Here is a 55,045-nt window from a genome sequence, read left to right as displayed (position 1 = left end):
CTCGGTGGATTTGACGAAAGCGATCACTTCACTGCCGATCGCCAACTCCAGCTCCTTGACCGAACGGGTGGTGATGACCGAGGTGACGATGCCGGAAGCGGTCTGCACGTCGATTTCCGACAATACGTCGCCTTCGACGATTTCCTTGATGGTGCCTTTGAACTGGTTGCGTACGTTGATGGCTTTGATAGTCATGGTGTCGATTCCTGTCTGGATGAAGTTATTGCGCCCAACGCAACTGCGTGGGCAAGGGTGAAACGGGTTCGGGGTCCGGCGGTTGGCCGGGCAAGGACAGCACACGGTTGAGGACTTCGGTTTCCAGGCTCGCCAGGCGATGAGAGCCGCGAGCCCGTGGACGCGGCAGGTCGATGGCCAGGTCGAGGCCGATCTGGCCGTCCTCGATCAGGATCACCCGATCGGCAATCGCCACCGCTTCGCTGACGTCGTGGGTCACCAGCAACACCGTGAAGCCGTGCTGCCGCCAGAGGTTTTCGATCAGTTGCTGCATCTCGATACGGGTCAGGGCGTCCAGCGCCCCCAAGGGTTCGTCGAGCAACAACAGCCGGGGCTTATGAATCAATGCGCGGGCCAGGGCCACCCGTTGCTTCTGGCCACCGGACAGCGCCGCCGGCCACTCATGGGCGCGGTCGGCCAGGCCCACCGCTTCCAGTGCCTGCAACGCTTGCGGGCGCCAATTGCCCTTGAGGCCGAGGCCGACGTTATCGATGATTTTTTTCCAGGGCAGCAAACGTGCCTCCTGGAACATCAGCCGCGTGTCTTCCCGTGCATCGCTCAACGACGCCGAACCGGCCAACAGCTGTCCACCGGTGGGCTGATCGAGGCCAGCCAATAAACGCAGCAAGGTACTTTTGCCACAGCCACTGCGACCGACCACGGCCACGAACTGACCGGCCGGAATATGCAGGTCGATATCGCGCAATACCTGGCGCGTGCCGAAGGTTTTTTGCAGCTTGCGCACCGCCAGCGGGATGCCACGCAGCAGATGCGGAGGTTGTTGGGCGGTCATGCCACACCTCCCTTGTTCACTTGGTACGCCGGGTGCCAGCGCAGCCAGACCCGCTCAAGTCCGCGAGCGGCCAGGTCGGCCAGTTTGCCCAGCACGGCGTACAGGAGAATCGCCAGCACCACCACATCGGTTTGCAGGAACTCCCGGGCATTCATCGCCAGGTAACCGATGCCGGAGCTGGCCGAGATGGTTTCCGCCACGATCAGCGTCAGCCACATGAAACCCAGGGCAAAGCGCACGCCCACCAGGATCGAAGGCAAGGCGCCCGGCAGGATCACCTGGCGAAACAGGCTGAAGCCGGACAAGCCGTAGCTGCGGGACATCTCCACCAGCGCCGGGTCGACGTTGCGAATCCCGTGGTAGGTGTTGAGGTAGATGGGAAACAACGTGCCCAGGGCCACCAGGAAAATCTTCGCCGACTCGTCGATGCCGAACCACAGGATCACCAGCGGAATCAGCGCCAGGTGCGGGACGTTCCTGACCATTTGCACGGAGCTGTCCAGCAGGCGTTCGCCCCATTTCGACAAACCGGTGATGAAGCCCAGGGCCAGGCCGATGCCGCCGCCAATCAGGAAACCGACCGCTGCGCGCCAACCGCTGATCGCCAGATGGGTCCAGATCTCGCCGCTGCGCACCAGGTTGACCCCGGCTTCGATCACCGCCACCGGCGCCGGGAGGATCCGCGTGGACAACCAGCCGGCCGATACCGACAGTTGCCAGACCGACAGCAACAGCAGCGGCACCGCCCAGGGCGCGAGGTTGTGAATGATTTTCTTCATGGCCGCCTCAGCTCTGGGACGCGGCTTTGGGCAGGATGTCGTTGGCGACCATTTCACCGAACGGGCTCACATACCCCTGGCTTTTCGGCAGCTCAGGGCGCTCCACGTCTAGGTGCGGGAACAACAGTTCCGCCACGCGATAGGACTCTTCAAGGTGTGGATAACCGGAGAAGATAAAGGTGTCGATGCCCAGGTCGGCGTACTCCTTGACCCGCGCCGCCACGGTCGGGCCATCGCCCACCAGCGCCGTACCGGCACCGCCGCGAACCAGACCGACACCGGCCCAGAGGTTGGGGCTGACTTCCAGCTTGTCGCGACGGCCACCGTGCAGGGCGGCCATGCGTTGCTGGCCCACCGAATCGAAGCGCGCCAGGGAGGCCTGGGCACGGGCGATGGTGTCATCGTCCAGGTGGGAGATCAGCCGGTCGGCCGCCTGCCAGGCTTCGGCGTTGGTTTCCCGCACGATCACATGCAGGCGAATACCGAAGCGCACGGTACGGCCCAGTTTCGCTGCCTTGGCCCGTACCTGAGCGATTTTTTCCGCCACGGCCGCGGGCGGCTCGCCCCAGGTCAGTACCATTTCCACCTGCTCGGCGGCGAGGTCCTGGGCGGCTTCCGACGAGCCGCCGAAATACAGCGGCGGACGCGGTTGCTGGATCGGCGGATAGAGCAACTTGGCGCCCTTCACGCTGATGTGCTCGCCGTCGTAATCCACGGTCTCGCCTTCCAGCACCCGGCGCCAGATGCGGGTGAACTCCACTGATGCCTGGTAGCGTTGCTCGTGGTCGAGGAACAGGCCATCGCCGGCCAGTTCGTCCGGGTCACCGCCGGTCACCAGGTTGAACAATGCCCGCCCGCCGGACAACCGGTCGAGGGTCGCGGCCTGACGCGCCGCCACCGTCGGGGAAATGATCCCAGGGCGCAGGGCCACGAGGAATTTCAGACGTTGGGTCACGGGAATCAACGAAGCGGCGACCAGCCAGGAGTCCTCGCAGGAACGCCCGGTGGGGATCAGCACGCCGCCAAAACCCAGTCGATCCGCCGCTTGGGCGACCTGCTGCAGGTAACCGTGATCGACGGCGCGGGCGCCTTCGGCAGTGCCAAGGTAATGGCCGTCGCCGTGGGTAGGCAGGAACCAGAAGATATTGAGGCTCATGGAGTGGTCTCCTAAAGGAATCGAATTACTGCGCGTTCGCAACGGCCGCCGGCGGCGTCCAGATCACGTCCTTGATACTCAAGGGTTTGGGAATCAATTTGAGCTGGTAGAAGCTGTCGGCGATTTTCTGTTGTGCCGCCACCACGTCCGGCGTGAGGAACAGCGCCCCGTAGCCTTGGCGTTTCACCGACGTCAGGGTGATGTCCGCCGGCAGACCCAGCAGCGGCGAGACCTGCTTGGTCACGTCTTCAGGGTTGGCCTTGGACCACTCGCCCACCGCGCGCACTTCCTCCACCAGGGTCGTGATGACCTGGGGATTCTTTTGCGCATAGGGTTTGGTGGCGAGGTAGAACTGGTGGTTATCGACGATGCCTTTGCCGTCACGCAGGGGGCGTGCCTGCAACTGTTGTTCGGCGGCAGCCTGGTACGGGTCCCAGATCACCCAGGCGTCCACGCTGCCCCGTTCGAACGCGGCGCGGGCGTCGGCCGGCGGCAGGAACACGGTCTGGATATCGGAATACTTGAGGCCGGCGTCTTCCAGCGCCCGCACCAGCAGGTAGTGGACGTTGGAGCCTTTGTTCAGTGCGACTTTCTTGCCCTTCAGGTCTTGCACCGACTGGATGGCCGACCCCTTGGGCACGAGGATGGCTTCACTGGTGGGCGCCGGTGGTTCGTAAGCGACATAAAGCAGATCGGCGCCCGCGGCCTGGGCAAACACCGGCGGGGTTTCACCGGTTACGCCAAAGTCGATGGAGCCGACGTTCAAGCCTTCCAGCAGCTGCGGGCCGCCGGGGAACTCGGTCCATTGCACGTCCACGCCTTGGGCGGCGAGGCGTTTCTCCAACGAGCCCTTGGCCTTGAGCAGCACCAGGGTGCCGTATTTCTGATAACCGATCCGCAAGGTCTCGGCTTGAGCTTGAGCGATGACGCCGAGGGACACAGCCGCAGCAAACAGAGCGACCAGCCCGCGACGCAAAATGACAGTGCGCATGGCGCCTCTCCTTTTTGCTGTGGGGTTTTGGCTGCACCTGCTGGGCCGTTGGCGGCTGAGTAAGGTGAGTTGAATCAGAGTGTTCGGGGTTCAAATGCTCCAGCGAGCACTCAGCAAACGTTCGTTCAATACATTGGGGTCCAGCGGCCTGGGCCGGCGGGCCATGGCACTGAAAAACTGTTCCAGCGCCTCGTCCAGGCGCTGCTGCAGGGCCGGCGCCAATTGCGCCTGGGCGCTGCCCTCGCCGTAAGCGATCTGGCTGTCTTCGGCAAAGATTCCGTGGAGCATTTCCTGAGCCTTGAGCGCCGACAACACTGGCTTGAGGGCGTAGTCCACCGCCAGCATATGGGCGATGCTGCCACCGGTTGCCATCGGCAACACCACTTTATGGGCCAGGGCGCGCTCAGGCAGCAGGTCCAGCACCGTCTTCAGCGCGCCGGAAAAAGACGCCTTGTACACCGGCGTGGCGATCAACAGGCCATCGGCGTTTTCGATCTGCTGGAGTAGGTCGACCACCTTCGGGCTGTCGAAACGGGCATGGAGCAGATCTTCGGCCGGGAAGTCGCGCACCTGATAGCTCACCACTTCCACACCTTGCTGCTGCAACCAGCGTTGCGAACGTTCCAGCAGCACCCCTGAGCGGGAGCGTTGGCTGGGACTGCCACCGAGTGAGACGACCAACATGCCTACCCTTCCTTAACTGTCACGTGCGATTCGCGGCGGGCGATCTCGCTGCATGGGTCAAACCATAACAGGGGATTCATATATCTTTAAATCATATTTATTCATTTGGTTATGCAATTTTGAGATATACGATATCCTTTTCTTTGCCGCAATAAAAAAGGCCGTCGAAACGGCCAAAACCCTTGGTGCACAGGTACTGATCGTTCCCACGCTCTGCGTGGGAATGCAGCCAGGGACGCTCTGCGTCCCAAAAGCCGAACGCGGAGCGTCCGTTGAGGCGTTCCCACGCAGAGCGTGGGAACGATCATCAGATCAGGTTCAGGTGGTGCATCAGCGATTGGGCTGCGGGGTCAGGCGCAGGTAAGGTTTCACGGCGCGATAACCCTTGGGGAAGCGCTGCTTGAGTTCCTCTTCATCCTTGAGCGACGGCACGATCACCACTTCATCACCGTCCTGCCAGTTGGCCGGGGTGGCGACTTTGTAGTTGTCGGTCAACTGCAGGGAATCGATCACCCGCAGGATCTCGTTGAAATTGCGCCCGGTGCTGGCCGGGTAGGTGATGGTCAGGCGAATCTTCTTGTTCGGGTCGATCACGAACAGTGAGCGCACGGTCAAGGTGTCGCTGGCGTTGGGGTGGATCAGGTCGTACAGGTCCGACACCTTGCGGTCGGCATCGGCCAGGATCGGAAAATTGACCACGGCGTTCTGGGTCTCGTTGATGTCCTCGATCCACTTGTGGTGCGAGTCCACCGGGTCCACCGAGAGGGCAATGGCCTTGACCCCGCGCTGGGCGAACTCGTCCTTGAGCTTGGCGGTGAGGCCCAACTCGGTGGTGCATACCGGTGTGAAGTCCGCCGGGTGGGAAAACAGCACGCCCCAGCTGTCGCCGAGCCATTCGTGGAAGCGAATCTTGCCGGCGCTGGAATCCTGTTCGAAGTCGGGGGCGATGTCGCCGAGTCTGAGGCTCATGGTGCGGCTCCTGGATGGGGTTGTCGTGAGCCCAACTTTGCACTGGTTTCGATTGATTTAAAAAGAATAAATATCCATTTATCTAGATCATTAGTGAATATAAAAAACTGTTCACTGGCGCCATTCCGTCTACTGGCCCAAGATCGACATCGAGGTTCGAGAAGGCCTCGAGTTGCTGAAAGAGGAGAAGTTTCGGGGAGGGCTACAGGGGTGGGTCCGACTCGAAAAAACGTAAAGCCCCGCCCGGCGTGATGCCGGGCGGGGCTTTTTTTATGGCGTTTGTCCGCACCCTCGGTTAGTAAATTATTGACCCGATGTCAGGACGAGCGGCTAGGATAGGCTGCATGAACACTCAAGCCTTGTTAACCCATCTGCAAAACCATCTGCCTGATTTACTGGCGGTGTACCTGTTCGGTAGCCATGCACAAGGGACCGCCGGACCCGACAGTGATGTGGATATGGCTGTGCTCTTGTCCGGTCAGGTCGACCCTGCGTTGTTATGGCACCTTTCAGGAGACTTGGCAGACATAGCCGGGAGTCCGGTGGATCTGATTGACTTGCGCGCGGCAACGACCGTGATGCAATACCAGATCGTGACCCGAGGCCAGAGATTCTGGGCCAGAGACGTACAGGCAAGGTTGTACGAATGTTTTATCCTCAGCGAAAAAACCGCTCTCGACGAGGCTCGGGCAGGCCTGCTCAACGATATTCAAGACGAAGGCAGCGTGTATGGTCGATGACGTACATCAACAAAGCTGCGAGCATCGAGCGTTGCGTCCCAAGGGTACGGGAGGAATACGAAAAGAATCCCGCTAGCCGACCCGAAAACGTAAAAGCCCCGCCGGGCGCACTGCCGGGCGGGGCTTTTTTTACTTTTCTACGTCTTACAGGAAGTTGTAAGTGTAGTTGAAGATCAGGCGGGTCTGATCCTGGTCGGCAATACCAGTGCCGCTGCCACGGTAAGAACCGTAACGCAGGGTCGTGCCGAAGCCCTTGAGCGGACCTTGCTGGACAACGTAGTCCAGGCGCATGTCACGCTCCCACTCGGAAGTATCGCTTCCGCCAGTAGCGGACTTGATGTCATCGCCATGCAGGTAGGCAATCGCGGCCTTCAGGCCTGGAACGCCCAGGCCGGTAAAGTCGTACGAGTATTGACCAAAGGTGGTGTTCTCACCTGCACGGATGAACTGCTGGATCATGCTGTCGGTGAACAGGTAGAAGCTCGAACCACCCGCGCCTTCGTTACGACCGGCATCATTGAGCAGGCTGCCCTGGTTCAGGTAGACGAAGCCACCATCATCGCCAACTTGTTGATGGCCCAACAGGAACGCGCTGCCGCCCAGGGTATAGGTGAACATGGCGCTCCAGGTCTTGTTATCGACCTCGCCCGGGTTCTTGGCGTAGCCACCGTTGTTGTTGAAGCGATAGCCCGGGTCGCCGTTGCGGCCATCGGAGCTGCTGTCGAAGTAACGCAGGTCAGTCTTGAACGACTGGCCTTCGCTGACCGGGAAAACGTGTACCGCACCCAGGAAGTGCTGTTTGTAGTAATCCTGCAGGTTGGCGTAGTAGTACTGCAGGGTCAGGTCTTTGGTGACCTTCCAGTCAGCACCGGCGTAACGGAACTGGTTGCTGTCCTCAGTACCGCCGTTCACGGCCAGGCCAGTGCTGTTGGTCCCGGCACGGCCCTGCGCGTGCTCCAGTTGGCCGGCGTTGAACGTGACGTTGTCCAGGTCCTTGGAGGTGATCGTGCCACCTTCAAAGGTTTGCGGCAGCAGGCGGCCATCGTTGGCGACCAGGATCGGCAGGTTAGGCTGCAGTGCGCCACCCAGGTGAGCCTCGGTCTTGGAGAAAAGCGCCTTCACGTTGCCCGATGCGCGGCTCCAGCTGTGTTCGGCAGAGCCGTCGGAGTCGCTTGGGGAGAAGGAGTTGTTGTCTGGGTGTTGACCCTTGCCACCGTCGAGGTGAAGACCGGCCAACGCCTGGGCGTCGATACCAAAACCCACCACGCCTTGAGTGAAGCCGGATTTGTAGTCGAACTTCAGGCCAGTGGCGGCCTCACGCTGGTCGCTACCGCCTTCATGGTTATCGTTGTCAAAGTACATGGTGCGAGAACTGACGGACGCCTTGCTGTCCTCGATAAAACCCGCTGCGCCTGCCTGCTGCGCCAAAACCCCAAAGGCCACAGCCAGGGCCAAGGTAGACTTGTTCATGCTTCGCTCCTCTCGTTTTCTAATTCTTGTGTTCTTTGGTCCTGGATCGATCGTCCGGAATCCGCAGATGCGCGATTAGCGCCAGACCGTGACTGACAAGTCAATCGTAACCATTTGTGACTACGACCAAGGTCTAACTCCGCTACACCGGCCCGCAGGATAATGGATTCTCTATAAATCCAAAAAGAATTGTTTCATTAGTTTTCAGCTCGATTCGACATATGGGTGCCACTAAAGCGTCATCAAGCCGTGACAAGGCTTATCGGCGATATCGAGGATTACTGAATGGTGTTTTATCGGGTTTTGCGAGGTCCGCTCATCCTGCGGCGAAATAAGGCTCCGGCGCCTCCAATGGCTTCGATCCTGATCACAACGACGGCGCGCGCGGTGCGATCTTGAGCGTTCCAGACTAGCTGCTAATTGTCTGAAATCAAGATCGCGGTCGCGCAAGGGTTTGGAACGGCTCTACAGGGCCTTTTCGAATATCTTCGAATTACGCTGATAGTTGTAGAGCGACGCCCGCGCTGCCGGCAGACGGTCGACGCTGCTGGGCTCGAAACCGCGTTCGCGGAACCAGTGGGCAGTCCGGGTCGTCAGTACGAACAGCGTCTTGAGCCCTTGGGCACGGGCCCGGGTTTCGATTCGCTCCAACAGTTCATCGCCCCGGCCACCGTGGCGGTACTCCGGATTCACCGCCAGGCAGGCCAGTTCCCCGGCATCCGAATCGGCGATCTGATACAGCGCCGCGCAGGCGATGATCATGCCTTCGCGCTCGACCACGCTGAACTGTTCGATCTCGCGCTCCAGCACTTCGCGGGAGCGACGCACCAGAATCCCCTGCTCTTCCAGCGGGCTGATCAGGTCCAGCAGGCCGCCGACGTCTTCGATGGCCGCTTCGCGCACCACCTCGAATTGCTCCTGGGCCACCAGCGTACCGCTGCCATCGCGGGTGAACAGTTCAGCCAGCAGCGCGCCATCCTCGGCATAGCTGACGATATGGCTGCGTGCGACCCCGCCACGACAGGCCTGGGCCGCCGCATCCAGCAGTTCGGCCTGATAGTCGCTGCCCAGGCGCTGCATGTGGCCCGGGACCTGTTGCGGGCGCAATTCCCGAACCAGCCGTCCGTCCTCGCCGATAAGCCCTTGCTCGGCGCCGAACAGCAACAGCTTGTCGGCCGCCAGGTCGATGGCCGCCCGGGTGGCGACGTCTTCACAGGCCAGGTTGAAGATCTCCCCGGTGGGCGAATAACCCAACGGCGACAGCAACACGATGGAGCGCTCGTCCAGCAGGCGGTTGATGCCCTTGCGATCGACCCGGCGCACTTCACCGGTGTGGTGATAATCCACGCCTTCGAGCACGCCGATGGGACGCGCGGTGACCAGGTTGCCGCTGGCGACCCGCAGCCGCGAGCCCTGCATGGGCGAGGAGGCCATGTCCATGGACAAGCGTGCCTCGATGGCGATGCGCAATTGGCCGACGGCGTCGATCACGCACTCCAGGGTCGCCGCATCGGTGATGCGCATGCCGTGATGGTAATGGGGCGTCAGGCCCCGTGCCGCGAGGCGGGTCTCGATCTGCGGGCGCGAACCGTGGACCAGCACCAGGCGCACGCCGAGGCTGTGCAGCAGCACCAGGTCATGGACGATGTTGCCGAAATTGGGGTGTTCCACCCCGTCGCCGGGCAGCATGACGATGAAGGTGCAATCGCGGTGGGCGTTGATGTAGGGCGAAGCGTGACGAAGCCAATTGACGTATTCGGGCATGAACCTGGACCTGTAATAAATAACAGCCAAAAAAAGACGAAACAGAACGCACAACGGGCTGATGGTTATCGTCGGAACAGGCTTGGCGACACGCGCGCTCTCCTCATGTGATGAATACGGGCCCGCAAGGGCACAATTTAACCGGCCGTGGCCGGCGTCAGGCAGTAATGGCCGATCAGCTGCCGCAGCAACTGTACGGTAGGTTGCAAACGTGACATTTCAAGGTACTCGCCCGGTTGGTGGGCACAGGCGATATCGCCAGGACCAAGCACCAGGGTTTCGCAGCCAAGGCGCTGAAGATAAGGCGCTTCGGTGCCGAACGCCACTGCTTCGGCGCGATGGCCGGTCAGTCGTTCGGCCACGCGGACCAACTCGGCGTCCTCGGCCTGCTCGAACGGGGGCACTTCGGGGAACAGCGGCGCATAGTCGATCTTGACCTGGTGTCGCTCGGCAATCGGCTCGAGCTTCTGCCGGATCGCCGCCCGCAGCACTTGCGGGTCCATGCCCGGTAACGGGCGCAGGTCGAATTCCATGGAGCACTGGCCGCAGATCCGGTTGGGGTTATCACCACCGTGGATGCAACCGAAGTTCAGGGTCGGTTGTGGCACGCTGAACTGTGGATTACGGAATTCACGCTGCCATTGCAGGCGCAGGCCACGCAGTTCGCCCATGGCATCGTGCATGGCTTCCAGGGCGCTGTGGCCCAGGCGCGGATCGGACGAATGGCCGCTGCGCCCGAGAATGTCGATGCGCTCCATCATCACGCCCTTGTGCAGGCGAATCGGGCGCAGACCGGTCGGCTCGCCGATCACCGCCGCGCGCCCCAACGGTCGGCCGGCATCGGCCAGGGCCCGGGCGCCGGACATGGAGCTTTCTTCGTCACAGGTCGCGAGGATCAGCAGCGGTTGCTTAAACGGTTGGTCCAGCAGCGGCTTGACCGCTTCGATGGCCAGGGCGAAAAAACCCTTCATGTCGCAACTGCCCAGGCCCACCCAACGACCATCGACCTCGGTGAGCTTCAATGGATCGGTCTGCCATAACGCACCGTCGAACGGCACCGTGTCGCTGTGGCCAGCCAACACCAGGCCGCCAGGACCACTGCCGAAACTGGCCAGCAAATTGAATTTGCCGGGGCTGACCTGCTGGACATCGCAGGAGAACCCAAGGTCGCCAAGCCAACCCGCCAGCCGTTCGATCACGGCACTGTTGGACTGGTCGAGCCCAGGTTGGGTACAGCTGACCGAAGGCGTGGCGATCAGGGCAGCGAATTGATCTTTCATGGACGGCAAAGGCATCGCTGACTCCGGGCTTACAAATTGACGTCCATCATAGAACCATCCGGCGCAAGGAATAAACCGTCGCGGCGCGTAGGATGAGCGAGTCCTGTACACTGCACGGCCTTGGCAGCCACACCTTCCCCCGGCTGCGCACCCGATCCCTGGATTTTCCGGCCATGCAGAAAGAAACCGAAATCAAACTCCGCGTCAGCCGCGAGACCCTGGCAGCCTTGCGCGAGCATCCGCTGCTGAAAAAACGCAACAAGAGTGGCTGGGAACGCCACGAATTGATGAACCAGTATTTCGACACGCCAGAGCGCGACCTGGCCCGGGCCAAGGTCGCCCTGCGCCTGCGTCGCGACGGTGAAGAGGTGATCCAGACCCTCAAGACCCGCGGCCAGAGCGTCGCCGGCCTGTCCGAACGCAACGAATACGACTGGCACCTGCCCAAGGCCAAGCTTGACCTGAAGAAGCTCGACGGCGAATGCTGGCCCGAGGCCCTGGCCGAACTGGACAAGAAAACTCTCAAGGCCATCTTCACCACCGATTTCGTCCGCGAACGCGCTGAAATCGCCTGGGGCCGTGGCAAAGGCAAGGTAGTCATCGAAGCCGCCCTGGACCTGGGCCACGTCGTGGTGGGCAAGCAGAAGGAAGAAATCTGCGAACTGGAGCTGGAATTGCGCGAAGGCGAGCCCGCCGCCCTGCTGGAACTGGCCGCCGAGCTGGCCGCGACCCTGCCCTTGATGCCGTGCGACATCAGCAAGGCCGAGCGAGGCTATCGCCTGCATGACGCGGGCAGCTATGCCTTGAGCCTGCCGGCCCCGCAGTTGACCGCCGAAACGCCGCTGGATGATGCCTTCGCCGCGCTGAGCTGGCATTTACTCGGCAGCAGCCAACGCCTGGCCGAACAATACCGTTTCAATGGCCACTGGCGCCTGCTGCAGGACTGGGTGGAAAACCTCGCCGAACTGCGTGCCCTGCTCAGCAGCCTCGGCCAGGCCGCGCCACGCCAGTCGACCCACGACCTGCGCCTGGCCCTGGACGCGTTGCTGGAAGACTGGCGTCCGCTGGTCCAGGCTGGCCTGGACGACGAAGACGTGCGCAAGGCCGCGCCGGAACAGTTCCTTGAAGAGTTGCAAGACCCGCGCTGGGGCCTGTTTTCCCTCAATACTTCACGCTGGCTGCTGGCCCGCAGCTGGGCCGCCGAGCGCAACACTCGTGGCAATCGCCAGGGCGCGGCGCAACTGGGCAGCTGGCTGCCGCGTCTGCTGGGCGAAGAATCCTCGTCCCTGCAATTGCAACGCTATCAGCAGCAGCCGGAAGACCTCGCCGAGCAGTTGCCGCGCATCGAACGCATCCAGGCCTGGCTGCACCACGCCCGTCATGTGCTGGAGATCCCGGAAATGGATCGCCTTTATGGTGAACTGAACAAGCTGGCACAACTGGCCAACCAACCCATCACCGACGAAACCCTGGATGCGCGCAAGCAGCAGGCGATTGCGGTGTACCAGAATAGGGCTTGGAAGACTTTGCTTCGCCTGTGACGCCGCCATCGCGAGCAAGCTCGCTCCCACAGGGGTTCAGCGTTGTAACCACATCCAGTGGCCGCTGAAGATCAACTGTGGGAGCGAGCTTGCTCGCGATGGGGCCAGCACATCCTCCACAGAACTCAGCGCACCACCGGCAAACTCGTCGTCGACTTGATCTCCGACAGCGCCACGATCGAATTCACTTCCTGGATCCCCGGCACCATCGACAGCTTTTCGAAAAAGAATCGCTCATAGGCCTCGATGTCCGCCGTGACGATGCGCAACAGAAAATCCACAGCGCCCATCAACACGTAACACTCCAGCACTTCGGGGAAGCCGCGAATCGCCTCGGTGAACTCGGTGAAGTTCGAACGGCCATGGGCGTTGAGTTTCACTTCGGCGAAGATCTGCGTGTCGAGGCCGATTTTCTTGCGATCCAGCAACGTCACCTGACCGCGGATGATGCCCTCCTCCTTCATCCGCTGGATCCGCCGCCAGCACGGCGATTGAGACAAGCCGACCTGCTCGGCGATTTGCGCACTGGACAGCGAGGCATCCTCTTGCAGCAGCGCCAGTATCCGGCGGTCGTAGCCATCCAGCTCGCTTTGCATAAATAAACCCATGAATGATTATTTGGAGAATCAAGCGATTCGAAAAATCGCCATAACCACTCATCTTAGATAAGAAATCTCCCGCGACACATGTAAATATTTCTCCCGCCCTCCAGGAGACCAGCCATGCCCCCACTCGAAGCCGTTGCCACCGCCACGACCCGCGCTGACGTCTGGCACACCGCCAATGCCCATTGCCGGGTGCAGTACCAAATGCTGGCCGAAGCCGAGCCGGACCTGCTGTGCCGGGCGCTGAACCTGTTTGCCTTGCAGGGCCTTACGCCACGGCACGTGCGCGTCGAGCGCCTCGACGATCTGCTGTCCCTGGACATCGGCCTGGACGGTCTGAGTTGGCATCGAGCCCAGGTGATCGCTGAAAAATTACGTAACCTGATCGGCATGTGCTCGGTGGACCTGCAAAGCGTTGAATTTACGAGGGTTGAGCCGACCCAGGCGGCCGGTTGAGCGGCCCATGGGCAAGACCTGGTAACGCATTGGTCGGGTAGTGGCCCAACGGACCACAGGGTCGGGACTATTCTTTTGCAGACCGAGCGAGGACGCCGAAGCGTCTGTATCGCGGCTTTGCTGCAATTGTCCAATAGGAACCCGCATGTCCACCAAACACGCCACTCAGGACCGCTGGCTGGACCTCAATGATCTGCTGCGCCAACTGGTCACCCAGGGCTTCATCAGCCAGGATTCGGCCGAAACCGCGCTCAACGCCCGCCGACGCCACAGCGCCAATAGCCAGCTGCATCCGCTGGAGTTCATTGCCAACCAGCACCTGGACGATCTCAGTCGCCCCGGCAAGCGCCTGGACCTGGAGAACCTGACCCTGTGGTTGTCCCAGCAGGCCGGCCAACCCTACATGCGCATCGACCCGCTGAAAATCAACGTAGCGGCCGTGACGCCCTTGATGTCCTATGCCTTTGCCCAGCGCCACAAGATCCTCGCGGTAGCGGTCGATCGTGACGCCGTCACCGTTGCCAGCGCACAGCCCTACGTCAGCAGCTGGGAAGCCGACCTCACCCACGTGCTCAAGCTGCCGATCAAGCGGGTGGTCGCCAGCCCGGTGGATATCCAGCGCCTGAGCGTGGAGTTCTATCGCCTGGCCAAATCGGTCAGCGGTGCCACCACGGTCGATCAGCAACCGAGCAACCTGAGCAATTTCGAACAGTTGCTCAACCTGGGGGCCAGTGACCAGGAACCGGACGCCAACGACGCTCACATCGTCAATATCGTCGACTGGCTGTTCCAGTACGCCTTCCAACAGCGGGCCAGCGATATCCACATCGAACCGCGCCGCGAGCAGGGCACGGTACGGTTTCGCATCGACGGGGTGCTGCACACCGTCTATCAGTTCCCGCCGCAGGTCACGATGGCGATCGTCAGCCGCCTCAAGAGCCTGGGGCGGATGAACGTCGCGGAAAAACGCAAACCCCAGGACGGCCGGGTCAAGACCAAGACCCCGGATGGCGGCGAAGTGGAATTGCGCCTGTCGACCTTGCCCACGGCGTTCGGCGAAAAAATGGTCATGCGGATCTTCGACCCGGAAGTGCTGCTCAAGGATTTCGACCAGCTCGGTTTCTCCGCCGACGACCTGCGCCGCTGGCAGGACATGACCCGCCAGCCCAATGGCATCATCCTGGTGACCGGGCCTACCGGTTCCGGCAAGACCACCACCCTCTACACCACCCTCAAGAAACTGGCGACGCCGGAAGTGAACCTCTGCACCATCGAGGACCCGATTGAAATGGTCGAGGCGTCCTTCAACCAGATGCAGGTCCAGCACAACATCGACCTGACCTTCGCCGCCGGGGTACGGGCATTGATGCGGCAAGACCCGGACATCATCATGATCGGTGAGATCCGTGACCTGGAAACCGCTGAAATGGCGATCCAGGCGGCGCTGACCGGACACCTGGTGCTGTCGACGCTGCACACCAACGACGCGCCGAGCGCCATCAGCCGCCTGCTGGAGCTGGGTGTGCCCCATTACCTGATCAAGGCCACCGTGCTCGGGGTCATGGCCCAACGGCTGGTGCGCACCCTGTGCCCGCAATGCAAGGCCCCGCTGACCCTGGACGAAGACGACTGGCAGACCCTGACGCGGCCCTGGCAGGCACCGTTGCCGAGCAATGCCCAACAGGCCGTCGGCTGCCTGGAATGCCGCGACACCGGTTATCGCGGCCGCGCCGGTGTCTACGAAATCATGCAACTGACCGACAGCGTCAAGGCCTTGATCCACCCCGACACCGACCTGCTGGCGGTGCGCCGCCAGGCCTTCAAGGAAGGGATGCGCAGCCTGAGGCTGTCGGGAGCGCAAAAGGTGGCGGCGGGGTTGACCACCGTCGAGGAAGTGTTGCGCGTGACACCGCAGAGCGAACAGAAGTAGCGGTGGCGAGAGGCTGTGGGAGCAAGGCTTGCCCGCGATGAAAATGACGCGGCCTCCCGGGGAGGCGAGGCGCCTGCATCGCGAGCAAGCTTTGCTCCCACAGAGTGAGGATAATGGCCGCTTGCCCTACACTCAGGGCTCGCAGGTCCATCTCACTTCGCACAGGGAACCGTCATGCAGATCGGTAGCGTACTTTTACTTTTCATCGGCCTGGTGGTCGCCATTCTCTTCATGGGCTTCAAGGTCGTGCCCCAGGGCTACCAATGGACTGTCGAGCGGTTCGGCCGCTACACCAACACCCTCAAGCCCGGCCTGAACATCATCATCCCGGTGATGGATCGCATCGGGCGCAAGATCAATGTCATGGAAAGCGTGCTGGACATCCCACCCCAGGAAGTCATCACCGCCGACAACGCCACGGTACAGATCGACGCCGTGTGCTTCTTCCAGGTGGTCAATACGGCCCAGGCGGCCTACGAGGTCAACAACCTCGAACACGCCATCCGCAACCTGCTGCAAACCAATATCCGCACCGTGCTGGGGTCCATGGAGCTGGACGCGATGCTGAGCCAGCGCGACGGCATCAACGAAAAATTGCTGCGCACTGTCGATGAAGCCACGGCGCCGTGGGGCATCAAGATCACCCGCATCGAGATCAAGGACATCAGCCCCCCTGCGGACCTGATGGCCGCCATGTCGGGGCAAATGAAAGCCGAACGTATCAAGCGTGCCCAGATCCTCGAAGCCGAGGGCCTGCGAGCGTCGGCGATTCTCACCGCCGAAGGCAAGAAGCAGGCGCAGATCCTCGAGGCCGAGGGCAGCCGCCAGGCGGCATTCCTGGAGTCCGAGGCCCGCGAGCGCCAGGCGCAAGCCGAAGCGTTGGCCACCCAAGTGGTGTCCCAGGCCATTGCCGACGGTAACGTCCAGGCCGTGAACTACTTCGTCGCGCAGAAATACATCGATGCACTGGGCAAACTGGCGTCAGCCAACAACAGCAAGGTGATCCTGATGCCGCTGGAAGCCAGCCAGGTCATCGGTGCGGTCGGTGGCATCGGCGAGATCGTCAGGGCCACCTTCGACAGCAAGAAAGCCTGAGGCGCGCGTATGTGGGGGTTCCTGCAACACATGTCGTACTGGGACTGGCTGGCGCTGGGTGTCATCCTGCTGATCCTTGAAGTGTTCGGCGCCGGTGGTTACCTGCTGTGGATCGGCATGGCCGCCGCGGCAGTCGGCGTGCTCACGTTCGTCCTGCCGCAGATGCCGTGGGAACTGCAGTTCCTGTTGTTCGGCCTGTTCGCCATCGCCACGGCACTGTACTGGTGGCGACGCCAGCGCAGCGCTGTGCGCCAAAGCGATCAGCCGCACCTGAACCTGCGCGGGCAGGAACTGATCGGCAAGGTCTTCCTGGTGCATGAAGCGATTGTCGATGGCCGCGGCAAGATCAAGGTGGCCGACAGTGTCTGGCTGGCCAAGGGGCCCGAATCATCCGTTGGCACACGGGTCAGGGTGGTGGCGCAGGAGGGGGCGGTGCTGCAGGTGGAGCGGGCTGACTGACAAGTCATGGAACTGAATCGAGACGCCGGTAATCCAACATCATAGTTAACCCAGTGGAGTCACCTATCATGCGTCTCAAACTTGCTGTCGCTACCGTAGCCTTGCTGTCTCTTTCTGTTGGCTCGGCAATGGCCGACACGTTTTGGCGTAACGTCATCTCGTCCGGTGCGACCACCGGTTCCACCTACCTGACCTTCAAGGATCACAAACTGATCGTCGCCGCCCAGGACGATGCCGGCAGCTTCGTCGCCAGTGATGGCGGTATCCGTGGCCCTTACCTGGAAGCGGCGATGCAGAAAGTGCGTGCCGACAACCCAGGCCTGCAAGCCACCGACATGGAACTGGCCAACGCGATCCTGGCGAAAAACGCCGTCGCCCAGGACTGATTCCGGGCCATGAAAAATGCCGCTCGATGAGCGGCATTTTTTTGCCCGGTGAAAATCCCAAGGCTGTCCCAACCCCCTGTGGGAGCGCGCGCTCGCGATAACGGAGTGTCAGCCCACATCAATGCCGCTGATCCACCGCTATCGCGAGCAAGCTCGCTCCCACAGGGGAAGTCGTCCTCATTCGCCGATAAGAGCCTTGTAACCCGCCGCGTCCAGCAACTTATCCAGCTCAGCCGTGTTGCTCGGTTTGAGCTTGAAGATCCAGGCGCCGTACGGATCGGAGTTCAGCAGCTCAGGCGAACCGCTCAACTCTTCATTGACCGCAATCACTTCACCTGCGATCGGGGAATAGATATCGGAAGCGGCCTTGACCGACTCCACCACGCCGGCCTGGTCACCTGCGGCAAAAGCCTTACCGACTTCAGTCAGCTCGACAAAGACCACATCGCCCAAGGCTTCCTGCGCATGATCACTGATGCCCACGGTAACGGAGCCGTCGGACTCCAGACGCGCCCATTCATGGCTTTCGGCAAAACGCAGTTCGGCAGGGATATCACTCATATTCTGTGTCCTCAATAGAAAGTGTCAGCGGCCAGCGGCCCGCCGCAAAAGGTTAGATCAGGGTTTTGCCATGGCGGACGAAGGTCGGTTTGACCACCCGTACCGGGTACCACTTGCCGCGAATTTCTACCTCGGCACGGTCGGCGGTTGCCATCGGAACACGTGCCAGGGCGATCGACTTGCTAAGCGTAGGAGAAAAACTACCACTGGTGATCTCCCCTTCGCCAACATTGGCGATGCGAACCACCTGATGGGCGCGCAAAACACCCCGCTCTTCCAGCACCAGCCCAACCAGTTTGTGCTGCACACCGCTGGCAAGCTCGGCTTCCAGCGCACTGCGCCCGATGAACTGACGGCTCGCCGGTTCCCAGGCGATACTCCAGGCCATGTTCGAAGCCAGCGGTGAAACATCCTGGTGGATATCCTGGCCGTAGAGGTTCATGCCGGCCTCCAGGCGCAAGGTATCGCGGGCGCCGAGGCCAATGGGCGAAATGCCAGCGCCGACCAGGTCGTTGAAGAAACTCGGGGCCTCCTGGGCGGGCAGGACGATTTCCAGGCCATCTTCGCCGGTGTAGCCGGTCCGGGCGATGAACCATTCGCCGTCGGCGCGCCCTTCGAAAGGCTTGAGTTGCTGGATGATTTGCCCACGGGATTGTGTGACCAGCTCGGCAATCTTCTGCCGGGCGTGGGGGCCCTGGATCGCCAGCATCGCCAGCTCGGGGCGCTCACGCAGTTGCGCGTCGTAGTCACCGAGCTGTGCCTGCATCCAGGCCAGGTCCTGATCGCGGGTCGAGGCGTTGAAGACCAGGCGATACCCGCCCTCGACGCGGTAGATGATCATGTCGTCGACGATGCCACCGAGCTCATTGAGCATCGCGCTGTACAAGGCACTGCCTGTGTCTTGCAAGCGGTCGACGTCATTGGCCAGCAAGCGCTGCAGCCAGACCTTGGCCTGAGGGCCGGCGACGTCGATCACGGTCATGTGGGATACATCGAACACACCGCAGTCGCGACGCACCTGATGGTGTTCTTCGACCTGCGAGCCGTAATGCAAAGGCATATCCCAACCGCCAAAATCGACCATCTTCGCGCCAAGGGCGAGATGAAGGTCATACAGAGGCGTACGCTGTCCCATGGGTTTCTCCTTCCGGGCTTGGCGAAGGTGCGGACGGGCACTGCGTAGCGCGAACGTCTGAAAAAAGGAGTTTTCTGACGCTCTCAGTTGCCCGGTCCGACAGACGGACCGCACCGAATGCCGCGCATTGTAGCCGCATGAGGTAGGACTGGCACCTAGCTGTTTCGATGGGCCGAACGTCGTATCAATCCGATGACCGGCAACAGCCCCACCAATACCAACGTCAGCGCCGGTAACGCGGCCCGGGCCCACTCCCCTTCGCTGGTCATCTCGAAGATCCGCACCGCCAGCGTGTCCCAGCCGAACGGGCGCATCAGCAACGTCGCGGGCATTTCCTTGAGCACATCGACGAACACCAGCAACGCCGCGCTCAAGGTGCCGGGCAACAGCAATGGCAGATACACTTTGAAAAACAGTCGCGGCCCACTGACCCCAAGGCTGCGTGCCGCTTCGGGCAAGGACGGACGAATGCGCGCCAGGCTGCTCTCCAACGGGCCGTAGGCCACGGCCAGGAAACGCACCAGATACGCCAGTAACAGCGCCGACAGGCTGCCCAGCAACAACGGCTTGCCTGCACCGCCGAACCAGGTCGACAGCGGGATGACCAGCTCACGGTCCAGGTAGCTGAACGCAAGCATGATCGACACCGCCAGCACCGAACCGGGCAAGGCATACCCCAGGTTCGCCAGGCCGACGCCGGCACGAATCGGACGGGTCGGCGCCAACCGCCGGGCGAACGCAAGCAGCAAGGCCACACAGACGGTGACCAGCGCCGCCAGGCCGCCCAGGTAGAGGGTGTGGACGATCAACCCGGCATAACGCTCATCCAGGTCGAAACGACCGCGTTGCCAGAACCACACCACCAACTGCAGCACCGGGATGACAAACGCGCAGGCAAATACCAGGAAGCACCAGCCACTGGCCGCCATGGCCTTGAGGCCGCGCAACGTGTACAACGCCTTGACCCGGGGTCGCTCGTTACTGGCCCGGTGAGCGCCGCGGGCCCGGCGTTCGCCGTAGAGCACCAGCATCACCGCCAGCAACAGCAGGCTGGCCAGTTGGGCAGCGCTGGAGAGGCTGAAGAAGCCGTACCAGGTCTTGTAGATGGCGGTGGTGAAGGTGTCGAAGTTGAACACCGACACCGCGCCGAAATCCGCCAGGGTTTCCATCAGCGCCAGCGCCACGCCCGCCCCGATGGCTGGCCTGGCCATTGGCAGCGCCACGCGCCAGAACGCCTGCCACGGCGACTGGCCCAGCACCCGTGCAGCCTCCATCAAGCCCTTGCCCTGGGCCAGGAAGGCACTGCGCGCCAACAAATAGACATAAGGGTAAAAGACCAGCACCAGCACCAGGATCACCCCGCCGGTGGAACGCACCCGGGGCAGGCGCAGGCCGCTGCCGAACCATTCACGCAACAGCGTCTGCACGGGACCGGCGAAATCCAGCAGGCCAACGAAAACGAACGCCAACACATAGGCCGGAATCGCGAACGGCAGCATCAACGCCCAATCGAGCCAGCGACGTCCCGGGAATTCACACAGGCTGGTGAGCCAGGCGAGACTGACACCCAGCAAGGTCACGCCGACACCCACGCCAAGGATCAACGTGAGGGTGTTGCCCAACAAGCGCGGCATCTGCGTATCCCACAAGTGGGACCAGATTTGCTGGTCGATGCTCTGCCAGGACAGCAGCAAGACACTCAAGGGCAACAGGACCAGCGCAGCGATGGCGAAGACCAGGGGGTACCAGCGGCGTTGGGCGGGGTGGGCCAAAAGGGAACTCTCGTTTAAATGATGATGCCCGCGCATTGGCGCGGGCACCTGTTTTATAACCCGCCACAGGGAATCGTGTCTGACTGGGGGGTTAATTCCAGCCAGCGCGATCCATCATGCGAATGGCTTCGGCCTGGCGTTTACCCGCGACTTCCACCGACAAGGTATCGGCCTTGAACGCACCCCAGGCCGCCACTTCCTTGGACGGCTCGACCTTCGGGTTGGCCGGGAACTCCTGGTTCACGTCGGCGAAGATGCTTTGCGCTTGCGGCGTGGTCATCCACTCCACCAGTTTCTTGGCGGCGTCCGGATGCGGCGCATGCTTGGTCAAGCCGATGCCCGAGAGGTTGATGTGCACGCCGCGATCGGCCTGGTTCGGCCAGAACAGCTTCACCTTCAGGTCCGGCTTCTGCTGGTGCAGGCGGCCATAGTAGTAGGTGTTGACGATGCCGACATCGCACTGGCCAGCATTGATCGCTTCAAGCAATGCGGTGTCATCGGAGAACACGTCGGTGGACAGGTTCCTGACCCAGCCCTTGAGGATTTCCTCGGTTTTTTCCGCACCGTGGGTTTCGATCAGCGTGGCGGTCAGGGACTGGTTATAGACCTTTTTCGAGGTCCTCAGGCATAGACGGCCTTCCCACTCTTTGCCGGCCAGCGCTTCATAGGTGGTCAACTCATCCGGTTTAACCCGGTCGGTGGAATAGGCAATGGTCCGCGCCCGCAGGCTCAAACCGGTCCAGGCGTGGGACGAAGCGCGGTATTGGGACGGGATGTTGGCATCGATCACCGGGGAAGTGAACGGCTGGAGAATACCCATCTGCTCGGCCTGCCAGAGGTTACCGGCATCAACGGTGAGCAGCAGGTCGGCGGTGGCGTTCTCGCCTTCGGCCTTGATCCGCTGCATCAATGGCGCTTCCTTGTCGGTGATGAACTTCACCGAGACGCCGGTTTTCTGGGTGTAGGCATCGAAAACCGGCTTGATCAGTTCATCGATACGCGAAGAGTAGACCACCACCTCGTCGGCGGCCTGGGCGGCAGTGGTGCCGATCAGGGTCAAGGCGAGGGCGGACAGCAGGCGCTTGGTTGCCAACATGGTAGCGGTCTCTGGGTGGCGAAAGAGGCGCAAATGATAAGGACTCACATTTGGCATCTCAATCGAACAGTGGGCGGACACATTTCCAAATGTTGCACAGATGGATTGAGGTGGCTGTGCCGGCCTCATCGCGAGCAAGCTCGCTCCCACATTTGATCCGGTGAAACCTGTGGGAGCGAGCTTGCTCGCGATTAGGCCATGAGCCCAACGGACCTCTCAGGCCTTGGCCAGATCCGGCAAATCCCCACTCAACCCCAGCGCCTCGCGCACGAACAAGGCCTTGGCCTCAGGCAGGCGGTCCACCAGTTTCAGCCCGGTGTTGCGCAACCAGCGCACCGGCAGCGGATCGGCCTGGAACAACCGCTCGAAGCCCTCCATCGCCGCCATCAGCGCCAGATTGTGGGGCATGCGTCGGCGCTCGTAGCGGCTCAACACCTTCACGTCCGCCAACCGTTCGCCACGGCCGGCCGCGTGCAACAGCACTTCGGCCAGCTCGGCAGCGTCGAGGAAGCCCAGGTTCACCCCCTGCCCGGCCAACGGATGGATGGTATGGGCCGCGTCGCCGATCAACGCCAGTCCTTCAGCCACGTAGCGCTTGGCATGGCGCTGGCGCAGCGGCACGCACAGGCGCGGGTCGGCGCTCAGCACCGGGCCAAGCTGGCCTTCGAAGGCGCGTTCCAGTTCGCTGCAGAATTGAGTGTCATCGAGCGCCATCAAGCGCTGCGCTTCTTCGGGGGTAGTGGACCAGACAATCGAGCACCAGTCGTGCTGGCCGTCACGCTCAAGGGGCAGGAACGCCAGCGGGCCGTTGTCGGTGAAGCGCTGCCATGCCGTCATCCGATGCGGCCGGGTGCTGCGCACGCTGGTGACGATGGCGTGGTGCAGGTAATCCCATTCGCGCGTCGCCACGCCGGTCAGGCGGCGCACAGCGGAATTCGCGCCATCGGCGGCAATGACCAGGGGGGCCCGCAACGTGCGGCCATCGGCCAGGGTCAGCAGCCAGTCGTCGCCGGAACGCCGCATCTGCTCCAGCCGGGCGTTGGCCAACAAGCCCAGATCGCAGTCATGCAGTCGGTCCAGCAGGGCATCCTGCACCACGCGATTTTCAACGATGTGCCCAAGCGTCTCGGCATGCAGGCTGGCTGCCGAAAAATGGATCTGCCCGGTGCCACTGCCGTCCCAGACGTGCATGTCGGTGTAAGGACTGGCACGCCGGGCGGTGATGCCCTCCCAGACGCCCAGGCGCTCGAGGATCCGCTGGCTGGCCGTCGACAAGGCACTGACCCGGGGCTCGAACGTGGCCTGGGGGTCGAAGGGCTTGACGCTCATCGGGCTGCCGTCGAGCAACAACACTTGCAGGCCACTGCCCTGCAACGCCAACGCCAGGGCGCTGCCGACCATACCGGCGCCGACAATCAGCAGATCTGCACGCAATTCCATGCTTTAAGCCTGTTTTGCGGGCGACATCAGCCGCCCATGAAAAGAAATGACCACCCCAGCCTCACGCATCGGGACGCGTCCCCAACCCCATGGCCTGGCGGGCGAACCAGCGCTTGGCCGGCGGCAGCAGGTCGAGGCCCAGCAAGCCGAGGTTGCGGCCCAGGGACACCAGCGGCAGGCTGCTGCCAAACAGCCGCGTCACCTGGTCGGAGAAGCCCACGGTCAGGGCCTGGTCCATGCGCTGGCGCTCGCGGTAGGCCTGCAACACGGCAAAATCCCCCGGCTCGCGATCGCTGTCGAGCAAGGCATCGGCCAGGGCCTGGGCATCGCGCAGGGACAGGTTGAACCCCTGCCCGGCAATCGGATGCAGGCTGTGGGCGGCATTGCCCAGGATCGCCAGGTGCGGACGGACCTGCTCTTCGGCTTCCACCAGCGCCAACGGGTACAGGTGCCGTACACCCACCTGCTTCAGCGTACCCAGGCGATAACCGAACACACCCTGCAATTCGGCGAGGAAGCTGCGCTCGTCGAGGGCCGCCAGCCGTTGCGCGTCCATGCCCTGGCGGGTCCAGACCAGCGCGCAACGATTCTCCGGCAGCGGCAACAAGGCCATCGGGCCGTCATCGGTGAAGCGTTCGAAGGCCATGCCATTGTGGGCTTCGCTGGGGGTGATGTTGGCGATCAAGGCGCTCTGGTCATAGGGACGGCTGCGCACCCCGACGCCCAACTGCTCGCGCAGGCTGGAGCGACCGCCATCGGCCAGAACGGCAAGATCGCACTCCAGGGTGGTTTCGTCGTCGAGGGTCAGGCGATAACCGCCGACCAGTGGCTCCATGCGCGTAACCTGCGCCGGGCAGCGCCAACTGACCACCTCCGGGTCCAGGCCATGCCACAGGCACTGGCCGAGCCAGGCGTTTTCCACCACGTAGCCCAGGGCCGGCACGCCCTCTTCCATGGCCGACAACCGCGCCGTGGAAAACCGCCCGCGATCGGACACATGGATCTGCTTGATCGGTTCGGCGCGACGGGAAATCTCCTGCCAGACACCCAAGCGTTGATAAATCTGCCGGGCACCGTAGGACAACGCCGAAGACCGGGCATCGTAGCTTGGCTGCCAGGCGTCGCCGGGGGCGAAGGGCTCGATCAGGATGATCCTCCAGCCCCGGGCCTTGGCACCGGCCTGCAGGGCCAGCGCCAGGCTCGCGCCGACCAGGCCACCGCCAATGATCGCCAGGTTGACCCGGCTCATGCCGCTTGCGTCCGGGCGGCGGCCATCAGGGCCTCGATGTCGGCGACCGTTTTCGGCACGCCTCGGCTCAGGATCTCACAACCGGTTTTGGTCACCACCACGTCATCCTCGATGCGCACGCCAATGCCGCGCCATTTTTTCGCGACGCTGCGGTTGTCCGGGCCGATATAGATACCCGGCTCCACCGTCAGCGTCATGCCGACTTCCAGGACCCGCCACTCGCCACCAACCCGGTACTCGCCCACATCATGCACGTCCATGCCCAGCCAATGGCCGGCGCGGTGCATGTAGAACGCCCGGTAGGCCTCGCTGGCAATCAACTCGTCCACCTCGCCCTCCAGCAGCCCCAGGCGTACCAACCCTTCGGTAATGACCCGGACCGTCGCTTCGTGGGCCTGGTTCCAGTGTTTGTCCGGCGCGATCTGGGCAAACGCGGCTTCCTGGGCGGCCAGCACCACTTCGTAGACCGCCTTCTGCTCGGGCGAAAACTTGCCGCTGACCGGCCAGGTACGGGTGATATCGCTGGCGTAGCAGTCGATTTCACAGCCGGCATCGATCAACACCAGGTCGCCGTCCTTGAGCAGCGCATCGTTCTGCTGGTAGTGCAGGATGCAGCTGTTGCGCCCCGCCGCGACGATCGAGCCATAGGCCGGCATCTTCGCCCCGCCCTTGCGGAATTCGTAATCGAGCTCGGCCTCCAGGCTGAACTCATGCAACCCCGGGCGCGCCGCCTGCATCGCCCGGATGTGCGCCTGGGCGGAGATCCGCGCCGCTTCGCGCATGACCTTCAGTTCCGCCGCCGATTTATACAGGCGCATATCGTGCAGCAAGTGATCCAGGGCAACGAATTCGTTCGGCGGCTGGGCGCCGAGGTGGGCCTTGGAGCGAATCACGTTGATCCACTCCATCAGGTGGCGGTCGAATTCAGGGTTGCTGCCCATGGCCGAATACACCCGGTCGCGGCCTTCGATCAGGCCCGGCAGGATGTCGTCGATGTCGGTAATGGGAAACGCGTCGTCGGCACCGTAGTCACGGATCGCCCCTTCCTGGCCGGCGCGCAGGCCGTCCCATAACTCACGTTCAGCGTTGCGCTCGCGACAAAAGAGGATGTATTCGCCATGGGCGCGGCCGGGCATCAGCACCAGCACCGCTTGCGGCTCGGGGAAGCCGCTGAGGTACTGGAAGTCACTGTCCTGGCGGTAGACATGCTCGACGTCGCGGTTGCGGATCGCAACGGCGGCGGCGGGCAGGATTGCGATGCTGTTGGGCTCCATCTGCGCCATCAGGGCCTTGCGGCGACGGCTGTATTCCGATTTCGGGATATGAATCATGGGCAGACGGGGTTCCCTCTGAAATTCAATGCAAGGACGGCTTGGGGGCCGCCGCATCGGTTTTCTTGGTCTCGGTGAACAGTAGCAATGGTGCGACCCGCAGGTACTCCATCACTTCCATGTAGTCGCTTTCGCCGTCATCGGACTCTTCCAGGGCATCCTGGACCTGGGAGATCGCGGCCAGGTCCTGCAGCACTTCCTTGGCCTCTTCGCTCAGCGCGTATTCGCGGCGGGTCAGGCCGAAGCCGGCGAGGAAGCCCTGGCACCACTGGCCCAGCGCCGCGGCGCGTTCGGCCAGAGGGGTGTCGTCAGTGGGCAGCAGCAGGACGACGGTCATGTCATCGCTGGTCAACTCGCCCTTGACCATTTCCTGCAGGCCGATCAGCGCGTTACGGACGTTGTCCGCCGGCTCGCCTTCCAGCAGCTCGGCGGCGTCGGCCAACCAGCCGTCGGCATCGAAACCGGCGCCGGCGCAACTGCGGCCGAGCAACAGGCCATGCAGTTCGGCAGGCGAGACAGGATGACCGCTGGTGCTCAGCAGGGTGGCGAATGCTTGATACGGGGAATTCTGAATGGGCATGGGCAGCTAGGCGCCAGACGGCGCTATGTCTAGAATGGAGGCCTTGTATCCTACATCGACAGACTCGCCAAGACTATCAGAGGCTGTGCGACCTACATCCCTCCATCAGACACATTCTTCAGTGGACACAATGGAAGACACCGACCTGCAAGCGCTGATGGCCAGACTCGAACTGCTAATTGACCGGGTCGAGCAACTTAAGAGCCAAAACGGACTCCTATTAGCTCAGGAAAAAACCTGGCGCGAGGAACGCGCGCACCTCATTGAAAAAAACGAAATCGCCCGGCGTAAGGTCGAATCGATGATTTCGCGCCTCAAGGCCCTGGAGCAAGACTCATGAGTTCAAGCAATAGCGTTACCGTGCAGATCCTCGACAAAGAATATTCGATCATCTGCCCCCAGGAAGAGCGTAGCAACCTGGTGAGCGCCGCCCGTTACCTGGACGGCAAGATGCGCGAGATCCGCAGCAGCGGCAAAGTCATCGGGGCCGACCGCATCGCCGTGATGGCCGCCTTGAACATCACCCACGACCTGCTGCATCGCCAGGATACGCCGGACGTACAGGTCAGTGGCTCGACCCGTGAGCAGGTACGCGACCTGCTCGATCGGGTGGATCTGGTGCTCGCCACCGATCCAGACGTCAGCAAGGGCTGATTCGCGAGGCTGCCTGGGGTATACTCGCCTCACTCCCTGGGGTGCTTGCCAGTTGGTGATGTCCCTGAGCCGATACGCACAACCACGGGGGTTGCACGTTGGGGCCGGTGTGCATGTCCGCTTGACGGAAAGCCTTAACGCCCCCTGCAACTTCCACCTTGAACTTTCGGGTTCAAGGGCTAAGCCGACAGCGGTTCATCCGGGGAGCCTGACTCCAGACAATGCCAGTCCATGTGGACTGGCATTGTCGTTTCCGGGCGCAGGCATTTCTGGGCGTCCTGTTTTGCGGTTACGCTGTGCGGCATCGCCACTGCGTGAAGCCTCGACATGACTGAACCTGCGCTGCTGCCCCGCCCGCAACTTCGACGCCTGCTACGACAGGCCCGTCGCGCCCTGACGCCCGCCCAGCAACGGCAAGCCGCCCGCGGGCTGTACAAACAACTGGCCCAGCATCCGTTATTCCGCCGTGCGAAGCACATCGCCCTGTACCTGCCCAACGATGGCGAGATCGACCCGCGCCTGCTGCTGCGTGCGGCCCAGCGCCGGGGCAAGGCCACTTACCTGCCGGTGCTCAGCCCGTGGCCACAGACCAAGATGGTGTTCCAGCGCATCCACCCCGGCGAAAAGATGCAACCCAACCGGTTTCGCATCCCCGAGCCACGCAAGAACATCGCCCGGCAACGCAAGGTCTGGACGTTGGACCTGGTGTTGTTGCCATTGGTGGGGTTTGACGACGCGGGAGGTCGACTGGGCATGGGCGGCGGCTTTTACGACCGCAGCCTGGCGTACCTGGCGCGACGCAAGCAGTGGCACAAGCCAACGCTGTTGGGGCTGGCCCATGAATGCCAGAAGGTCGAACGATTGGCGCAGGCAAGCTGGGACGTGCCGCTGCAGGGAACGGTCAGCGACAGGCAATGGTATATCGCGGGGTCGACGCCGCGGTAATCAGCGGCGCCTGGAAAGCAGGTTCAGCGTTTGAGCGATGGCGCGGGCTGGGTGATGTCCATCGGCGCCTCGGTCTTGTTGGTCCACAGGCTTTGGGCGTAACCCGTGGTCACGACACCCAGACCGAACAGAATGACCAGGATCCACAACAAATCCGGTTTGCGTTTCATCGATTGCCCCCCTCAAGGCATATCACACACGATGACAGCAGCGGTTTTCTTATTGGCCGTGCAGCAGCGTCAAGCTTGGAAGGCCGGCATTTTGCGGCAACCGGCCCCGACACGCAAATGCTGGCGTCAACCGACCGTCGGTTTGTCATAAAATCGCCGAACTATTTTGATACCCACCGCCCAGGAGAAAAAATCATGGCCTATTGGCTGATGAAGTCCGAGCCCGACGAATTGTCCATCCAGGGCCTGGAAAAGCTCGGCCAGGCCCGCTGGGACGGCGTTCGCAACTACCAGGCGCGCAATTTCCTGCGGGCCATGGCAGTGGGTGACACGTTCTTTTTCTACCACTCCAGTTGCCCCGAGCCAGGCATCGCCGGGATTGGCAAAATCATCCAGGCGGCCTATCCCGACCCTACGGCCCTGGACCCGGACAGCCATTATTTCGACCCCAAGGCCAGCCCGGACAAAAACCCCTGGACCGCGATCGACGTGGCCCACGTCGAGACGTTCCGCCACGTGCTGAAACTCGATTACCTCAAGCAACAGGCCGCCCTGGCGGAAATGCCGCTGGTGCAGAAAGGCTCGCGGCTTTCGGTGATGCCAGTGACGGCCGAGCAATGGGCGGCAGTGATTGCGTTGAAACCTTGAGCGATTCGCGGTCCGATAGACCGCTATCGCGAGCAAGCTCGCTCCCACAGGAATTTTGTGATCAGCGCAAATCCCTGTGGGAGCGAGCTTGCTCGCGATAGGGTCGCCCCAACAACGCCGACTTATTGAATGATCAGGTTGTTGAACAACAGATCATCCACCATCGGCTTGCCGGTCTCGTCGTTCATCACCTGCTGGGTCTGCTTCAAGGCTTCCTGACGCAGCTTTTCCTTGGCTTCGAGGTTGTTCATCGCCTCGGTGGTCTGCTGGGCGAACAACGCCACCAGTTGGTTGCGGATCAATGGCTCGTTGGCCTTGACCGCCGCAGCCGCGGCGTCACCGGTCACGCGCAGGGCCACGTCGGCCTTGTAGACCTTCAGCTTCGCCGTGCCGTCCAAGCCATAGTTGCCCACGAATGGCGGGCTGAGGGTGATGTAACTGACTTTCGGTGCCTCGCCCTCTTTCGCTTCCTTGGCCTCTTCGGCCATCGCCGCCACAGGCAACGACAGGGCCAGCATCAACATGATCCACGCTTTCACAATTGACTCCTCATCCGGTTTGCGGCCCAGCATACCGACCCGCCGTTCAAGCACAAGCTTATAGCCGGCTATCAGGGCGGGGCATGCTCGTTGACCCGTTGTCTCTCACACCTACACTTATCGGCCATCACTCCCAAAGGAATAGCCCTGATGAAAGCCGTACTGTGCAAAGAATTCGGCCCCGCCGAATCGCTGGTGCTGGAAGACGTCGCCAGCCCCGTCGCCAAGAAGAACGAAGTGCTGCTGGACGTGCACGCCGCCGGGGTGAATTTCCCTGACACGCTGATCATCGAGGGCAAATATCAATTCAAGCCCCCCTTCCCGTTTTCCCCCGGTGGCGAAGCGGCGGGCGTGGTCAGCGAGGTGGGTGAGAAAGTCAGCCACTTGAAGGTCGGCGACCGAGTGATGGCGCTGACCGGCTGGGGCAGCTTTGCCGAACAAGTGGCGGTGCCGGGCTATAACGTGTTGCCGATTCCCGCGTCCATGGACTTCAACACCGCTGCCGCCTTCAGCATGACCTATGGCACCTCGATGCACGCCCTCAAGCAACGGGCCAACCTGCAACCCGGCGAAACCTTGCTGGTGCTCGGCGCCTCCGGTGGCGTTGGCCTGGCGGCCGTGGAAATCGGCAAGGCCATGGGCGCCCGGGTCATCGCCGCCGCCAGCAGCGCGGAAAAACTTGCCGTGGCCAAGGCAGCCGGCGCCGACGAACTGATCAACTACAGCGAAACCAGCCTGAAGGAGGAAATCAAGCGCCTCACCGACGGCCAGGGCGCCGATGTGATCTACGACCCGGTGGGTGGCGACCTGTTCGACCAGGCCATCCGCGCCATTGCCTGGAACGGTCGGCTGCTGGTGGTGGGCTTCGCCAGCGGACGCATCCCCGAACTGCCGGTGAACCTGGCGCTGCTCAAGGGCGCCGCCGTGGTGGGCGTATTCTGGGGCTCCTTCGCCCAACGCCAACCCCAGGACAACGCCGCCAACTTCCAGCAATTGTTCGGCTGGTTCGCCGAGGGCAAGCTCAAGCCGCTGGTGTCGCAGGTGTACCCGCTGAGCAACGCGGCACAAGCCATCAATGATCTTGGCCACCGCAAGGCGGTCGGAAAAGTGGTGGTTCAGGTTCGCTGATTGCTTACCCAAACTGTTTATACCGGGTCGGCACGCTGCGACCCGGTTTCGCCATTCCCATACCGCCCTTCATTTATACCTGAGCGACATGTTCATAAAAGAACACGATATCGCCAACATTCCTGCTTTTTTGTTGATGCGAACCGATGCTATTTTCGGTAACGAAACTGTAACATTCGCATCCGCAGTCAAAACAAGAAATCTGGAGCTCTTGAATGTTTGCTTTCTTTCGCCCCGCCGCCCATCAGGCTCCATTGCCTGAAGAAAAAATAGACAGTACCTATCGACGCCTTCGCTGGCAGATCTTCGCCGGAATTTTCATTGGGTATGCGGGTTACTACCTGCTGCGCAAGAACTTCACCCTGGCATTTCCGGATCTGATCGCCCAAGGCTATACAAAAGGCCAACTGGGAGTGGCGATGTCGGCGATCGCCATCGCCTACGGCCTTTCCAAGTTTCTGATGGGCATCGTGTCCGACCGCTCCAACCCTCGCTACTTCCTGCCCTTTGGCCTGATCGTGTCCGCCGGTGTCATGTTCGTCTTCGGTTTCGCACCGTGGGCAACCTCCAGCGTAACCATGATGTTCATCCTGTTGTTCATCAACGGCTGGGCCCAAGGCATGGGGTGGCCACCGAGCGGGCGCACCATGGTGCACTGGTGGTCGCAGAAAGAACGCGGCGGTGTGGTTTCGGTATGGAACACCGCCCACAACGTCGGCGGCGGCCTGATCGGTCCACTGGCAATACTTGGCATGGGCTGGTTCAACGACTGGCACAGCAAATTCTACGTACCGGCAGCGGTGGCGCTGCTGGTCGCTGTATTTGCCTTCATTGTCATGCGCGACACGCCGCAATCGACAGGCTTGCCGCCCATCGAGAAGTACAAGAACGATTATCCGGAAGGCTACGATGCCAGCCACGAGGAAGAATTCAGCGCCAAGGACATCTTCGTCAAATACGTGCTGCGCAACAAAATGCTCTGGTTCATCGCCCTGGCCAACGTCTTCGTCTACTTGTTGCGCTACGGCATCCTGGATTGGGCGCCGACCTACCTTAAAGAGGTCAAGCACTTCAACTTCGACAAGACGTCCTGGGCTTACTTCCTGTACGAGTGGGCCGGCATTCCCGGCACGCTGCTGTGCGGGTGGATGTCGGACAAGATCTTCCGGGGCAACCGTGGCCTGACGGGCATGGTGTTCATGGCACTGGTGACCGTTGCGACAATCGTTTACTGGCTGAATCCGCCGGGCAACCCGATGGTCGACATGATCTCGCTGTTCGCCATCGGCTTTCTGATCTACGGCCCGGTCATGCTGGTGGGTCTGCAGGCGCTGGAACTGGTGCCCAAGAAAGCGGCGGGCACGGCTGCCGGCTTCACTGGTCTGTTTGGTTATTTGGGTGGTTCGGTCGCGGCCAGTGCCATGATGGGCTACACGGTGGACTATTTCGGCTGGGATGGCGGTTTCATTCTGCTGGTCGTCGCCTGCCTGCTGGCAATGGCGTTCCTCGCGCCCACGCTACGGCACAAGCAAATAGCCAGTCAGAGCCGCGAAGCGGTCGCCTGATCCAGCGCTGATTGGCAGCGCTTGAGCCGCGCCTCCAGATTCCGGTCTGGCATGGCGTGGCTGCGCAGGGCGTGGACGGTCTGCTCGACGTAATCGCGAGTGGTGCCGTAACGCCCACAGGCGCTTTCGAACACCTGGCTCAGCACATGGTCCGGCACGTTGCCGGCATAGCTGGGCAGGTGCCGCTCCAGCACAAAACCCAAGGCTTGCACCCGGCTGCCATCCTCGAGACGGCAACTGAGCCAGTGCGGACGATAGGAGGGGACCGGCATCTCGCGCTGCCACAGGGCAAACAACGAGTCCTCGAGATTCTCCTCCGGCAATCGGTAGGCGAACCCGCTGCACGAACCGCCGCGATCCAGCCCGAACACCAGCCCCGGCAACTCCGGGGTGCCGCGGTGCTCATGGGACCACAGGTACAAACCGCGATGATAACCATGGACCCGACCGCGCATGCGCTCCACCGCCGTGCATTCCGGCCGCCAGATCAATGAACCGTACGCGAACAGCCAGACCGGACCGCCCTGGTGGAGGCTCATGGTCAATTGCATCGAGGCGAGCAATTGCTCACGGGTCAGCTGCGGTCCCAGCTCGAGTCGTGGCGGGTACAAGGCACAGGTAATGGCGGATTCGATGGCGGTCATGGCCGTTAGCGGTTGGCTCCTCGCGGGTCGGAAGATAGATAGCGCCGTCATGACACTGACGCTCGGCAGAACCAACGCAAATTGGATGCCATGAATGCTGGGGCGCTGGCATATACCTTAACGGCATCTGGCTTATGGGTTAAATATCGAATAGGCATATGTGCAGATCTATACAGTTGTGGCGAGGGGATTTATCCCCGCTGGGGCGCTAAGCGGCCCAAAATCCGAGCGCTCGGTGTGTCAGATCAATTGATTTCTGATTTCGAGGGCCGCTTCGCAGCCCAACGGGGATAAATCCCCTCGCCACAAAAGCACCTTAGCCTGGGCTAAATGAGTTCTACTCAAGCCCGCGGCGCATAGGCAAATACATCGGCGCGCATTTGATGGGCGTCCATGCCGGCGTCCACCAGCGCATCGAGCGTGGCGTAGATCATGGCCGGCGAGCCGCTGGCGTAGACGTGCACGCCGGAAAGATCGCTGAGGTCCTCGCACACCGCTTCATGGAGCATTCCGCAGCGCCCTTCCCAACCGCACAAGTCGCTGACGACTTTGTGCAGGAACAGGTTCGGCAGTTTTTTCCATTCGTCCCAATGCTCGATTTCATAGAAATCGTCCGGCCGCCGCACGCCCCAGTACAGATGCACCGGGTGCTTGAAGCCCGCGGCACGGCAATGCTCGATCAGGCTGTGCATCTGCGCCATGCCGGTTCCGGCGGCGATCAGCACCAACGGTCCGTCCGGCAACTCGGACAAATGCGTGTCGCCAAAAGGCATTTCGACGCGCACGCTGGGGTTGCGTTGCAGCTGCTCCAGCAGCGCCTGTGCACTGCTTTCGCGCACCAACACATGCAACTGCAGCTCGCGCCCGGAATGCGGCGCCGAGGCCAGGGAGAACGCCGATTTCTCGCCGTTTTCCCGTTCGATCATCAGGTATTGCCCGGCATGATAGCGCGGTGGCTTGCCCGCTGGCGCCCGCAGGCGCACTCGCCAGACATCGCCGCCCACCTCGGCGCATTCGATTACCTGGCACGCCAGGTTGCGTACCGGTAGCTCGCCCGGCGACAGCACGCCATCCCACAACACCACGCAATCCTCCAACGGCTCGGCGATACACGTGAAAATCTCACCGTGGTCGCGCACCTCGCCCGCCTGTTCCACACGGCCTTCCACCAGCAACGCACCACAGACGTGGCAGTTGCCGTTGCGGCAGCTTTGCGGGCATTCATAGCCCAGGCGTCGCGCGCCATCGAGAATCCGCTCGGCGGGCCGTATCTCCAGCACCGCCCCGGAAGGCTGCAAGGTTACACGCATCAATCTATTCCTAACTGATTCCAGATGGCATCGATCCGTTGGGTAACGGCTTCATCCTTGACAATAACCCGGCCCCACTCACGAGTGGTTTCACCGGGCCATTTATGCGTGGCATCGAGTCCCATCTTCGACCCCAGGCCAGACACCGGCGAGGCGAAGTCGAGGTAGTCGATCGGCGTATTCTCGATCATCACCGTGTCGCGCTTGGGGTCCATGCGCGTGGTGATGGCCCAGATCACGTCGTTCCAGTCCCGTGCGTTGATATCGTCGTCAGTGACGATAACGAACTTGGTGTACATGAACTGTCGCAAAAACGACCAGACCCCGAGCATCACGCGCTTGGCATGCCCCGGATACGACTTCTTCATGGTCACCACGGCCATGCGATACGAACAACCTTCCGGCGGCAAATAGAAATCGGTGATTTCCGGAAACTGCTTCTGCAGGATCGGCACGAACACTTCGTTCAGCGCCACGCCGAGAATGGCCGGCTCATCGGGTGGACGGCCGGTGTAGGTGCTGTGGTAAATCGGCTTGATCCGATGGGTGATGCGCTCGACGGTGAACACGGGGAAGCTGTCCACTTCGTTGTAGTAACCGGTGTGGTCGCCATACGGACCTTCATCGGCCATTTCGCCGGGATGGATCACACCTTCAAGAATGATCTCGGCGGTGGCCGGCACTTGCAAGTCGTTGCCACGGCACTTCACCAGCTCGGTACGGTTGCCCCGCAACAGGCCGGCGAACGCGTATTCGGAAAGGCTGTCGGGCACGGGCGTGACGGCGCCGAGGATGGTCGCCGGGTCCGCGCCCAGGGCCACCGACACCGGAAAGGGCTGGCCGGGGTGTTTCTCGCACCACTCACGGTAGTCCAATGCACCGCCGCGATGACTCAGCCAGCGCATGATGACCTTGTTGCGGCCGATCACCTGCTGACGGTAGATGCCCAGGTTCTGGCGGTCCTTGTTCGGGCCTTTGGTGACGGTCAGGCCCCAGGTGATCAGCGGCCCCACGTCGCCCGGCCAGCAGGTCTGCACCGGGAGCGTGGCCAGGTCGACGTCGTCGCCCTCGATGACCACTTCCTGGCAGATCGCGTCCTTGACGACTTTCGGCGCCATGGCAATGATCTTGCGGAAAATCGGCAGCTTGGACCAAGCGTCCTTCAGGCCTTTCGGCGGCTCGGGCTCCTTGAGGAACGCCAGCAGCTTACCGATCTCGCGCAGTTCGCCAACCGCCTCGGCACCCATGCCCAGCGCCACGCGCTCAGGCGTGCCGAACAGGTTGCCCAGCACCGGAATGTCGTAGCCCGTGGGATTTTCGAACAATAACGCCGGGCCTTTGGCCCGAAGCGTGCGGTCGCAGACTTCCGTCATCTCCAGCACTGGAGAGATGGGAATCTGGATGCGTTTCAACTCGCCGCGCTGCTCCAGTTGCTGCACGAAATCCCGAAGATCCTTGAATTTCATTTGAGATGCCACCCCGAAAATAGGCGTACATCCTACCTGCTCTAACGCCCAAACAGCAGCCCGTGCGTGCGCGGCAGCGATCAATTGTCGGTTGTACCCAACAGCACCGGTGCAAACAATGGGCTCAGCCGGGTGCTGCCGATGTCAGACAGATGATCCTCGTCCTTGTACTGCGAATATCCACCGACCACGATGCTGCAGACCTGGCCCGCACACATGAGCGAGGTCGGGTCGATGACATGCACGCCTGGGTCGGCGGCGCTCATCGAGTCGAATAAGCCACTCAGGAAACGCTGACGGGACAAGTGCTCCTGGAGTGGGCGCCCCAAACCCTCGGCCGAACGCCCGACCCGGGCCAGGCTCATCAATCGGTTGACAACGCCCTTGTGCTGCAACGGTACTTCCTTGAACAACCAGACTTGCGCGCCTGCCGCCCTTATCGCTGCCACCCGCGCCTTGAGCGCCGCGGCCAGACGAGTCTCAGCTTCGGCGGTATTATCACGGGGGTTGAGCAACAACGCCTTATCGCCGTCCTCACGACCGTAGACGTAAAGACTCCAGTTGGAAGCTAGCACCACGTCGCTGATCTGCAGGCGACGAACCTGTTCCATGGTCCGTTCGTTAAAGTCCTTGCATCGCTGTCGCGGGTCGTCGCTCAGGATTGGCGGGCAACCGCTCATGCTGTAGAGCCATACCGGACGCTCCTCGCGGGCGGCACCCTCTTCAATCGCCGGCAACAATGCGGCGGCATGACTGTCGCCCCAAAACAGTTGAGTCGCTGGCGCCTCTTTGTTCCTGCCTATCAGACACGCCTTGTCCAGGTCCTTGTCCGAGTTCACCAACATGCATTCCATCTGCCCGGCCCGCCACTCTCGCGCCTGAGCATATTCCAGGGCCTTGCCCGTAAGGCGCTGGGGAAAACCATCGGCCGAGCGCACCACTGAACCCGTCACCGCCAGGGCAACCATCGCCAGCAAACCGGCGGCCAGCACCGGCTTGTGCGCGCCCAGCACACGCTTTTCACGAAACGGAAGCTCGACGAAACGCCAGCTCGACCAGGCCAGGCCCAGCGCCAGCAAAATCCAGCCCGCCGCCTCCCAAGCCTGGATACCGTCGAGCGAAATGGCATTGGCATAGACGTAGACCGGCCAATGCCACAGATAAAAGGAATAGGACAGCAGGCCAACCCAGACGAGTGCCCTGGCACTGAGTATCTGAGCCACCCAGGTCGAACCCTGGGCACCGGACCAGATCAGCGCAGTGGTACCAAGCACCGGCAGTAAGGCGGCCCAACCTGGAAATCGCGTAGTCTTGTCAAACGTGAAAACCGCCACCAGGACAGCAGCCAGTCCGGCCACACCCGCGAGCTGACAGAGCCACGGCCTCACCCGCTGTTTCGATGCAGGCCACACCGCGAGCATTGCACCGCATAACAATTCCCAGGCCCGTGTTGGCAGCGAAAAGAAGACGAAGTCAGGCTTGCGATCGATAGAGGCGATATTCAGTCCGAAAGAAACCAGCAGCACGGCAAATAGCACCCAGCGCCAATGGCGAACATGGCGCATCAACAACACCATCAGCAGCGGGAAGAAGATGTAGTACTGCTCTTCAACCGCCAGGGACCAGGTGTGGAGCAAGGGTTTGAGGTCCGACGCGGGCTCGAAGTAACCGTCCTGACGCATGAACAGGATATTGGAAATGAACAGCGCCTGATAACGAACCGCCCTGCCCAGCTCCGAAAAATCCTTGGCCGACAGCAGCAACCAACCCAGGGCCAGCGTTGCCACCAGCACCACGCTCAAGGCTGGAATGATGCGCCGCGCACGACGCGCCCAAAAATCGACGAAGCTGAAACGCTGCGCACCGATCTCGCGAAACAGGATGCTGGTTATCAAGAAACCGGAAATGACGAAAAAAACGTCAACACCGACAAAGCCACCACTGAATGCGCTGAAACCGAAGTGAAACAGCACCACAGGAATAACGGCAAGAGCCCTCAAACCGTCGATGTCACGGCGGTTGCCGAATGTGTGCATAACGATCCTTGTCGTTTACGAGATGATGCAAGCACGGACACTACCGGCCTGGGAAAGTTGTCTATTTTGATACAAATTCCGCGAAAAAAAAGAGCGCCCCGTTCAGGGCGCCCTTTTTTGAAGCGTGCTTCGTATTACTTGCGTTTCATCGACAGGAAGAACTCATCGTTGGTCTTGGTCGTCTTCAGCTTGTCGACCAGGAACTCGATGGCGGCGACTTCATCCATCGGATGCAGCAGCTTGCGCAGGATCCACATGCGCTGCAACTCGTCGTCGGCGGTCAGCAACTCTTCGCGGCGTGTGCCGGAACGGTTGATGTTGATGGCCGGGAAGACACGCTTCTCGGCGATACGACGATCCAGAGGCAGCTCCATGTTGCCGGTGCCCTTGAATTCCTCGTAGATCACTTCGTCCATCTTCGAACCGGTTTCAACCAGTGCGGTGGCGATGATGGTCAGCGAGCCGCCTTCCTCGATGTTCCGCGCGGCGCCGAAGAAACGCTTCGGTTTTTCCAGCGCATGGGCATCGACACCACCGGTCAGCACCTTGCCGGAGCTCGGGATCACGGTGTTGTAGGCACGGGCCAGACGGGTGATGGAGTCCAGCAGGATCACCACGTCTTTCTTGTGTTCGACCAGGCGCTTGGCCTTCTCGATCACCATTTCGGCAACCTGCACGTGGCGGGTTGGCGGCTCGTCGAACGTCGAGGCGACCACTTCGCCGCGCACGGTGCGCTGCATCTCGGTCACTTCTTCCGGACGTTCGTCGATCAGCAACACGATCAGGTGAACTTCAGGGTTGTTACGGGCGATGTTGGCCGCGATGTTCTGCAGCATGATCGTCTTGCCCGCTTTCGGCGGCGCCACGATCAGGCCACGCTGGCCCTTTCCGATGGGTGCGCACAGGTCGATGACCCGACCGGTGAGGTCTTCGGTGGAACCGTTGCCGGCTTCCATCTTCATGCGCACGGTCGGGAACAGCGGGGTCAGGTTCTCGAAGAGAATCTTGTTCTTCGCGTTTTCCGGACGGTCGAAGTTGATCGTGTCGACCTTGAGCAGGGCGAAATAACGTTCGCCTTCCTTCGGAGGACGGATCTTGCCAACGATGGTGTCACCGGTGCGCAAGTTGAAGCGACGGATCTGGCTCGGCGAGACGTAGATATCGTCTGGACCGGCGAGATAGGAAGCGTCTGCGGAGCGAAGGAAGCCGAAGCCGTCCTGGAGAATCTCCAGCACGCCATCACCAGAGATTTCCTCGCCGCTTTTCGCGTGCTTCTTGAGCAGGGAGAAAATCACGTCCTGCTTGCGCGAACGGGCCATATTTTCTATGCCCATCTGTTCGGCCAATTCGAGCAGTTCGGTAATCGGCTTTTGCTTGAGTTCAGTCAGATTCATATAGGAATGACGTAATCATTTATGGAGGGGGGAAATTAAGCTTTTGGCTTAATGAGGCCGCGCCGCAGAGAAGGCGACAGGATCGCGTACTTATTCGAAAGGAGAGCGTCGGCGACGGCTTGCAGGGGGCAATGGAGAAACCAGTGCGGGGCCGAATGTAACACCTGGGTTTGCAAGCGTCTAGCCCCGGATAACGAAAAAGCCCCGCGATTTGCGGGGCTTTTTCAGTGGCATTCGGCGCTTAGATGTTGGCGTCGAGGAAAGCAGCCAGTTGCGACTTCGACAACGCACCGACCTTGGTGGCTTCGACGTTGCCGTTCTTGAACAGCATCAGGGTCGGGATACCACGCACGCCGTGCTTGGCCGGAGTCTCCTGGTTCTCGTCGATGTTCAGCTTGGCAACGGTCAGCTTGCCCTTGTAGGTCTCGGCAATCTCGTCCAGGACTGGGGCGATCATTTTGCAGGGACCGCACCACTCAGCCCAATAGTCGACCAGTACCGCGCCTTCGGCCTTGAGTACGTCAGCTTCGAAGCTAGCGTCGCTAACGTGTTTGATCAGATCGCTGCTCATGGAAATCTCCGGGGTCATCAGCAAAAAAACGTGGCCCATCATAGCGGCCCTTCCCGGGTTCAGGAAGCCGCAGTTGATTGAGTCTCGCTATGGCGCAAGATGTATTTGGATATGGCCCGGCTCATGAAGCCGTAGGGGCGACGAACGAAATCCCGGTACGCAGCGCAGCGTTACGTACATGTTCCTGCATGGCTTTTTGCGCGGAGGCAGAAGCCCGACGGGCCAGGGCACGAAGGATCTTGCGGTGCTCTTGCCAGGTTTCCATCGCCCGCTCCGCCCGGATGAACGGTAGTTTCTGGCTTTCCAGGAAGATGTCGGCGCTGGCGGTAAGGATGCTCAACATCGCCTGGTTGCCGCTGGCCAGCAGGATTCGCCGATGGAATTCGAAATCCAGCCGCGCGGCGGCGTCGAAATCCCCGACCTTCAACTCCCGGCGCATGGCTTCGACATTGTCTTGCAACCGGTCGAGTTCATCGGCGCTGAGCGTCACCGCCGCCAACCCCGCCGCGAAGCCCTCCAGGGCGTAGCGCAACTGGAAGATGTCCACCGGCGAAGCCTGGGCCGCGAACGGCCAACCCGGCGCCGACTCGTTGCGCGGGGCCTCTACCGGCGCCTGCACGAACACCCCCTTGCCCGGCTGCACGCTGATCATGCCCAAGGCACTCAGGGAGGACAGCGCTTCGCGCAACGACGCCCGGCTCACGCCCAGTTGCAGCGCCAGGTCCCGTTGCGACGGCAACGCATCGCCTGGGCCGAAGCCTTCATCGACGATCAGTTTGCGGATGGCTTGCAGGGCCACTTCAGGAACGGCACGAGCGATGGAATTCATGATTTTTTTCAGACGAACCGGGCCAGTGAACGGCTAGTTGTAAAGCTATTCGCCGCGCCCGGCAAGTCGTGCCCCAGCAGGGTTCAGCGACAAATACCGACGCCCGATAACGGTGCGAAACACGACGCAACTGTTCAGACCAGTAAGACCGCTGCCCACCAGCAAAACCGAGGCTTTGGCCGATTAAAAGTGGCCTTGGCATGGCCTGTGCTCTGTCCGAACGCAGAAATCACATCACCGATTGCGGAGATTCGCCATGATTCAGCGTTGCAGCGTCCTGCTCACAGCCCTGTTTGCCAGCCTGATGCTTTGTCAGTTGCCCGCCCACGCCGATGGCCTGGAAGACGTGGTCAAGCGTGGCACCCTCAAGGTCGCCGTGCCCCAGGACTTCCCGCCATTCGGTTCGGTCGGCCCGGACATGAAACCCCGCGGCCTGGACATCGACACCGCGCAACTGCTGGCCGACCAGCTCAAGGTCAAGCTTGAACTGACGCCGGTCAACAGCACCAACCGCATCCCCTTCCTGACCACTGGCAAGGTCGACCTGGTGATTTCCAGCCTGGGCAAGAATCCGGAGCGGGAAAAAGTCATCGACTTCTCCAGTGCCTATGCGCCGTTCTACCTGGCCGTCTTTGGTCCACCCGATGCCGCGATCAACGGCCTGGACGACCTCAAGGGCAAGACCATCAGCGTCACCCGTGGCGCCATCGAAGACATCGAGTTGACCAAGGTCGCCCCCGAAGGCACCACCATCAAGCGCTTCGAAGACAACAACTCGACCATCGCCGCCTACCTGGCCGGCCAGGTGGACCTGATCGCCAGCGGCAACGTGGTGATGGTCGCCATCAGCGAACGCAATCCCAAGCGCGTTCCGGCGCTGAAGGTGAAACTCAAGGACTCGCCGGTGTACGTGGGCGTAAACAAGAACGAGCCGGCGCTGCTGGACAAGGTCAATCAGATCCTGGCCACCGCCAAGACCGATGGCAGCCTGGAGAAGAATTCCCAGACCTGGCTCAAGCAGCCGCTGCCGGCCGATCTCTGACCGTCGCTTGAGAGGCTGAGCATGGCTTATCAGTTCGATTTTCTGCCGGTGGTGCAAAACACCGAGCTGCTGCTGCGCGGCGCGCTGTTCACCCTGGAACTGACGGCCATCGGCACGTTGCTCGGGGTCGGCCTGGGCATCGTCGGCGGCGTGGTGCGGGCGTGGAACATTCGCCCGTTCGCGGCGATCTTCGGCGTCTACGTGGAATTGATCCGCAACACACCGTTCCTGGTGCAGTTGTTTTTCATCTTCTTCGGCTTGCCGTCCCTGGGCCTGCAGATTTCCGAATGGCAGGCGGCGGTGCTGGCGATGGTGATCAACCTCGGCGCCTACTCCACCGAAATCATCCGCGCCGGTATCCAGGCCATCCCGCGGGGGCAATTGGAAGCGGCCGCGGCCCTGGCGATGAGCCGCTTCGAAGCCTTCCGCCACGTGGTGCTGCTGCCGGCATTGGGCAAGGTCTGGCCGGCCCTGAGCAGCCAGATCATCATCGTGATGCTCGGCTCGGCGGTCTGTTCGCAGATCGCCACCGAAGAGTTGAGTTTCGCCGCCAACTTCATCCAGTCACGCAACTTCCGCGCCTTTGAAACCTACGCACTGACCACGCTGATCTATTTGTGCATGGCGCTGCTGATCCGCCAGTTCCTGAACTGGGTGGGGCGCCGCTACATTGCCAGGAGCGGCCAATGAGCGATTTCACTTTCTGGGACGTGGTGCGCAACCTGCTCACCGGCCTGCAATGGACCCTGGCGCTGTCGCTGGTGGCGTTTATCGGCGGCGGTGTGATCGGCTTGCTGGTGATGGTGCTGCGCATCTCCAAAAACGCCCTGCCCCGCAACATCGCCCGCATCTACATCGAGTTGTTCCAGGGCACACCGCTGTTGATGCAACTGTTCCTGGTGTTCTTTGGCGTGGCGCTGGCCGGGGTGGAGATTTCGCCGTGGATGGCAGCGGCCATTGCCCTGACGCTGTTCACCAGTGCCTACCTGGCGGAGATCTGGCGCGGTTGTGTCGACTCGATTTCCAACGGCCAGTGGGAAGCCTCGGCGAGCCTGGCCCTCAACCCGCTGGAGCAGCTGCGCTACGTGATCCTGCCCCAGGCCCTGCGCATCGCCGTGGCGCCGACCGTGGGCTTTTCCGTGCAGGTGGTCAAAGGCACAGCCGTGACTTCGATCATTGGCTTTACCGAACTGACCAAGACCGGCGGCATGCTCGCCAACGCCACCTTCGAGCCGTTCATGGTCTATGGCCTGGTCGCCCTCGGTTATTTCCTGCTCTGCTACCCCTTGTCCCTCAGTGCGCGCTACCTGGAAAGGAGACTGCATGCCTCTGCTTAGAATTACCGCCCTGCATAAATACTACGGCGATCATCACGTGCTCAAAGGCATCGACCTGACCGTCGAGGAAGGCCAGGTGGTGGCGATCATCGGCCGCAGCGGCTCGGGCAAATCCACCTTGCTGCGCACCCTCAATGGCCTGGAGTCGATCAACGACGGCGTGATCGAAGTCGACGGCGAATACCTCGATGCCGCCCGCGCCGACCTGCGCAGCCTGCGGCAGAAAGTCGGAATGGTGTTCCAGCAATTCAACCTGTTCCCGCACCTGACGGTGGGCGAGAACGTGATGCTCGCGCCGCAAGTTGTTCAAAAAGTGCCCAAGGCCAAGGCGGCCGTGCTGGCGCGGCAGATGCTGGAGCGGGTCGGGCTTGGCGAGAAATTCGATGCCTTCCCCGACCGGTTGTCCGGCGGCCAGCAGCAACGGGTGGCGATTGCCCGCGCCCTGGCGATGTCGCCGAAAGTGCTGCTGTGCGACGAAATCACCTCGGCCCTGGACCCGGAACTGGTCAATGAAGTGCTCAGCGTGGTGCGGCAACTGGCCAAGGAGGGCATGACCCTGATCATGGTCACCCACGAAATGCGTTTCGCCCGGGAAGTAGGCGACAAACTGGTATTCATGCACCAGGGCAAGGTGCATGAGGTGGGCGATCCCAAGGTGCTGTTCGCCGATCCGCAGACCGCGGAGCTGGCGAACTTCATCGGGACGGTCGAGCCTGTGGCCTGAGGTTTGTGGTGCCGGCTCTGGCCTCATCGCGAGCATGCTCGCTCCCACAGGTTCTCGGTTGCCGGCTATTGCGCAGGCGAGACAAAACACATGTGGGAGCGAGCTTGCTCGCGATTGACCGCGAAGCGGTCGCCTTTGCGTTGGCGTAAGCGGTCGATCGTGGCAGGATGGCGAGGTTATCGACCGAGACTTTTTGACCATGCCGCAATCCCAAGCCAAGAATCTGTCCCTGATCGCTGCCATCGACCTGGGCTCCAACAGCTTCCACATGGTCGTCGCCAAGGCCCAGAACGGGGAAATCCGCATTCTTGAACGGCTCGGCGAGAAGGTCCAACTGGCCGCCGGCATCGACGAAGAACGCCAGCTGAGCGAAGAGTCCATCCAGCGCGGGCTCGATTGCCTCAAGCGGTTTGCCCAACTGATCAACGGTATGCCCCTGGGCGCGGTGCGGATTGTCGGCACCAATGCCCTGCGCGAGGCGCGCAACCGTGGCGAATTCATCCGTCGCGCCGAAGAGATCCTCGGCCATCCGGTGGAAGTCATCTCCGGCCGTGAAGAAGCCCGCCTGATCTACCTGGGCGTCTCCCACACCCTGGCCGACACCCCGGGCAAGCGCCTGGTGGCGGACATCGGTGGTGGCAGTACCGAATTCATCATCGGCCAGCGCTTCGAACCGCTGTTGCGCGAAAGCCTGCAAATGGGCTGCGTCAGCTACACCCAGCGTTATTTCCGCGACGGCAAGATCACCCCGGCCCGCTACGCCCAGGCCTACACGGCGGCGCGCCTGGAAATCATGAGTATCGAACACGCCCTGCACCGCCTGACCTGGGACGAAGCCATCGGCTCCTCCGGGACCATTCGCGCCATCGGCCTGGCGCTCAAGGCTGGCGGCCACGGTGCTGGCGAGGTCAACGCCGATGGCCTGGCCTGGCTCAAGCGCAGGGTGTTCAAGCTCGGCGAAGCGGACAAGATCGATTTCGAAGGCATCAAGCCCGACCGCCGGGCGATTTTCCCGGCGGGCCTGGCGATCCTCGAAGCGATTTTCGACGCCCTCGAACTGCAACGCATGGACCACTGCGAGGGCGCTCTGCGCGAAGGCGTGCTCTACGACCTGCTGGGGCGTCATCATCACGAAGACGTGCGTGAACGCACCCTGGGCTCGCTCATGGAGCGTTATCACGTCGACCTGGAGCAAGCCGCACGGGTCGAACGCAAGGCACTGCATGCCTTCGACCAGGTGGCCGATGACTGGGACTTGAACGACGGGGTCTGGCGCGAATTGCTGGGCTGGGCCGCCAAGGTCCATGAAGTGGGCCTGGACATTGCCCACTATCACTACCACAAGCATGGCGCCTACCTGATTGAGCACTCGGACCTGGCGGGCTTCTCCCGGGAAGACCAGCAGATGCTGGCGCTATTGGTGCGCGGCCACCGGCGCAACATTCCCAAGGATAAATTTGCCGAGTTCGGCGATGACGGCATCAAGCTGATTCGCCTGTGCGTGCTGCTGCGTTTTGCGATCCTGTTCCACCACATCCGTGGCACCCAGGAAATGCCCCAGGTCGCCCTGCATGCCGACGGCGATCAACTGGACGTGATGTTCCCCGACGGATGGCTGGAAGAAAACCAGCTGACCCAGGCCGACTTCGCCCAGGAAGCCGAGTGGCTGACCCGGGTCGGGATTGTGTTGAACATTCACTGAGCCCCGCCACAACTCAGATCTATTGTGGCGAGGGGATTTATCCCCGTTGGGCTGCGAAGCAGCCCTAAAATCTGCCAGCTCGTTGTGCCAGGCTGATTACCTTCAACTCTTTGGGGCCGCTTCGCGGCCCAGCGGGGATAAATCCCCTCGCCACAAAAGCGGCCCCTCCCAGAGCACGTTTAACGAACCGCCAACACCGGGCTGCTCAAGCGCTCGAGCAATGTCGCCTGGGCGCTGCGCGGGTTCTGGTTGCCGGTGGGCGTGTTGCGGATGTAACGGCCATCCGACTGCAGGCTCCAGCTGTGGGTGTTGTCGGTGAGGTAGCTTTCCAATTCCTTCTTGACCCGCAGGATCAGCTTCTTGCCTTCCACCGGGAAGCAGGTCTCGACCCGCTTGTCGAGGTTGCGCTCCATCCAGTCGGCGCTGGACAGGAACATCTGCTCCTCCCCGCCGTTGAGGAAGTAGAACACCCGGGTATGCTCCAGGAACCGCCCGATGATCGAGCGTACATGGATGTTATGGGACACCCCCGGGATGCCAGGCCGCAGGCAGCACATGCCCCGCACCACCAGGTCGATGCGCACGCCCGACTGGCTGGCCTTGTACAACGCGCGGATGATCTTCGGATCGGTCAGCGAGTTGAACTTGGCAATGATGTGGGCCGGCTTGCCGTCCAGGGCGAACTGCATCTCCCGGGCGATCATGTCGAGCATGCCCTTTTTCAAGGTGAACGGCGCATGCAGCAGTTTCTTCATGCGCAGGGTCTTGCCCATGCCGATCAACTGGCTGAACAACTTGCCGACGTCTTCGCACAAGGCATCGTCGGAGGTCAGCAGGCTGTAGTCGGTGTACAGGCGGGCGTTGGCGGCGTGGTAGTTGCCGGTCCCCAAGTGGGCGTAACGCACGATCTCACCGGCCTCGCGGCGCAGGATGAGCATCATCTTGGCGTGCGTCTTGAAGCCGACCACGCCATAGATCACCACCGCGCCGGCCGCTTGCAGGCGGCTGGCCAGCTGCAGGTTGGATTCTTCGTCGAAACGGGCGCGCAATTCGATCACCGCCGTGACCTCCTTGCCGTTTCGCGCCGCGTCCACCAGGGCATCGACGATTTCCGAGTTGGCGCCGCTGCGGTACAGGGTCTGGCGCACCGCCAGGACGTGAGGGTCCTTAGCGGCCTGGCGCAGCAGGTCGACCACCGGCGTGAACGATTCGAACGGGTGCAACAGCAGGATGTCCTGCTTACTGATCACGCTGAAAATGTTCTCGCTGTTTTGCAGCAGTTTCGGGATCTGCGGCGTGAACGGCAGGTATTGCAGTTCCGGGTGACTGTCCAGGCCGGTGATGCTGAACAGTCGGGTCAGGTTGACCGGACCGTTGACCTGATACAGCTCGGTCTCGTGCAGGTTGAACTGCTTGAGCAGGTAGTCGGACAGGTGTTTCGGGCAGGTGTCGGCCACCTCCAGGCGCACCGCATCGCCGTAGCGACGGGAGAACAGCTCGCCGCGCAGGGCGCGGGCCAGGTCTTCGACGTCCTCGGTGTCCACCGACAGGTCGGCGTTACGCGTCAGGCGGAACTGGTAGCAACCCTTCACCTTCATGCCCTGGAACAGGTCATCGGCGTGGGCGTGGATCATCGACGACAGGAACACATAATTGTCGCCGGGGCCGCCGACATCTTCCGGCACACGGATGATACGCGGCAACAGGCGCGGCGCCGGAATGATCGCCAGGCCGGAATCGCGACCGAAGGCGTCGATCCCTTCCAGTTCGACGATGAAGTTCAGGCTCTTGTTGACCAGCAGCGGGAACGGGTGCGTCGGATCGAGACCGATCGGCGTGATGATCGGCGCGATCTCGTCGCGGAAATAGCGGCGCACCCAGGTCTTGATCTTGGTGTTCCAGTAGCGCCGGCGGATGAAGCGCACCTGATGCTTTTCCAACTCCGGCAACAGGATGTCGTTGAGGATCGCGTATTGCCGGTCCACATGGCCGTGGACCAGCTCGCTGATGCGGGCCAGGGCCTGGTGCGGTTGCAAGCCGTCGGCCCCTGCCTGTTCACGGGCGAAGGTGATCTGCTTCTTCAGGCCGGCGACGCGGATTTCGAAGAACTCATCCAGGTTGCTGGAAAAGATCAGCAGGAATTTCAGCCGCTCCAACAGCGGATAGGACTCGTCCAGCGCCTGCTCCAGCACGCGGATGTTGAACTGCAGTTGCGACAGCTCGCGATGGATGTACAGGCTGCTGTCATCCAGGTTCGGAATGGCAATCGCCGGTGCCGGGGCGGGCTCGATGACGGCCGGGGGAGCGGGCTCCAACTCCGGCGGTGTTTCGGCAACTTGCTCGACCACGGGTTGAGCGTCTTTTACGGCAACTTCGGAGAGTCCTTCGGTATTCATCGCAAGTTCCTGGGAGGCTATTTCTGCTCTCGTAACAATTGGGCGGCGCGCACGGCAAAGTAAGTCAGGATGCCATCGGCACCTGCGCGTTTGAAAGCGGTCAAGGACTCCAGGATCACCCCTTCGCCCAACCAACCGTTCTGGATCGCGGCCATGTGCATGGCGTACTCGCCGCTGACCTGATAAACAAAGGTCGGCACTTTGAATTCGTCTTTGACCCGGCAAAGAATGTCGAGGTAGGGCATGCCAGGCTTGACCATGACCATGTCTGCCCCCTCTGACAAGTCAGCCGCCACTTCGTGCAAGGCTTCCTGACTGTTGGCCGGGTCCATCTGATAGGAGGCCTTGTTGGCCTTGCCCAGGTTCAGGGCCGAACCGACCGCATCGCGGAACGGGCCGTAATAGGCGCTGGCGTACTTGGCCGAATAGGCCATGATCCGCACGTTGACGTGACCGGCCACCTCGAGGGCTTCGCGGATCGCCTGGATGCGCCCGTCCATCATGTCCGAGGGGGCCACCACCTGGGCACCGGCCTCGGCATGGGACAGCGCCTGCCTGACCAGTGCATCGACGGTAATGTCGTTCTGCACGTAGCCCTCTTCATCGAGGATACCGTCCTGCCCGTGGGTGGTGAACGGGTCCAGCGCCACGTCGGTGATCACCCCCAGCTCCGGGAAACGCGCACGCAGGGCACGCGTCGCACGTTGGGCGATGCCCTCCGGGTTCCAGGCTTCGGCGGCGTCCAGGGACTTGAGCGCCGGTGGCGTGACCGGGAACAGGGCCAGCGCCGGAATGCCCAGCTCGACCCAGTGGGCGGCTTCTTCGAGCAGCAGGTCGATGGTCAGGCGTTCCACCCCGGGCATCGACGCCACCGCTTCGCGACGGTTCTCACCGTCCAGCACGAATACCGGCAGGATCAGGTCATCGGTGGTCAGCACGTTTTCACGCACCAGCCGACGAGAGAACTCATCACGGCGGTTGCGACGCAGGCGGGTAGCAGGGAACAGACGATTGGCGGGGGTAAAGCTCACGGCAGACTCCTGAGCCCGCAGACGGGCGAGCGTGACAGTTATAAGCGGACATTATGACGAACGTGTGACAGTTGTGCTAAAGCGCGGCCGGTAGTCGCAGTCATTGTCTTCTGTAGGAATTGTTCACGTCGAGACACATTTCGATACTTTCCTGAATGTGCCTGAAGGGTTAGGCTGCGCGTTCATTTCGCCAGCACCCAGACAATGCTCCAACAATTTCTGCATGACTTCGGCTACTTGGCCTTGTTTATCGGCACGTTCTTCGAAGGCGAAACCATCCTCGTGCTCGCAGGTTTCCTGGCGTTCCGTGGCTATATGGACATCAACCTGGTAGTGGTCGTGGCCTTCTGCGGCAGCTACGCGGGCGATCAGCTATGGTACTTCCTGGGACGCAAGCACGGCCGCAAGCTCCTGGCGCGCAAGCCGCGTTGGCAGTTGATGGGGGATCGCGCGCTGGAACACATTCGCCGGCATCCGGACATCTGGGTGCTGAGCTTCCGCTTCGTCTATGGCCTGCGCACGGTGATGCCGGTGGCGATCGGCCTGTCAGGCTACCCGCCGGGCCGCTACCTGTTGCTCAACGGCATCGGTGCGGCGGTCTGGGCCACGGCCCTGGCCGCTGCCGCGTACCACTTCGGCGCCGTGCTGGAAGGCATGTTGGGCAGCATCAAGAAATACGAGTTGTGGGTACTCGGCGCGCTGCTGGTGCTGGGCCTGGTCCTGTGGTTGCGCCGACGGATCAAGAATGCGCGGCTGGCCAGGAAAGTCCTCGAAGCCGAACGCCTGGAACAAGCCAAGTCCGACGCACCTACGACGCCCACCGAGTGAACCGGCTGCGGCAGCAATACAGCCCGATGCCACTGAGCAGGCTGTAGCTGAGCAGCCCGACCCAGGCCACAGCGCTGGCCGGCCACAACCCGGCCAAGGGCGCCAGCCACACCAGCGGCAGGTTCGAGGCCAGCCGCAACAGCTCCAGTTTCAGCGCCCACGGGCGATTCTCCAGGGCCACGCCCAACACGAACAGACCGAACGCCACCGCGCCCCACCCCAGCACCAGGGCGGCGACCGGCAGGCTGCTTTCAAGGTTCATCAAATAACTGCCCAAGGCAATGTAGACGCAGAACTGCAGCCCCACGTACCACTGCTGGCGCGGGTCCAGCGGCACGGTGAATTTGCGGAACTGGCTCAGGTCCGGCTTGTTCAGCGGGTACTGGGCCGCAACGTCCGCCGGACGCCAACCGGTGGGCATGAACCAGATCCGCAGCTTGTCCCGCCAGCGCCCAGCCCGCCGCGCATCGGCCCACAGCTGTGCATAGAATTGCAGGTTGGCCCACAACGGATTCCAACTCGCCAGCGGCGTGGTCACGCCAAAAATCACCGGCTCGTTATCGTCTTCTTCCTGGAAGGTGCCAAATAGACGGTCCCAAATAATGAACACCCCGCCGTAGTTACGATCCATGTAGAGAGGGTTCTGTGCATGGTGGGCACGATGATTGGACGGCGTCACGAAGCACCACTCCAGCCAGCCGAGCTTGGGAATGTGCTGGGTGTGGACCCAGAACTGGTACAGCAGATTCAACGCCGCGACGCTGACGAAGACCACCAGCGGCACGCCCAGTACGGCGAGCGGGACGTAGAAGACCCAGCTCAACAGGAACCCGGTGCTGGTCTGGCGCAACGCGGTGGACAGGTTGTAGTCCTCGCTTTGGTGGTGAACCGAATGGGCGGCCCAGAGGATGTTGCGCTCATGGCCCATGCGATGCAGCCAGTAGTAACAGAGGTCGTAGAGCACGAAAGCGAACACCCAGGTCCAGGCCCGGTCGGCAGGCAGTTCGATGATGGCCAGGTGTTTCAGCGCAAAGGCGTAGGTCAGCAGCCCCACGCCCTTGGTCAACAGGCCCGTGGTGGTCGACAGCACGCCGGTGCTCAAGCTGCTGATCGCGTCCGCCACGCGGTAGTGGCTCACACCCCGCCAGCGATCGGCCAGCAACTCGACGGCGATCAGCACGAAGAAGAACGGCACGGCATACAGGATGAAGTTCATGACGCAACCCGGGCATGGGAGGCAGGGAGATAGTCGGCAGATTAGGTGTAGCTGCCCGATCCCCCTATGGCAACGAGTGACAAATTAGTAGACATTTAACGCCATGAATCTGGAGAAAAGCCCATGAGCAAAAAAATTGCAGTGATCCTTTCCGGCTGTGGCGTCTATGACGGCGCCGAGATCCACGAAAGCGTGATCACCTTGCTGCGTCTCGACCAGCGCGGAGCGCAGGTCCAGTGCTTCGCCCCCAACATTGCCCAATTGCATGTGATCAATCACCTGACCGGCGAGGAAATGCCCGAGAGCCGCAACGTATTGGTGGAGTCGGCGCGGATCGCCCGGGGCAACGTAAAGGATTTGCGTGAAGCCAGGGCCGAGGATTTCGACGCCTTGATCGTACCCGGTGGTTTTGGCTCGGCGAAAAACCTCTCCAACTTTGCCGTCGAAGGCGCCGGCTGCAGCGTCCAGCCAGAGGTCCTGGCCTTGACCGAGGCCTTTGCCGAGGCGGGTAAACCGGTCGGGCTGATCTGCATCTCCCCGGCCCTGGCGGCCAAAATCTATGGCCCGGGGGTGACGTGCACCATCGGCAACGACCCGGACACGGCGGCAGCCGTGGGCAAAATGGGGGGGACTCACGAAGACTGCGCGGTCACCGACATCGTCGAAGACCGCGCGCGCAAACTGGTCAGCACCCCGGCCTACATGCTGGCGCAGAACATCAGCGAAGCGGCCTCAGGCATCAACAAGCTGGTGGACCGGGTGTTGGAGCTGACGCACGAGAACGACGCCTAGCAACACGCCGAGCCCCTGTGGGAGCGAGCTTGCTCGCGATAGCGTCGGCTCAGCCACATTTGCATTGGTTGATACACCGCATCGCGAGCAAGCTCGCTCCCACAGGGGGTGGGCATGATTCAAGGCAATCGGGCCAAGCGCGTCAGTATCCGGTCCAAAGCATTGGCGAACCCTTGCTTGTCCCGCTCGCTGTACGCCGCCGGGCCGCCGCCCATGTGGCCCTGTTCGCGCAGATCGGTGAACAGGTTTCGCACCGCCAGCCGCTCGCCCATGTTTTGCGCATCGAATTCCTTGCCTCGCGGGTCCAGGGCCGCGACGCCCTTCTTCACCAACCGGTCGGCCAGGGGCACGTCGCTGCAGATCACCAACTCACCCGGCACGGCGTGTTCCACCAAGTAGTCGTCCGCCGCGTCGGGGCCGCTGGGCACCACGATCAATTTCACGCAGGCCAGGGCCGGCTTGATCTGCGGTTGACCGGCCACCAGCACCACCTCGAACCGGCGCTTCAGGGCGAACTTGACCACCAGCTCCTTCGCTGCCTTGGGGCAGGCATCGGCGTCGATCCATACGCGCATTGGGGTTGTTCCTCTTTTTAAATGCATCGCGAGCAAGCTCGCTCCCACAAGGACAGCCTACATCCTGTGGGAGCGAGCTTGCTCGCGATTACGAGCGCAGCGAATGCTGTCAGGAAACCTGGACCCGACGCTTCTCCGCCACCCAACTGCGCCCATACAGCACCACGATCGCCAGGATCGCCACCACTTGAGCGGCCAGCGAATAGGCATCGGCATGAATGCCCAGCCAGTCGAAGTCGAAGAACGCCACCGGGTGGGTGCCGAAGATCCCCGCTTCCTGCAACGCCTTCACGCCATGACCGGCAAACACCACCGACAGTGCGCACAACAACGCGGCGTTGATACTGAAGAACAGCGCCAGCGGCAGTTTCGCCGAGCCGCGCAGGATCACCCAGGCCAGCCCCACCAGCAGCACCAGCGCCGTCGCGCCGCCGGCCAGCACGGCGTTATGCCCGGCAGGACCGGCTTGCAACCACAGGGTTTCGTAGAACAGGATCACTTCGAACAGTTCGCGGTAGACCGAAAAGAACGCCAGGATCGCAAAACCAAACCGACCACCGCCGCCCACCAGGCTGCTCTTGATGTAATCCTGCCAGGCCGCCGCGTGACGACGGTCGTGCATCCAGACACCCAGCCACAGCACCATCACACTGGCGAACAACGCCGTCGCGCCCTCGAGCAGCTCGCGCTGGGCGCCGCTGACGTCGATCACATACGCCGCCAGCCCCCAGGTCGCCAGGCCGGCCAGCAGCGCCAGGCCCCAACCGACGTTGACGCTGCGCACCGCCGACTGCTGACCGGTGTTGCGCAGGAACGCCAGGATCGCCGCCAGCACCAGAATCGCTTCCAACCCTTCACGCAGCAGGATCAGCAACCCGGAGATGTAGCTCAGCGACCAGCTCAAGCCATCGCCACCCAGCAGGCCGGCGGACTCCTTCAACTTGGCCTTGGCCGCGTCCAGGCGCTGTACGGCCTGCTCCACCGGCAAACCGTCCTGCAACGACTGACGGTAGGCCATCAGGGCCTTTTCGGTGTCCTTGCGCACGTTGGCATCGACGTTGTCCAGCGAGCTTTCCACCAGCTCGAAACCTTCCAGGTAAGCCGCTACCGACAGGTCATAGGCCTGGTCGTGGTCACCTGTGCGATACGCCGCGATGCTTTTATCCAGGGTGGCGGCCGTGTAGTCGAGCAACTGCGCCGGGCCACGTTGCACCTGCGGCGGCTGGGCGCGCTGGGCACGGAATGTCGCTGCCGCTGCGGGGCCTTGCGCGGCGAGCACTTCGGCCGGGGTCTGGCGCGCCAGGTCAGCGAGATTGAAGACTTGTTCGCTTTTGGCCGCGGCCGGGTCGGCGCTGAAACTGGCGATGTAGGTGGCCAGGTCCCAGCGCTGACGGTCGTCGAGCTGATCGGCGAAGGCCGGCATGTCGGTGCCTTCGATGCCCATGCCGAGGGTGTTGTAGATCGCGTAGAGACTCAGGCGATCCAGGCGCTGGGCGTCGCGCAAGTTGGAGGGCGGCGGTTCCAGGCCAACACCGGCAGGACCGTCGCCGGCACCGTTGGCGCCGTGGCACACCGAGCAATTCTGCGCATACAGTGGCGCGCCGCGGGTGGGGTCGGGCGTGATGACCGGTGCCTGGCTGACTTCATACGCTACCGCCAGCCTGGCCCCCAGTTGCCGCGCCAGGCGGGCGACATCGCCGCCGTCCTGGCGCTGGGTGATCGCCGTGCGCAGGGTGCCAATGTCTTGGACCAGCCCAGTCTTTTCCGGCTTGGCCGGCAACCCGGCGACCAACCCTTCCAGCGCCCGGGTCAATTCCAACTGCTCGCGGTACTCCGCCTCGTCGATGACCTTGCCCGCCTCGACCGTCGCCGGGTAATCCGCTCCGATGTAATCCAGCAAATGCAGCGCCTGGGGGGCACTCTCGAGGGTGTCGGCTTGCAGCGCAGTGCTGCACAAAGCTAGCAATGGCAGTACAAGCCAGGCCAGGAAACGGAACGGCGCAGTCATGAATGACTCTCAGTTGGTAATAAGAAGTAACACATTGTTCACTTCCAATGGCTTCGGCTCAAGGGCGGATGTGGCTTGGAAGCCTATTTTCATCGGATTTTAATGCTTTGGCCTTTCGCAACTACGACAACGAATGGGCCCAGACCAGCCAGCAGTTGGCGTCCGGCAACGTCGACGGCGCGCGGACCCAGATCAAGAAGAGCCACGAACGCGAAGCGGTGATCGCCGACCTGCAGGACAAGGAATACCTCAAGCGCGAGGAAGAAGCCGAGAAACCAGGGGTCAAGACCGAATACGGGGACCTCCAGGGTTACCCGGTGGCCAGCCTCGACGCCCCGGATTTCCGTTTGGAAACCAATACCCCTTAAAGACGCAAAAAACTGTGGGAGCGAGCTTGCTCGCGATAGCGCCGGATCAGCCAGCCATGATGCGACTGACCCAGGGCACGCCCCACACAGCGGCGTCCAATGGCGACATCTATGACGTTATCAAGCGCATCAAGGCCGGGTGCCGACTATGTGCAGCGCAATAATCTGCCCCGGGGTACCGCGCCGGTGATCCTGCGCTGAGCCACGTCGCGGGATAGGTAGATGCTTTTGTGGCGAGGGAGCTTACTCCCGTTCGGTTGCGCAGCAACCGCCAAAAGCCAGGGCTGCTTCGCAGTCCAGCGGGAGCAAGCTCTTATCAAACAAAAAATAACCCATTGTTTTTGCTTCTAAAAATCATGCTGCTTTGACTAATTGCATGCCCAACTTGCGGGCCTTGCGCTCCAGAGCCCGCAATTGGCGTCCCCGGCTTTTCTCCTCAAACTCTTCTATCCCTTTCTCAACGTAGGGCTGGCCTTTGGTGAGCATGGCGTAAATCAATCGCGCCAGTTGATGAGCCGTCGCCTTGATCGCACAACTGGTGTCCATCCGCGTCAGGCGGGCACGGTGACTGGCGCCAATAAAACTTTTGTCCTGCCGGGCGTTTGAGGCCGCTTGCTTGAGGGCTTGGGCG

53 protein-coding genes, 1 other RNA gene and 4 pseudogenes (1 of these 58 cut by a window edge) are annotated in these 55,045 nt (G+C 61.8%); 24 read left to right on the top strand and 34 right to left on the bottom strand.

Annotation, left to right across the window (positions count from 1 at the left end; translation table 11 throughout):
* The 7 genes from BM321_RS12340 to BM321_RS12310 all read right to left on the bottom strand — a co-directional run.
* Positions 1-195 carry the 5' portion of a TOBE domain-containing protein gene (locus BM321_RS12340; RefSeq protein ID WP_003177394.1) on the bottom strand. 21 nt of this gene lie to the left of the window's left edge, so the window shows 195 of its 216 coding nt (coding positions 1-195); the start codon lies at positions 193-195; its stop codon lies off the left edge, out of view.
* Between the two features lie 25 nt (positions 196-220).
* Positions 221-1,027 (bottom strand): aliphatic sulfonates ABC transporter ATP-binding protein, encoded by an 807-nt coding sequence (ssuB, locus tag BM321_RS12335; protein WP_060740152.1) that lies wholly within the window; start codon positions 1,025-1,027, stop codon positions 221-223.
* On the bottom strand, positions 1,024-1,806 hold the full coding sequence (gene ssuC / locus BM321_RS12330; protein WP_092333052.1) for an aliphatic sulfonate ABC transporter permease SsuC: 783 nt from the start codon (positions 1,804-1,806) through the stop codon (positions 1,024-1,026). The genes ssuB and ssuC overlap by 4 nt, the downstream gene beginning before the upstream one ends.
* A gap of 7 nt (positions 1,807-1,813) precedes the next feature.
* A complete protein-coding gene (gene ssuD, locus BM321_RS12325; protein ID WP_060740150.1) occupies positions 1,814-2,962 on the bottom strand; it encodes an FMNH2-dependent alkanesulfonate monooxygenase in 1,149 nt (382 codons plus the stop codon).
* A 25-nt stretch (positions 2,963-2,987) separates the two neighbouring features.
* On the bottom strand, positions 2,988-3,953 hold the full coding sequence (locus tag BM321_RS12320) for a sulfonate ABC transporter substrate-binding protein (RefSeq protein WP_092442701.1): 966 nt from the start codon (positions 3,951-3,953) through the stop codon (positions 2,988-2,990).
* Positions 3,954-4,043: 90 nt separating this feature from the next.
* On the bottom strand, positions 4,044-4,637 hold the full coding sequence (gene ssuE, locus BM321_RS12315) for an NADPH-dependent FMN reductase (protein WP_092333046.1): 594 nt from the start codon (positions 4,635-4,637) through the stop codon (positions 4,044-4,046).
* Positions 4,638-4,967: 330 nt separating this feature from the next.
* Positions 4,968-5,606 carry a peroxiredoxin gene (locus BM321_RS12310; protein WP_024617266.1) on the bottom strand — a complete coding sequence of 213 codons (639 nt, stop codon included), beginning with the start codon at positions 5,604-5,606 and terminating at the stop codon, positions 4,968-4,970.
* A gap of 344 nt (positions 5,607-5,950) precedes the next feature.
* Here BM321_RS12310 and BM321_RS12305 point away from each other — a divergent pair, with 344 nt between their 5' ends.
* Together BM321_RS12305 and BM321_RS30880 are read left to right on the top strand one after the other, a co-directional pair.
* Positions 5,951-6,346: a type VII toxin-antitoxin system MntA family adenylyltransferase antitoxin gene (locus BM321_RS12305; RefSeq protein ID WP_092442700.1), complete on the top strand. Its 396-nt coding sequence runs from the start codon at positions 5,951-5,953 to the stop codon at positions 6,344-6,346.
* Positions 6,336-6,423, top strand: a pseudogene (locus BM321_RS30880) (toxin-antitoxin antitoxin component); the annotation flags it as partial. The gene BM321_RS12305 and the pseudogene BM321_RS30880, both read left to right, overlap by 11 nt.
* A gap of 67 nt (positions 6,424-6,490) precedes the next feature.
* Here BM321_RS30880 and BM321_RS12300 read toward each other — a convergent pair.
* The 3 genes from BM321_RS12300 to argE form a co-directional block, all read right to left on the bottom strand.
* Positions 6,491-7,816 carry an OprD family outer membrane porin gene (locus BM321_RS12300; protein ID WP_092442699.1) on the bottom strand — a complete coding sequence of 442 codons (1,326 nt, stop codon included), beginning with the start codon at positions 7,814-7,816 and terminating at the stop codon, positions 6,491-6,493.
* A gap of 465 nt (positions 7,817-8,281) precedes the next feature.
* Positions 8,282-9,580 (bottom strand): amino-acid N-acetyltransferase, encoded by a 1,299-nt coding sequence (gene argA / locus BM321_RS12295; protein ID WP_053126389.1) that lies wholly within the window; start codon positions 9,578-9,580, stop codon positions 8,282-8,284.
* A gap of 137 nt (positions 9,581-9,717) precedes the next feature.
* Positions 9,718-10,875 carry an acetylornithine deacetylase gene (gene argE / locus BM321_RS12290; RefSeq protein ID WP_092442698.1) on the bottom strand — a complete coding sequence of 386 codons (1,158 nt, stop codon included), beginning with the start codon at positions 10,873-10,875 and terminating at the stop codon, positions 9,718-9,720.
* A 158-nt stretch (positions 10,876-11,033) separates the two neighbouring features.
* Between argE and BM321_RS12285 the strand changes: the two genes are divergently transcribed.
* Positions 11,034-12,401: a CYTH domain-containing protein gene (locus BM321_RS12285; RefSeq protein ID WP_092442786.1), complete on the top strand. Its 1,368-nt coding sequence runs from the start codon at positions 11,034-11,036 to the stop codon at positions 12,399-12,401.
* 125 nt (positions 12,402-12,526) lie between these two features.
* Here the strand turns inward: BM321_RS12285 and BM321_RS12280 are convergent, their stop codons facing one another.
* Positions 12,527-12,997 carry an Lrp/AsnC family transcriptional regulator gene (locus BM321_RS12280; protein ID WP_092442697.1) on the bottom strand — a complete coding sequence of 157 codons (471 nt, stop codon included), beginning with the start codon at positions 12,995-12,997 and terminating at the stop codon, positions 12,527-12,529.
* A 126-nt stretch (positions 12,998-13,123) separates the two neighbouring features.
* On the opposite strand from BM321_RS12280, the gene BM321_RS12275 reads away from it, so the two are divergent.
* The 5 genes from BM321_RS12275 to BM321_RS12255 all read left to right on the top strand — a co-directional run bounded on the left by BM321_RS12275 (position 13,124) and on the right by BM321_RS12255 (position 17,332).
* Positions 13,124-13,462 carry a hypothetical protein gene (locus BM321_RS12275; RefSeq protein WP_092442696.1) on the top strand — a complete coding sequence of 113 codons (339 nt, stop codon included), beginning with the start codon at positions 13,124-13,126 and terminating at the stop codon, positions 13,460-13,462.
* Positions 13,463-13,607: 145 nt separating this feature from the next.
* Positions 13,608-15,392 (top strand): type IV pilus assembly ATPase TfpB, encoded by a 1,785-nt coding sequence (locus BM321_RS12270; RefSeq protein ID WP_092442695.1) that lies wholly within the window; start codon positions 13,608-13,610, stop codon positions 15,390-15,392.
* A gap of 174 nt (positions 15,393-15,566) precedes the next feature.
* Positions 15,567-16,487, top strand: a complete 921-nt coding sequence (locus BM321_RS12265; protein ID WP_014340768.1) for an SPFH domain-containing protein — start codon at positions 15,567-15,569, stop codon at positions 16,485-16,487.
* A gap of 9 nt (positions 16,488-16,496) precedes the next feature.
* On the top strand, positions 16,497-16,946 hold the full coding sequence (locus BM321_RS12260) for an NfeD family protein (protein WP_092442694.1): 450 nt from the start codon (positions 16,497-16,499) through the stop codon (positions 16,944-16,946).
* A 68-nt stretch (positions 16,947-17,014) separates the two neighbouring features.
* Entirely contained in the window at positions 17,015-17,332 is a 318-nt protein-coding gene (locus BM321_RS12255) for a DUF2388 domain-containing protein (RefSeq protein ID WP_092442693.1), read from the top strand.
* Between the two features lie 177 nt (positions 17,333-17,509).
* Here BM321_RS12255 and gcvH read toward each other — a convergent pair whose 3' ends face one another.
* The 8 genes from gcvH to BM321_RS12215 all read right to left on the bottom strand — a co-directional run bounded on the left by gcvH (position 17,510) and on the right by BM321_RS12215 (position 26,496).
* Complete coding sequence (gene gcvH / locus BM321_RS12250) at positions 17,510-17,893, bottom strand: glycine cleavage system protein GcvH (protein ID WP_092442692.1); 384 nt, start codon at positions 17,891-17,893, stop codon at positions 17,510-17,512.
* A gap of 52 nt (positions 17,894-17,945) precedes the next feature.
* A complete protein-coding gene (gene gcvT / locus BM321_RS12245) occupies positions 17,946-19,028 on the bottom strand; it encodes a glycine cleavage system aminomethyltransferase GcvT (protein ID WP_092442691.1) in 1,083 nt (360 codons plus the stop codon).
* A 155-nt stretch (positions 19,029-19,183) separates the two neighbouring features.
* Complete coding sequence (locus BM321_RS12240) at positions 19,184-20,800, bottom strand: ABC transporter permease (protein ID WP_092442690.1); 1,617 nt, start codon at positions 20,798-20,800, stop codon at positions 19,184-19,186.
* A 91-nt stretch (positions 20,801-20,891) separates the two neighbouring features.
* Positions 20,892-21,896 carry an extracellular solute-binding protein gene (locus BM321_RS12235; protein ID WP_092442689.1) on the bottom strand — a complete coding sequence of 335 codons (1,005 nt, stop codon included), beginning with the start codon at positions 21,894-21,896 and terminating at the stop codon, positions 20,892-20,894.
* Positions 21,897-22,112: 216 nt separating this feature from the next.
* The gene (locus tag BM321_RS12230) at positions 22,113-23,330 is read right to left on the bottom strand and encodes a 2-octaprenyl-3-methyl-6-methoxy-1,4-benzoquinol hydroxylase (protein ID WP_175534969.1); all 1,218 of its coding nucleotides are present in this window, start codon (positions 23,328-23,330) and stop codon (positions 22,113-22,115) included.
* A gap of 67 nt (positions 23,331-23,397) precedes the next feature.
* Positions 23,398-24,585 (bottom strand): 2-octaprenyl-6-methoxyphenyl hydroxylase, encoded by a 1,188-nt coding sequence (gene ubiH / locus BM321_RS12225; protein WP_092333025.1) that lies wholly within the window; start codon positions 24,583-24,585, stop codon positions 23,398-23,400.
* Positions 24,582-25,916 carry a Xaa-Pro aminopeptidase gene (gene pepP / locus BM321_RS12220; RefSeq protein ID WP_092333023.1) on the bottom strand — a complete coding sequence of 445 codons (1,335 nt, stop codon included), beginning with the start codon at positions 25,914-25,916 and terminating at the stop codon, positions 24,582-24,584. Before pepP ends, ubiH begins: the two co-directional genes overlap by 4 nt.
* A 25-nt stretch (positions 25,917-25,941) precedes the next feature.
* Entirely contained in the window at positions 25,942-26,496 is a 555-nt protein-coding gene (locus BM321_RS12215; RefSeq protein WP_092333021.1) for a YecA/YgfB family protein, read from the bottom strand.
* A 130-nt stretch (positions 26,497-26,626) separates the two neighbouring features.
* On the opposite strand from BM321_RS12215, the gene BM321_RS12210 reads away from it, so the two are divergent.
* From BM321_RS12210 to BM321_RS12195, 4 genes are all read left to right on the top strand, one after another.
* Complete coding sequence (locus BM321_RS12210; RefSeq protein WP_003177365.1) at positions 26,627-26,836, top strand: TIGR02449 family protein; 210 nt, start codon at positions 26,627-26,629, stop codon at positions 26,834-26,836.
* The gene (locus tag BM321_RS12205) at positions 26,833-27,150 is read left to right on the top strand and encodes a cell division protein ZapA (RefSeq protein ID WP_039590276.1); all 318 of its coding nucleotides are present in this window, start codon (positions 26,833-26,835) and stop codon (positions 27,148-27,150) included. The genes BM321_RS12210 and BM321_RS12205 overlap by 4 nt, the downstream gene beginning before the upstream one ends.
* A gap of 30 nt (positions 27,151-27,180) precedes the next feature.
* Positions 27,181-27,360: non-coding RNA, 6S RNA (gene ssrS, locus BM321_RS12200), on the top strand.
* Between the two features lie 117 nt (positions 27,361-27,477).
* A complete protein-coding gene (locus BM321_RS12195) occupies positions 27,478-28,095 on the top strand; it encodes a 5-formyltetrahydrofolate cyclo-ligase (RefSeq protein ID WP_092442687.1) in 618 nt (205 codons plus the stop codon).
* A 23-nt stretch (positions 28,096-28,118) separates the two neighbouring features.
* Here BM321_RS12195 and BM321_RS30510 read toward each other — a convergent pair whose 3' ends face one another.
* Positions 28,119-28,265, bottom strand: a complete 147-nt coding sequence (locus tag BM321_RS30510; RefSeq protein WP_092203200.1) for a hypothetical protein — start codon at positions 28,263-28,265, stop codon at positions 28,119-28,121.
* A 195-nt stretch (positions 28,266-28,460) separates the two neighbouring features.
* Here BM321_RS30510 and BM321_RS12185 point away from each other — a divergent pair, with 195 nt between their 5' ends.
* Positions 28,461-28,913 carry an EVE domain-containing protein gene (locus BM321_RS12185; protein ID WP_092442686.1) on the top strand — a complete coding sequence of 151 codons (453 nt, stop codon included), beginning with the start codon at positions 28,461-28,463 and terminating at the stop codon, positions 28,911-28,913.
* Between the two features lie 122 nt (positions 28,914-29,035).
* On the opposite strand, the gene BM321_RS12180 is transcribed toward BM321_RS12185, so the two are convergent.
* Positions 29,036-29,452, bottom strand: a complete 417-nt coding sequence (locus BM321_RS12180; RefSeq protein ID WP_092333064.1) for a flagellar basal body-associated protein FliL — start codon at positions 29,450-29,452, stop codon at positions 29,036-29,038.
* 150 nt (positions 29,453-29,602) lie between these two features.
* On the opposite strand from BM321_RS12180, the gene BM321_RS12175 reads away from it, so the two are divergent.
* On the top strand, positions 29,603-30,580 hold the full coding sequence (locus BM321_RS12175; protein WP_092442685.1) for an NADPH:quinone oxidoreductase family protein: 978 nt from the start codon (positions 29,603-29,605) through the stop codon (positions 30,578-30,580).
* Positions 30,581-30,795: 215 nt separating this feature from the next.
* Positions 30,796-32,145 carry a glycerol-3-phosphate transporter gene (glpT, locus tag BM321_RS12170; protein ID WP_092442684.1) on the top strand — a complete coding sequence of 450 codons (1,350 nt, stop codon included), beginning with the start codon at positions 30,796-30,798 and terminating at the stop codon, positions 32,143-32,145.
* On the opposite strand, the gene BM321_RS12165 is transcribed toward glpT, so the two are convergent.
* From BM321_RS12165 to BM321_RS12135, 7 genes are all read right to left on the bottom strand, one after another.
* Positions 32,121-32,789, bottom strand: a complete 669-nt coding sequence (locus BM321_RS12165) for a gamma-glutamylcyclotransferase (protein ID WP_092203214.1) — start codon at positions 32,787-32,789, stop codon at positions 32,121-32,123. The two genes, glpT and BM321_RS12165, sit on opposite strands and share 25 nt — an antisense overlap.
* Before the next feature lie 341 nt (positions 32,790-33,130).
* Positions 33,131-34,099, bottom strand: coding sequence for a CDP-6-deoxy-delta-3,4-glucoseen reductase (locus BM321_RS12160; RefSeq protein ID WP_092333015.1), 969 nt, complete (start codon positions 34,097-34,099; stop codon positions 33,131-33,133).
* Positions 34,099-35,565, bottom strand: coding sequence for a 4-hydroxy-3-polyprenylbenzoate decarboxylase (ubiD, locus tag BM321_RS12155; protein ID WP_092442683.1), 1,467 nt, complete (start codon positions 35,563-35,565; stop codon positions 34,099-34,101). Before ubiD ends, BM321_RS12160 begins: the two co-directional genes overlap by 1 nt.
* Positions 35,566-35,645: 80 nt before the next feature.
* Positions 35,646-37,601, bottom strand: coding sequence for an acyltransferase family protein (locus BM321_RS12150; RefSeq protein ID WP_092442682.1), 1,956 nt, complete (start codon positions 37,599-37,601; stop codon positions 35,646-35,648).
* A 134-nt stretch (positions 37,602-37,735) separates the two neighbouring features.
* On the bottom strand, positions 37,736-38,995 hold the full coding sequence (gene rho, locus BM321_RS12145; protein ID WP_003206716.1) for a transcription termination factor Rho: 1,260 nt from the start codon (positions 38,993-38,995) through the stop codon (positions 37,736-37,738).
* A gap of 241 nt (positions 38,996-39,236) precedes the next feature.
* Complete coding sequence (gene trxA, locus BM321_RS12140) at positions 39,237-39,566, bottom strand: thioredoxin TrxA (RefSeq protein ID WP_003206727.1); 330 nt, start codon at positions 39,564-39,566, stop codon at positions 39,237-39,239.
* 121 nt (positions 39,567-39,687) lie between these two features.
* The gene (locus tag BM321_RS12135; protein WP_092442681.1) at positions 39,688-40,395 is read right to left on the bottom strand and encodes a FadR/GntR family transcriptional regulator; all 708 of its coding nucleotides are present in this window, start codon (positions 40,393-40,395) and stop codon (positions 39,688-39,690) included.
* 256 nt (positions 40,396-40,651) lie between these two features.
* On the opposite strand from BM321_RS12135, the gene BM321_RS12130 reads away from it, so the two are divergent.
* From BM321_RS12130 to ppx, 5 genes are all read left to right on the top strand, one after another.
* Positions 40,652-41,437 (top strand): transporter substrate-binding domain-containing protein, encoded by a 786-nt coding sequence (locus tag BM321_RS12130; protein ID WP_092333013.1) that lies wholly within the window; start codon positions 40,652-40,654, stop codon positions 41,435-41,437.
* Between the two features lie 21 nt (positions 41,438-41,458).
* On the top strand, positions 41,459-42,127 hold the full coding sequence (locus BM321_RS12125) for an amino acid ABC transporter permease (RefSeq protein WP_072405981.1): 669 nt from the start codon (positions 41,459-41,461) through the stop codon (positions 42,125-42,127).
* Positions 42,124-42,774 (top strand): amino acid ABC transporter permease, encoded by a 651-nt coding sequence (locus BM321_RS12120; RefSeq protein WP_092333011.1) that lies wholly within the window; start codon positions 42,124-42,126, stop codon positions 42,772-42,774. The genes BM321_RS12125 and BM321_RS12120 overlap by 4 nt, the downstream gene beginning before the upstream one ends.
* Complete coding sequence (locus tag BM321_RS12115) at positions 42,761-43,498, top strand: amino acid ABC transporter ATP-binding protein (RefSeq protein ID WP_092203226.1); 738 nt, start codon at positions 42,761-42,763, stop codon at positions 43,496-43,498. Before BM321_RS12120 ends, BM321_RS12115 begins: the two co-directional genes overlap by 14 nt.
* 199 nt (positions 43,499-43,697) lie before the next feature.
* Complete coding sequence (gene ppx / locus BM321_RS12110; RefSeq protein WP_092333009.1) at positions 43,698-45,200, top strand: exopolyphosphatase; 1,503 nt, start codon at positions 43,698-43,700, stop codon at positions 45,198-45,200.
* 179 nt (positions 45,201-45,379) lie between these two features.
* On the opposite strand, the gene ppk1 is transcribed toward ppx, so the two are convergent.
* Together ppk1 and hemB are read right to left on the bottom strand one after the other, a co-directional pair.
* Positions 45,380-47,596: a polyphosphate kinase 1 gene (gene ppk1 / locus BM321_RS12105; protein ID WP_092442680.1), complete on the bottom strand. Its 2,217-nt coding sequence runs from the start codon at positions 47,594-47,596 to the stop codon at positions 45,380-45,382.
* Between the two features lie 17 nt (positions 47,597-47,613).
* Positions 47,614-48,627 (bottom strand): porphobilinogen synthase, encoded by a 1,014-nt coding sequence (gene hemB / locus BM321_RS12100; RefSeq protein ID WP_072405986.1) that lies wholly within the window; start codon positions 48,625-48,627, stop codon positions 47,614-47,616.
* 204 nt (positions 48,628-48,831) lie between these two features.
* On the opposite strand from hemB, the gene BM321_RS12095 reads away from it, so the two are divergent.
* Positions 48,832-49,455: a DedA family protein gene (locus BM321_RS12095; protein WP_092203232.1), complete on the top strand. Its 624-nt coding sequence runs from the start codon at positions 48,832-48,834 to the stop codon at positions 49,453-49,455.
* Here the strand turns inward: BM321_RS12095 and BM321_RS12090 are convergent.
* Positions 49,436-50,671 carry a sterol desaturase family protein gene (locus tag BM321_RS12090; protein ID WP_092442679.1) on the bottom strand — a complete coding sequence of 412 codons (1,236 nt, stop codon included), beginning with the start codon at positions 50,669-50,671 and terminating at the stop codon, positions 49,436-49,438. The genes BM321_RS12095 and BM321_RS12090 overlap by 20 nt on opposite strands.
* 123 nt (positions 50,672-50,794) lie before the next feature.
* Between BM321_RS12090 and elbB the strand changes: the two genes are divergently transcribed.
* The gene (elbB, locus tag BM321_RS12085) at positions 50,795-51,463 is read left to right on the top strand and encodes an isoprenoid biosynthesis glyoxalase ElbB (protein WP_092333003.1); all 669 of its coding nucleotides are present in this window, start codon (positions 50,795-50,797) and stop codon (positions 51,461-51,463) included.
* Between the two features lie 119 nt (positions 51,464-51,582).
* On the opposite strand, the gene BM321_RS12080 is transcribed toward elbB, so the two are convergent.
* Positions 51,583-52,038: a YaiI/YqxD family protein gene (locus BM321_RS12080; protein ID WP_092254454.1), complete on the bottom strand. Its 456-nt coding sequence runs from the start codon at positions 52,036-52,038 to the stop codon at positions 51,583-51,585.
* Positions 52,039-52,147: 109 nt separating this feature from the next.
* Positions 52,148-54,046 (bottom strand): cytochrome c/FTR1 family iron permease, encoded by a 1,899-nt coding sequence (locus BM321_RS12075; RefSeq protein WP_092442678.1) that lies wholly within the window; start codon positions 54,044-54,046, stop codon positions 52,148-52,150.
* A 113-nt stretch (positions 54,047-54,159) separates the two neighbouring features.
* Here BM321_RS12075 and BM321_RS12070 point away from each other — a divergent pair.
* Positions 54,160-54,387: pseudogene (locus tag BM321_RS12070) on the top strand (hypothetical protein); the annotation flags it as partial.
* Positions 54,388-54,470: 83 nt separating this feature from the next.
* A pseudogene (locus tag BM321_RS29800) lies at positions 54,471-54,554 on the top strand (penicillin-binding protein activator LpoB); the annotation flags it as partial.
* 214 nt (positions 54,555-54,768) lie between these two features.
* Here the strand turns inward: BM321_RS29800 and BM321_RS12065 are convergent.
* Positions 54,769-55,045, bottom strand: a pseudogene (locus tag BM321_RS12065) (IS110 family transposase); the annotation flags it as partial.

It is taken from the genome of Pseudomonas sp. NFIX10 (assembly GCF_900111955.1).
Taxonomy (GTDB): domain Bacteria; phylum Pseudomonadota; class Gammaproteobacteria; order Pseudomonadales; family Pseudomonadaceae; genus Aquipseudomonas; species Aquipseudomonas fluorescens_AA.
Note: the sequence above shows the minus strand (reverse complement) of the source record. Positions and strands in the feature narration are given on the sequence as shown.

What these genes read in the sequence shown, in the direction of transcription:
- gcvT (WP_092442691.1), bottom strand. Translation starts at nt 19,028, where the DNA reads ATGGGACAGCGTACGCCTCTGTATGACCTTCATCTCGCCCTTGGCGCG.
- BM321_RS12165 (WP_092203214.1), bottom strand. Translation starts at nt 32,789, where the DNA reads ATGACCGCCATCGAATCCGCCATTACCTGTGCCTTGTACCCGCCACGA.
- BM321_RS12210 (WP_003177365.1), top strand. Translation starts at nt 26,627, where the DNA reads ATGGAAGACACCGACCTGCAAGCGCTGATGGCCAGACTCGAACTGCTA.
- trxA (WP_003206727.1), bottom strand. Translation starts at nt 39,566, where the DNA reads ATGAGCAGCGATCTGATCAAACACGTTAGCGACGCTAGCTTCGAAGCT.
- BM321_RS12255 (WP_092442693.1), top strand. Translation starts at nt 17,015, where the DNA reads ATGCGTCTCAAACTTGCTGTCGCTACCGTAGCCTTGCTGTCTCTTTCT.
- ubiD (WP_092442683.1), bottom strand. Translation starts at nt 35,565, where the DNA reads ATGAAATTCAAGGATCTTCGGGATTTCGTGCAGCAACTGGAGCAGCGC.
- BM321_RS12115 (WP_092203226.1), top strand. Translation starts at nt 42,761, where the DNA reads ATGCCTCTGCTTAGAATTACCGCCCTGCATAAATACTACGGCGATCAT.
- argE (WP_092442698.1), bottom strand. Translation starts at nt 10,875, where the DNA reads ATGCCTTTGCCGTCCATGAAAGATCAATTCGCTGCCCTGATCGCCACG.
- BM321_RS12080 (WP_092254454.1), bottom strand. Translation starts at nt 52,038, where the DNA reads ATGCGCGTATGGATCGACGCCGATGCCTGCCCCAAGGCAGCGAAGGAG.
- BM321_RS12235 (WP_092442689.1), bottom strand. Translation starts at nt 21,896, where the DNA reads ATGTTGGCAACCAAGCGCCTGCTGTCCGCCCTCGCCTTGACCCTGATC.
- BM321_RS12205 (WP_039590276.1), top strand. Translation starts at nt 26,833, where the DNA reads ATGAGTTCAAGCAATAGCGTTACCGTGCAGATCCTCGACAAAGAATAT.
- BM321_RS12185 (WP_092442686.1), top strand. Translation starts at nt 28,461, where the DNA reads ATGGCCTATTGGCTGATGAAGTCCGAGCCCGACGAATTGTCCATCCAG.
- BM321_RS12090 (WP_092442679.1), bottom strand. Translation starts at nt 50,671, where the DNA reads ATGAACTTCATCCTGTATGCCGTGCCGTTCTTCTTCGTGCTGATCGCC.
- ppk1 (WP_092442680.1), bottom strand. Translation starts at nt 47,596, where the DNA reads ATGAATACCGAAGGACTCTCCGAAGTTGCCGTAAAAGACGCTCAACCC.
- BM321_RS12075 (WP_092442678.1), bottom strand. Translation starts at nt 54,046, where the DNA reads ATGACTGCGCCGTTCCGTTTCCTGGCCTGGCTTGTACTGCCATTGCTA.
- BM321_RS12215 (WP_092333021.1), bottom strand. Translation starts at nt 26,496, where the DNA reads ATGCCCATTCAGAATTCCCCGTATCAAGCATTCGCCACCCTGCTGAGC.
- BM321_RS12265 (WP_014340768.1), top strand. Translation starts at nt 15,567, where the DNA reads ATGCAGATCGGTAGCGTACTTTTACTTTTCATCGGCCTGGTGGTCGCC.
- BM321_RS12160 (WP_092333015.1), bottom strand. Translation starts at nt 34,099, where the DNA reads ATGCGTGTAACCTTGCAGCCTTCCGGGGCGGTGCTGGAGATACGGCCC.
- gcvH (WP_092442692.1), bottom strand. Translation starts at nt 17,893, where the DNA reads ATGAGTGATATCCCTGCCGAACTGCGTTTTGCCGAAAGCCATGAATGG.
- BM321_RS12280 (WP_092442697.1), bottom strand. Translation starts at nt 12,997, where the DNA reads ATGCAAAGCGAGCTGGATGGCTACGACCGCCGGATACTGGCGCTGCTG.
- BM321_RS12195 (WP_092442687.1), top strand. Translation starts at nt 27,478, where the DNA reads ATGACTGAACCTGCGCTGCTGCCCCGCCCGCAACTTCGACGCCTGCTA.
- BM321_RS12120 (WP_092333011.1), top strand. Translation starts at nt 42,124, where the DNA reads ATGAGCGATTTCACTTTCTGGGACGTGGTGCGCAACCTGCTCACCGGC.
- BM321_RS12135 (WP_092442681.1), bottom strand. Translation starts at nt 40,395, where the DNA reads ATGAATTCCATCGCTCGTGCCGTTCCTGAAGTGGCCCTGCAAGCCATC.
- rho (WP_003206716.1), bottom strand. Translation starts at nt 38,995, where the DNA reads ATGAATCTGACTGAACTCAAGCAAAAGCCGATTACCGAACTGCTCGAA.
- ubiH (WP_092333025.1), bottom strand. Translation starts at nt 24,585, where the DNA reads ATGAGCCGGGTCAACCTGGCGATCATTGGCGGTGGCCTGGTCGGCGCG.
- BM321_RS12125 (WP_072405981.1), top strand. Translation starts at nt 41,459, where the DNA reads ATGGCTTATCAGTTCGATTTTCTGCCGGTGGTGCAAAACACCGAGCTG.
- argA (WP_053126389.1), bottom strand. Translation starts at nt 9,580, where the DNA reads ATGCCCGAATACGTCAATTGGCTTCGTCACGCTTCGCCCTACATCAAC.
- BM321_RS12275 (WP_092442696.1), top strand. Translation starts at nt 13,124, where the DNA reads ATGCCCCCACTCGAAGCCGTTGCCACCGCCACGACCCGCGCTGACGTC.
- BM321_RS12320 (WP_092442701.1), bottom strand. Translation starts at nt 3,953, where the DNA reads ATGCGCACTGTCATTTTGCGTCGCGGGCTGGTCGCTCTGTTTGCTGCG.
- ssuE (WP_092333046.1), bottom strand. Translation starts at nt 4,637, where the DNA reads ATGTTGGTCGTCTCACTCGGTGGCAGTCCCAGCCAACGCTCCCGCTCA.
- ssuB (WP_060740152.1), bottom strand. Translation starts at nt 1,027, where the DNA reads ATGACCGCCCAACAACCTCCGCATCTGCTGCGTGGCATCCCGCTGGCG.
- BM321_RS12150 (WP_092442682.1), bottom strand. Translation starts at nt 37,601, where the DNA reads ATGCACACATTCGGCAACCGCCGTGACATCGACGGTTTGAGGGCTCTT.
- pepP (WP_092333023.1), bottom strand. Translation starts at nt 25,916, where the DNA reads ATGATTCATATCCCGAAATCGGAATACAGCCGTCGCCGCAAGGCCCTG.
- BM321_RS12285 (WP_092442786.1), top strand. Translation starts at nt 11,034, where the DNA reads ATGCAGAAAGAAACCGAAATCAAACTCCGCGTCAGCCGCGAGACCCTG.
- BM321_RS12300 (WP_092442699.1), bottom strand. Translation starts at nt 7,816, where the DNA reads ATGAACAAGTCTACCTTGGCCCTGGCTGTGGCCTTTGGGGTTTTGGCG.
- BM321_RS12310 (WP_024617266.1), bottom strand. Translation starts at nt 5,606, where the DNA reads ATGAGCCTCAGACTCGGCGACATCGCCCCCGACTTCGAACAGGATTCC.
- elbB (WP_092333003.1), top strand. Translation starts at nt 50,795, where the DNA reads ATGAGCAAAAAAATTGCAGTGATCCTTTCCGGCTGTGGCGTCTATGAC.
- ssuD (WP_060740150.1), bottom strand. Translation starts at nt 2,962, where the DNA reads ATGAGCCTCAATATCTTCTGGTTCCTGCCTACCCACGGCGACGGCCAT.
- BM321_RS12260 (WP_092442694.1), top strand. Translation starts at nt 16,497, where the DNA reads ATGTGGGGGTTCCTGCAACACATGTCGTACTGGGACTGGCTGGCGCTG.
- BM321_RS12270 (WP_092442695.1), top strand. Translation starts at nt 13,608, where the DNA reads ATGTCCACCAAACACGCCACTCAGGACCGCTGGCTGGACCTCAATGAT.
- glpT (WP_092442684.1), top strand. Translation starts at nt 30,796, where the DNA reads ATGTTTGCTTTCTTTCGCCCCGCCGCCCATCAGGCTCCATTGCCTGAA.
- ppx (WP_092333009.1), top strand. Translation starts at nt 43,698, where the DNA reads ATGCCGCAATCCCAAGCCAAGAATCTGTCCCTGATCGCTGCCATCGAC.
- BM321_RS12130 (WP_092333013.1), top strand. Translation starts at nt 40,652, where the DNA reads ATGATTCAGCGTTGCAGCGTCCTGCTCACAGCCCTGTTTGCCAGCCTG.
- BM321_RS12095 (WP_092203232.1), top strand. Translation starts at nt 48,832, where the DNA reads ATGCTCCAACAATTTCTGCATGACTTCGGCTACTTGGCCTTGTTTATC.
- BM321_RS30510 (WP_092203200.1), bottom strand. Translation starts at nt 28,265, where the DNA reads ATGAAACGCAAACCGGATTTGTTGTGGATCCTGGTCATTCTGTTCGGT.
- ssuC (WP_092333052.1), bottom strand. Translation starts at nt 1,806, where the DNA reads ATGAAGAAAATCATTCACAACCTCGCGCCCTGGGCGGTGCCGCTGCTG.
- BM321_RS12175 (WP_092442685.1), top strand. Translation starts at nt 29,603, where the DNA reads ATGAAAGCCGTACTGTGCAAAGAATTCGGCCCCGCCGAATCGCTGGTG.
- BM321_RS12305 (WP_092442700.1), top strand. Translation starts at nt 5,951, where the DNA reads ATGAACACTCAAGCCTTGTTAACCCATCTGCAAAACCATCTGCCTGAT.